This window comes from Phycicoccus sp. CSK15P-2, from assembly GCF_016888005.1.
GTDB lineage: Bacteria > Actinomycetota > Actinomycetes > Actinomycetales > Dermatophilaceae > Phycicoccus.
The window spans coordinates 113663-171333 of the sequence record NZ_JAFDVE010000019.1; the positions used below are offsets into that span (position 1 = coordinate 113663).

At 73.7% G+C, this 57671-nt stretch carries 46 protein-coding genes and 1 pseudogene (2 of these 47 running past the window's edge); 15 read left to right on the forward strand and 32 right to left on the reverse strand.

From position 1 onward, the window contains the following. The 4 genes from JQN72_RS11695 to JQN72_RS11710 form a co-directional block, all read right to left on the reverse strand. Positions 1–6144, reverse strand: the 5' portion of a protein-coding gene (locus JQN72_RS11695) for an Ig-like domain-containing protein (RefSeq protein WP_204135370.1). It extends 39 nt beyond the left edge of the window; 6144 of the gene's 6183 nt are visible here — the first part of the coding sequence; it begins with the start codon at positions 6142–6144; its stop codon lies beyond the left edge, outside the window. A 176-nt stretch (positions 6145–6320) separates the two neighbouring features. Further along, positions 6321–8360, reverse strand: coding sequence for a PhoX family phosphatase (locus tag JQN72_RS11700; RefSeq protein ID WP_204135371.1), 2040 nt, complete (start codon positions 8358–8360; stop codon positions 6321–6323). A 132-nt stretch (positions 8361–8492) separates the two neighbouring features. After that, entirely contained in the window at positions 8493–9074 is a 582-nt protein-coding gene (locus tag JQN72_RS11705; RefSeq protein WP_204135372.1) for an NADH-quinone oxidoreductase subunit B, read from the reverse strand. Continuing rightward, complete coding sequence (locus JQN72_RS11710; protein WP_204135373.1) at positions 9071–9436, reverse strand: NADH-quinone oxidoreductase subunit A; 366 nt, start codon at positions 9434–9436, stop codon at positions 9071–9073. Before JQN72_RS11710 ends, JQN72_RS11705 begins: the two co-directional genes overlap by 4 nt. Positions 9437–9652: 216 nt before the next feature. Between JQN72_RS11710 and JQN72_RS11715 the strand changes: the two genes are divergently transcribed. The 3 genes from JQN72_RS11715 to rarD all read left to right on the forward strand — a co-directional run bounded on the left by JQN72_RS11715 (position 9653) and on the right by rarD (position 13638). Beyond that, positions 9653–11518, forward strand: coding sequence for a 2-oxoacid:acceptor oxidoreductase subunit alpha (locus tag JQN72_RS11715; RefSeq protein WP_307812638.1), 1866 nt, complete (start codon positions 9653–9655; stop codon positions 11516–11518). Positions 11519–11535: 17 nt separating this feature from the next. Then, on the forward strand, positions 11536–12603 hold the full coding sequence (locus JQN72_RS11720; RefSeq protein WP_204135422.1) for a 2-oxoacid:ferredoxin oxidoreductase subunit beta: 1068 nt from the start codon (positions 11536–11538) through the stop codon (positions 12601–12603). 66 nt (positions 12604–12669) lie between these two features. Beyond that, complete coding sequence (gene rarD / locus JQN72_RS11725) at positions 12670–13638, forward strand: EamA family transporter RarD (RefSeq protein ID WP_307812639.1); 969 nt, start codon at positions 12670–12672, stop codon at positions 13636–13638. Positions 13639–13751: 113 nt separating this feature from the next. Here rarD and JQN72_RS11730 read toward each other — a convergent pair whose 3' ends face one another. The 4 genes from JQN72_RS11730 to JQN72_RS11745 form a co-directional block, all read right to left on the reverse strand. Beyond that, positions 13752–14159, reverse strand: a complete 408-nt coding sequence (locus JQN72_RS11730) for a VOC family protein (protein WP_204135375.1) — start codon at positions 14157–14159, stop codon at positions 13752–13754. Between the two features lie 234 nt (positions 14160–14393). Continuing rightward, positions 14394–14579, reverse strand: coding sequence for a hypothetical protein (locus tag JQN72_RS11735; RefSeq protein ID WP_204135376.1), 186 nt, complete (start codon positions 14577–14579; stop codon positions 14394–14396). Positions 14580–14650: 71 nt separating this feature from the next. Then, positions 14651–15955, reverse strand: coding sequence for a D-arabinono-1,4-lactone oxidase (locus JQN72_RS11740; RefSeq protein WP_204135377.1), 1305 nt, complete (start codon positions 15953–15955; stop codon positions 14651–14653). Further along, positions 15952–17115 (reverse strand): alanine racemase, encoded by a 1164-nt coding sequence (locus JQN72_RS11745; protein ID WP_204135378.1) that lies wholly within the window; start codon positions 17113–17115, stop codon positions 15952–15954. Before JQN72_RS11745 ends, JQN72_RS11740 begins: the two co-directional genes overlap by 4 nt. A 164-nt stretch (positions 17116–17279) precedes the next feature. Here JQN72_RS11745 and JQN72_RS11750 point away from each other — a divergent pair, with 164 nt between their 5' ends. Next, positions 17280–17642, forward strand: coding sequence for a hypothetical protein (locus JQN72_RS11750; RefSeq protein ID WP_204135379.1), 363 nt, complete (start codon positions 17280–17282; stop codon positions 17640–17642). Positions 17643–17709: 67 nt separating this feature from the next. Here the strand turns inward: JQN72_RS11750 and JQN72_RS11755 are convergent, their stop codons facing one another. The 16 genes and pseudogenes from JQN72_RS11755 to JQN72_RS11830 form a co-directional block, all read right to left on the reverse strand. Further along, positions 17710–18720, reverse strand: coding sequence for a polyprenyl synthetase family protein (locus tag JQN72_RS11755; protein ID WP_204135380.1), 1011 nt, complete (start codon positions 18718–18720; stop codon positions 17710–17712). A gap of 14 nt (positions 18721–18734) precedes the next feature. Continuing rightward, positions 18735–20282: an NADH-quinone oxidoreductase subunit NuoN gene (nuoN, locus tag JQN72_RS11760; protein WP_239100537.1), complete on the reverse strand. Its 1548-nt coding sequence runs from the start codon at positions 20280–20282 to the stop codon at positions 18735–18737. Positions 20283–20293: 11 nt separating this feature from the next. Further along, on the reverse strand, positions 20294–21880 hold the full coding sequence (locus JQN72_RS11765) for an NADH-quinone oxidoreductase subunit M (RefSeq protein WP_204135382.1): 1587 nt from the start codon (positions 21878–21880) through the stop codon (positions 20294–20296). After that, complete coding sequence (nuoL, locus tag JQN72_RS11770; protein ID WP_204135424.1) at positions 21877–23790, reverse strand: NADH-quinone oxidoreductase subunit L; 1914 nt, start codon at positions 23788–23790, stop codon at positions 21877–21879. Before nuoL ends, JQN72_RS11765 begins: the two co-directional genes overlap by 4 nt. A 42-nt stretch (positions 23791–23832) precedes the next feature. Beyond that, positions 23833–24132, reverse strand: a complete 300-nt coding sequence (gene nuoK / locus JQN72_RS11775; protein WP_128365597.1) for an NADH-quinone oxidoreductase subunit NuoK — start codon at positions 24130–24132, stop codon at positions 23833–23835. After that, positions 24129–24899 (reverse strand): NADH-quinone oxidoreductase subunit J, encoded by a 771-nt coding sequence (locus JQN72_RS11780; RefSeq protein WP_204135383.1) that lies wholly within the window; start codon positions 24897–24899, stop codon positions 24129–24131. The genes nuoK and JQN72_RS11780 overlap by 4 nt, the downstream gene beginning before the upstream one ends. Further along, positions 24896–25513 (reverse strand): NADH-quinone oxidoreductase subunit NuoI, encoded by a 618-nt coding sequence (nuoI, locus tag JQN72_RS11785; RefSeq protein WP_307812640.1) that lies wholly within the window; start codon positions 25511–25513, stop codon positions 24896–24898. The genes JQN72_RS11780 and nuoI overlap by 4 nt, the downstream gene beginning before the upstream one ends. Further along, positions 25506–26894: an NADH-quinone oxidoreductase subunit NuoH gene (gene nuoH / locus JQN72_RS11790; protein ID WP_204135385.1), complete on the reverse strand. Its 1389-nt coding sequence runs from the start codon at positions 26892–26894 to the stop codon at positions 25506–25508. The genes nuoI and nuoH overlap by 8 nt, the downstream gene beginning before the upstream one ends. Further along, entirely contained in the window at positions 26891–29380 is a 2490-nt protein-coding gene (locus JQN72_RS11795) for an NADH-quinone oxidoreductase subunit G (protein WP_204135386.1), read from the reverse strand. The genes nuoH and JQN72_RS11795 overlap by 4 nt, the downstream gene beginning before the upstream one ends. Next, the gene (gene nuoF, locus JQN72_RS11800; RefSeq protein ID WP_204135387.1) at positions 29377–30705 is read right to left on the reverse strand and encodes an NADH-quinone oxidoreductase subunit NuoF; all 1329 of its coding nucleotides are present in this window, start codon (positions 30703–30705) and stop codon (positions 29377–29379) included. Before nuoF ends, JQN72_RS11795 begins: the two co-directional genes overlap by 4 nt. Positions 30706–31244: 539 nt before the next feature. After that, a pseudogene (gene nuoE, locus JQN72_RS11805) lies at positions 31245–32102 on the reverse strand (NADH-quinone oxidoreductase subunit NuoE); the annotation flags it as partial. Beyond that, complete coding sequence (locus JQN72_RS11810) at positions 32102–33508, reverse strand: NADH-quinone oxidoreductase subunit D (protein ID WP_204135388.1); 1407 nt, start codon at positions 33506–33508, stop codon at positions 32102–32104. The pseudogene nuoE and the gene JQN72_RS11810, both read right to left, overlap by 1 nt. Beyond that, positions 33508–34356 carry an NADH-quinone oxidoreductase subunit C gene (locus JQN72_RS11815; protein WP_204135389.1) on the reverse strand — a complete coding sequence of 283 codons (849 nt, stop codon included), beginning with the start codon at positions 34354–34356 and terminating at the stop codon, positions 33508–33510. Before JQN72_RS11815 ends, JQN72_RS11810 begins: the two co-directional genes overlap by 1 nt. Then, positions 34353–34952, reverse strand: a complete 600-nt coding sequence (locus tag JQN72_RS11820; RefSeq protein WP_204135390.1) for an NADH-quinone oxidoreductase subunit B family protein — start codon at positions 34950–34952, stop codon at positions 34353–34355. Before JQN72_RS11820 ends, JQN72_RS11815 begins: the two co-directional genes overlap by 4 nt. Positions 34953–34992: 40 nt before the next feature. Then, positions 34993–35355, reverse strand: a complete 363-nt coding sequence (locus JQN72_RS11825; RefSeq protein ID WP_204135391.1) for an NADH-quinone oxidoreductase subunit A — start codon at positions 35353–35355, stop codon at positions 34993–34995. Positions 35356–35600: 245 nt separating this feature from the next. Continuing rightward, on the reverse strand, positions 35601–36305 hold the full coding sequence (locus tag JQN72_RS11830) for a demethylmenaquinone methyltransferase (RefSeq protein ID WP_204135392.1): 705 nt from the start codon (positions 36303–36305) through the stop codon (positions 35601–35603). 59 nt (positions 36306–36364) lie between these two features. Here JQN72_RS11830 and JQN72_RS11835 point away from each other — a divergent pair, with 59 nt between their 5' ends. Then, positions 36365–37669, forward strand: coding sequence for an isochorismate synthase MenF (locus JQN72_RS11835; protein WP_204135393.1), 1305 nt, complete (start codon positions 36365–36367; stop codon positions 37667–37669). Here the strand turns inward: JQN72_RS11835 and JQN72_RS11840 are convergent. Further along, positions 37662–38897 (reverse strand): geranylgeranyl reductase family protein, encoded by a 1236-nt coding sequence (locus JQN72_RS11840; RefSeq protein WP_204135394.1) that lies wholly within the window; start codon positions 38895–38897, stop codon positions 37662–37664. The genes JQN72_RS11835 and JQN72_RS11840 overlap by 8 nt on opposite strands. Positions 38898–38986: 89 nt before the next feature. Here JQN72_RS11840 and eis point away from each other — a divergent pair, with 89 nt between their 5' ends. Then, positions 38987–40243, forward strand: coding sequence for an enhanced intracellular survival protein Eis (eis, locus tag JQN72_RS11845; protein ID WP_204135395.1), 1257 nt, complete (start codon positions 38987–38989; stop codon positions 40241–40243). Here the strand turns inward: eis and menD are convergent. Next, positions 40233–41966, reverse strand: coding sequence for a 2-succinyl-5-enolpyruvyl-6-hydroxy-3-cyclohexene-1-carboxylic-acid synthase (menD, locus tag JQN72_RS11850; protein WP_307812641.1), 1734 nt, complete (start codon positions 41964–41966; stop codon positions 40233–40235). The genes eis and menD overlap by 11 nt on opposite strands. Before the next feature lie 179 nt (positions 41967–42145). On the opposite strand from menD, the gene JQN72_RS11855 reads away from it, so the two are divergent. Both JQN72_RS11855 and JQN72_RS11860 read left to right on the forward strand, forming a co-directional pair. After that, on the forward strand, positions 42146–42994 hold the full coding sequence (locus JQN72_RS11855; RefSeq protein ID WP_204135397.1) for an ABC transporter ATP-binding protein: 849 nt from the start codon (positions 42146–42148) through the stop codon (positions 42992–42994). After that, complete coding sequence (locus JQN72_RS11860; protein WP_204135398.1) at positions 42991–44316, forward strand: FtsX-like permease family protein; 1326 nt, start codon at positions 42991–42993, stop codon at positions 44314–44316. The genes JQN72_RS11855 and JQN72_RS11860 overlap by 4 nt, the downstream gene beginning before the upstream one ends. A gap of 6 nt (positions 44317–44322) precedes the next feature. Here JQN72_RS11860 and JQN72_RS11865 read toward each other — a convergent pair whose 3' ends face one another. Next, on the reverse strand, positions 44323–45429 hold the full coding sequence (locus JQN72_RS11865; protein ID WP_204135399.1) for a hypothetical protein: 1107 nt from the start codon (positions 45427–45429) through the stop codon (positions 44323–44325). Further along, positions 45426–45758: a hypothetical protein gene (locus JQN72_RS11870; protein WP_204135400.1), complete on the reverse strand. Its 333-nt coding sequence runs from the start codon at positions 45756–45758 to the stop codon at positions 45426–45428. The genes JQN72_RS11865 and JQN72_RS11870 overlap by 4 nt, the downstream gene beginning before the upstream one ends. A gap of 54 nt (positions 45759–45812) precedes the next feature. Between JQN72_RS11870 and JQN72_RS11875 the strand changes: the two genes are divergently transcribed. Further along, positions 45813–47210, forward strand: coding sequence for a mycothione reductase (locus tag JQN72_RS11875; RefSeq protein ID WP_204135401.1), 1398 nt, complete (start codon positions 45813–45815; stop codon positions 47208–47210). Positions 47211–47221: 11 nt separating this feature from the next. On the opposite strand, the gene JQN72_RS11880 is transcribed toward JQN72_RS11875, so the two are convergent. Genes JQN72_RS11880 through JQN72_RS11890 form a run of 3 tightly spaced genes read right to left on the reverse strand, consistent with a single transcriptional unit; the run spans position 47222 to position 49902 of the window. Then, the gene (locus tag JQN72_RS11880; RefSeq protein ID WP_204135402.1) at positions 47222–47971 is read right to left on the reverse strand and encodes a VOC family protein; all 750 of its coding nucleotides are present in this window, start codon (positions 47969–47971) and stop codon (positions 47222–47224) included. Further along, entirely contained in the window at positions 47968–48969 is a 1002-nt protein-coding gene (locus tag JQN72_RS11885) for an o-succinylbenzoate synthase (RefSeq protein WP_204135403.1), read from the reverse strand. Before JQN72_RS11885 ends, JQN72_RS11880 begins: the two co-directional genes overlap by 4 nt. 24 nt (positions 48970–48993) lie before the next feature. Continuing rightward, positions 48994–49902, reverse strand: coding sequence for a hypothetical protein (locus JQN72_RS11890; RefSeq protein ID WP_204135404.1), 909 nt, complete (start codon positions 49900–49902; stop codon positions 48994–48996). Positions 49903–50016: 114 nt separating this feature from the next. Between JQN72_RS11890 and JQN72_RS11895 the strand changes: the two genes are divergently transcribed. From JQN72_RS11895 to ppc, 4 genes are all read left to right on the forward strand, one after another. Continuing rightward, a complete protein-coding gene (locus tag JQN72_RS11895; protein ID WP_204135405.1) occupies positions 50017–50958 on the forward strand; it encodes a 1,4-dihydroxy-2-naphthoyl-CoA synthase in 942 nt (313 codons plus the stop codon). A 165-nt stretch (positions 50959–51123) separates the two neighbouring features. After that, complete coding sequence (locus JQN72_RS11900) at positions 51124–51822, forward strand: DUF3800 domain-containing protein (RefSeq protein WP_204135406.1); 699 nt, start codon at positions 51124–51126, stop codon at positions 51820–51822. Positions 51823–51967: 145 nt separating this feature from the next. Then, positions 51968–52789, forward strand: a complete 822-nt coding sequence (locus tag JQN72_RS11905; RefSeq protein ID WP_204135407.1) for a hypothetical protein — start codon at positions 51968–51970, stop codon at positions 52787–52789. 101 nt (positions 52790–52890) lie between these two features. Further along, positions 52891–55719 (forward strand): phosphoenolpyruvate carboxylase, encoded by a 2829-nt coding sequence (gene ppc, locus JQN72_RS11910; protein WP_204135408.1) that lies wholly within the window; start codon positions 52891–52893, stop codon positions 55717–55719. 24 nt (positions 55720–55743) lie between these two features. On the opposite strand, the gene JQN72_RS11915 is transcribed toward ppc, so the two are convergent. Next, positions 55744–56199, reverse strand: a complete 456-nt coding sequence (locus tag JQN72_RS11915; RefSeq protein WP_204135409.1) for a hemerythrin domain-containing protein — start codon at positions 56197–56199, stop codon at positions 55744–55746. Between the two features lie 94 nt (positions 56200–56293). Here JQN72_RS11915 and menE point away from each other — a divergent pair, with 94 nt between their 5' ends. Then, positions 56294–57457, forward strand: a complete 1164-nt coding sequence (menE, locus tag JQN72_RS11920; protein WP_204135410.1) for an o-succinylbenzoate--CoA ligase — start codon at positions 56294–56296, stop codon at positions 57455–57457. Between the two features lie 7 nt (positions 57458–57464). Further along, positions 57465–57671, forward strand: partial view of a PLD nuclease N-terminal domain-containing protein gene (locus tag JQN72_RS11925; protein ID WP_204135411.1) — the 5' portion only. Its footprint extends 123 nt past the window's final position; 207 of the gene's 330 nt are visible here — the first part of the coding sequence; the start codon lies at positions 57465–57467; its stop codon lies off the right edge, out of view.

A 57671-nucleotide genomic window follows, 5' to 3' on the forward strand; every position in this document is an offset into this window, starting at 1 on the left:
GGAGGTGCCGTCGTCGCACGAGATGCCGTACCTCGTCCCGGACGGCGCGGTGAGCTCCGCGGCGGGGATGGTGCGGCTGCCGTTGCCGGACGCGTTGCTCGGGACCTCGAGGGTCGTGCTCGAGCCGCCGCCCTCCTCGGCGACGACGCACCGCAGCGTCGCGCTGGGCGAGAGGTTCTGCACGGTGAGGCCGAGACCGGCGTCCCCGGACGCCAGCGACCGACCGGTCGCGGTGACGCGGCCGGACCGGGTGGTGGCCGAGGCCGTCCCCCTCGAGTCGTCGCCGTCGCGGCTCGCGGTCGCGGTGATGCCGAGGTCGCGGTCGTGGCCGACCTTGCGGGTGTACTCGCGGCTGAACGCGCCGCGACCGGTCGTGTCCTCGATCCGGACCTGGCCGGCGACCCCGCCGGAGATCGTGACGTCGAGGGCGGCCTCGCGGCCGTTGGGGTCGACGGTGACCGTGAACGTCACGTAGGGACCGACGGTGGAGGTGACGGCGACGTCCACCCGGCCGAGCGGGCCGTGGACGACGTCGGAGGTGATCTGCGTCGAGGACGACGTCGCGCCGGAGTTCGTGGCGGTCAGGGTGATCGTGTACGTGGAGCCGTTGGCGGGGACCGAGATGACCTCGTCGAAGTCGGTGGGGTCGCTCGGCGCGTCCCACTCCCCGCAGGACGAGCCGTCGACCCGACAGGTGACGGTCAGCGAGTCGTCCCGGGCCGGCGGGCTCGTGAACGCCAGGCGCACCCTGCGGTCGTCGCCCGTCGAGGTGGCCGAGACGCCGGTGAACTCGCCGGGCGTGCCGATGGCGTCCTGGGCCGTCGGCGGGCCGGGCGCGGACTCGTAGAGCTCGTTCGCGGCGACGACCCGGTACTGGTAGGTCGAGCCGTCGTTCTCGACGGCGGCGGCGTCGCAGCGGGTCGCCGTCGTGCGGCAGACGGTGGCCGTGCCGTCCGGGCCGGTGCGGCTCACCGTGTAGCGCGTGTCGCCGGGACCGTTCGGGGGGACCGCGCCCCACTCGACGACGACCGTCTGCCGTGCGCCGCCGGCGACCTCGGTGGCGTCGAGCCGCGGGGCGCCCGGGGGCTGCGGCGTCCCGGCCGACTGGCCCTCGACCGTGACCGGCGGCCCCCAGCCGGCCTCGTTGTGCGCCTTGACCGTGAAGGGCGTCGTCACGCTGTTGTCCAGGCCGGCGGCCCGCACGGTGGTCGACGTGGTCTCGGCCCGGCCGCCGGGCCAGGTGACGAGGTACTGGTCGACGGCGCTGCCGTTCGTGGGGGCCGCGGACCACGTCACGGTGACGGCGTGGTCCTCGGGCTCGACGACGCGCAGGTCCGCCGGTGCACCCGGGACCTCGTCGGAGACGACGGGCCCGGAGGCCGGGCTCGGCGGGCCGAACCCGACCGCGTTGCGGGCCCGCACGGTGAACCGGTTGGGGACCGCGTTGCGCACCCCCGTCACGACGCACGGCGTGGCGTCGCACAGCTGGCTGCCGCCGTCCCAGGAGACCTCGTAGACCTCGATGGGCAGGCCGTTGTCGGGCGGCACCCGCCAGGTGAGGCGTGCGGACTCGCTGAGCGTCGGCCCGGTCTGCACCGGGGCGCCGGGTGCGCCCGGGACCCCGAGGACGTCGACGGTGAGCGTGCCCGTGGCCTGCCGGTCGCGTCGGGCCGTGGAGTCGACGTCGGTGATGGTCACCCGGAAGGTGAGCCGCCCGGTGGCCTGCGCGGACGGGGTGACCGAGAGCGTCGTCGGACCCTCCCGGCGGACGGAGGCGGAGGCCCCGGAGACCTGGTCGACCCCGATGACGGAGAACTGCGGGTCGCCCAGCTGCGAGGACAGGTAGCCGTCGATGTTCACGGTCGCGCTGGTGCCGGCGCGCACGCCCGGGAGCGTGACCGGAGCCATCGACGGCGGCTGGGCCGGCGCGACCCGGACGGGCAGGACCGCGGGTGCGGCCTCGGTCCCGACCGCGCGGACGACGAGGCGGGCCATCGACCCCGGCACGGCGGCCGAGGAGGCGGCGACGAGGAGGGTCCCCGGGTCCCGGTTCGAGACCGTGAGCCCCGCGACGGCCTCCTCGAGCTCCCCGGTGAAGGTCAGCTCGTCCAGCTGCTCCGGCCGGGAGGTCCACACGTGGCACAGCTCGGGGACGGACAGTGGCCGGGACAGACCGCCGACGACGACGTCGACCGCGGTCTGGGGGCAGCGCAGGACCGGCGTCTCCGGCCCCACCTGGACCGGGACGGTGAGGAACGCGCGCCGGCCCGGACCGTCGGCGGTCTCCCCGGCGGTCGTCACCTCGAAGGCGATGGCTGCCGGCCCGACGTAGTCGGCGAGGCCGGTCACCCGCAGCCGGGACGGGCCGTCGGTGGCGACGCGCAGCTGACCGGCGGGCGACGCGGCGAGCCGGTCGCTCGTCGTCAGCGTGAGGTCGCGGCCGCTGGGGTCGACGACGACGTCGTCGAGGTCGACGGTCGTCGTGCCGTTCCGGTCGACCCGCACGAGGGCGTCCGGCCGGACGCTGGGGGCGCCGGTGCCGCCGGCGGGAACGTGGACCAGCCCGAGCGCCGCCGCACCGTCCGCGTCGAGCACCTCGAAGGAGAGCACCTGCGGGACGTCCGCGACGGGCAGGGTGACCGTCCCGCCGTCGAGCCGGGCGTCCGGCGCCCCGAAGACCCGGCTGACCTGCAGCACGCCGTCCGGGTCGTCCGGGTCGACCGCCCCCGCGAGGAGGTCGACGTCGACCGCCGTGGCCCGTGGGCCGGGCTGGGCCAGGGCGTTGCGCGGCACCGGCGGGAGGTTGACGCCCGCGCGGCCCCGCAGCCGGATCGTCGCGGTCGACGGCTCGCCGCTGGCGCCGACGATGGAGTACCGGATCGAGCGCGGCCGGTCCGGCTCGGGCACGGTGACGGCGACCTGGCCGGAGCCGGGGACGAGCGCGGCGTCGTCGCCGAGCTCGGGGTTGAGCGGACCGAGGGGCTGGACCTCGGCGCGTTCGCCGATGGGCTGGATGTCGTTCGCGAGGACGTCGACGACGAGCGGCGCGCCCGGGGCGGCGGTGACCTCGTCGTCGACCGCGACGACGGGCTGCGGGTCGCCGGGCGGTGCGACCGCGATCCGCACGGTGCCCGTGCCGACCTTCCCGTACCGGTCGCCGAGGAGGTACGTGAAGTCGTCGGTGCCGCCGCTCGTCGGGTAGGCCTGGTAGGTGATGGAGGACGGCGTCACCGCGAGGACGCGTCCGAGCGAGGGGGCCGAGTCCAGCGCCACGAGCGTCGTGGAGTCGCCGTCCGGGTCGGCGCCCGAGCCGGCCACCGAGACCGTGATGGTGTCGCCGGCCACGACCCGTCCCTCGAGCGTCGCCGGGGCCGGCGCGCGGTCCGGACGGTCCGGCGACGGCGGCGGGACGACGGTGACCCGGACCGTCCCCGCCGCACGGTCGCCGGAGGAGTTCTCGACGACGTAGGAGATGGTCACGGTCCGCTGGGCCGTGACCTCCGGGGCCTGGTAGCGCACGACCGACCCCGCGGCGTAGGCCGCGCCGAGCGGCTCGCCGCTGGGCCCGCCGTCCGGTCCGCCGAGCGGCAGCGTGCCGCTGCGCAGCGCGCCCTCGACGCGCGGCGAGAGACGCAGCGGCGAGCCGCCGGGGTCGATGTCGTTGTCGAGCACGGGGATGGAGACATGGTCGCCGGAGCGGACGGTGGCGGTGTCGTCCGTGACGACCGGCGTGGTGTCGGCCGGGGCGGGCAGCTGGAGCACCGAGACGTCGCCCGTCGCGGTCTTCCCCGTGCCGTTGGTCACGGTGTACCGGACGAGGACCGGGTTGGGACGCAGCTCGGGGCGCCGCGCGGTGATCCGCAGCCACCGGCCGCGGAGCACCGCGACCTCGACGGCGTCCGAGGCCTCGGTCTCGGTGCCCTGGACCACGAGGAGCCCGCCGGACGGGTCGACGTCGTTCGCGAGGACGTCGACGATCGTCGCGGTCTGTCCGTGGACCACCGCCTGGTCGGGCATGGCGGTGATGTCCTCGGGCCGCTCGGTCGCGGCGCGGACGTCGACCCGGATCGCCCCGCGGGCGAACGGCGCCTCGCCGTACCGGACCGTGTAGGCGAGGAGGTAGGTGCCCGGCGCGCCGGCGGTCACCGACACGGTGCCCGCCTCCACGCTCGTCTCGACCGTGGTGCCGTCCGGCGCGACGACGTCGCCGGCGAGCTGGAGACGGGCCGCCGGGCTCGTCGGGTCGGTGCCGGGGACGTCGTTCTCCAGGGGACGCAGCACGACCGGCTTGCCGACCTCGCCGCGGCCGACGTCCGGCAGCGGCGTGGCCGCCGTCGGCGTCGTCGAGTCCTCGTCGAGCACGGTGACCGACAGCGAGCCGCTGCTCTCGGCGGTGCCGTCGGACACCGTGTACTCGAGCGTGCGCACCCCGGCCTCGCCCGGCGAGGTGTACCGCAGCCGGCCGTCGGGGGTCACCCCGACCGGGGTCTCGCCGTCGACGGCGCCGGTGACCGCGACGGGGTCGGAGTCCGGGTCCCGCCAGTCCCCGACGACGGGCACCGTCAGCGAGCCGCGGTTCGTCACGCTCCGGGTCGTCGGCTCCAGCCCGGGGCGCAGGACCGGCGCACCGTTCTCCGAGGGCCCACGGGCCGTGACGGCCACCCGGGCCGACGAGCTGTTGCCGCGACCGTCGTCGATGACGTACTGGAAGTGCGCGCTCTCGGCGGTCGCCGACAACGTGAGCTGGACCGTCTGGCCGTCCGGCGAGATCGCGACCGACCCGGTCGAGCTCGGGACGGACGAGACGGAGGTGATCGACAGCACGGCGCCCGACGGGTTCGAGTCGTTGTCGAGGACGTGGAGGACGCTCGTGCGCCCCGGCCGGGCGCCGACGTCGTCGTCCCGCGCCTGCGGCGGCTTGGAGCTGCGGTCGACGGTCGACGACGGCTCGGTCTCGTCCGGCGGGGTCTCCGAGGAGGGCGGCGCGACGGCGTCCCAGTCGTCCAGGCGACGCCCGTCGAGCGACCACACCGCTCCGCTGGCGGAGTCGTTGAGCGCCACGGAGCGGTGGTTGAGCCGCAGGTGGGGCGAGAGCAGCGACGTCGCGCGCTCGAGCTGGACGTCCTCGGCCGGGGCCCCGCCGCAGGAGCTCACCGCACGGCCGGGGCTGCCGGACCACACGGCGTAGACGCACCCGTCGAGGACGACCGGCGCGGCGGCCGGCCCCGTCCCACCCGTGACGAGCGTCGAGGCCTCACCGGTCGTGAGGTCCAGGGACACGAGGGCGCGCGGGGTCGCGACGAGGAGGGAGCCGTCGACCGGGCCGTCCTGCAGCACGCCGTCCTCGAGGCTCTCGCCGGTGACCGCGGTCCGCGAGCCGTCCGGACGGGCGATGACGCCACCGACGGTGTCGACGACGACCGGGCCGCCGTCCGCGAGGACGACGTGGACGTCCTGGAGCGCGCCCCCGAGCGCGGCGGTCTCGGTCGTGAAGCGGCCGTCGCCGGTGGGGGCGAGCGTCAGGAGCCGTCCGCCCGAGCCCGCGACGAAGGCCGTGCCCCGCGCGTCGACCGCCGCGTCGACGGGCCGTGCGTCGCCCGTGACGTCGGGTGCGAGCGGCACGGTCGCCGTGGCGTCGACCTGCGGGGACAGGCCGTCCACGGCGGCGAGGGTGTCGGCGGTGGACGTCGCCGCACGCACCTCGCCGCTCTCGGGGTCGGCGACGACGGTCGTCCCGCCGCCGACGGCCAGGGGCGCGGTGGGCGGCAGGGTGACGGCGCGGTCGGTGACGAGGGTGCCCGCCCGCACGTCGACCGGGGCGACCCGGCCGGTGACGCGGTCCCGGGTCAGCACGGCGGAGCCGGACTGGACGACGTCGAGCTGGTAGGTCTGGCTGGTGTCCTCACCGGGCGCGAAGGCGGCGTCCAGGTGGGCGGCCGGGGCGTTGAGCCGTCCGAACAGGCCCACCCGGTCGTTCGTCACCCACAGGGTTCCGTCGTTGGCCTCGACGTGGTCGGTGGTGTACCCGGGGCTGCGGGTGACGGCCCAGCCCATCGCCCCGGCCCCGAGGGCCAGCACCGTCGCGGCGGCGACCCCGACGGAGGGCAGCCGACGTCGACGGGGGGTCGCCTGTCGCGCCCGCACCCTGCGTCGCTCCTGCTCCATGGTCCTCGGACTCGCCCTGCCGTCATCCATCGCCTGTCGCGCCCATTGTGAGGCATGGGGACAGGCGGTATCCCACGGTTGGGAGAGGCGGCCGGGTCACCGGCCGCACGGCGGGACCGGGCGAGGCAGGGACCCGCCCGGCGCCGGCAGGTCCCTCAGGCGCGGTGGACCTGCACGACGCTCGGCCGGGGCCCGCCCCAGTCCCCGTCGCGCAGCGAGCCCGGCTCGGCGTAGTCGGGGAAGTAGGAGTGCTGGTCCTCCCACGAGCCGTCCTCGCCCGGGTGCTGGACGCAGACGAAGACCATCCCGTCCTGGTCGTGGATGACCGGCCCGCACGTCTCGGCCTCGGTCGGCACGGCGAGGAACTGTTCGACCTTGCCGCGCTCCCGGCCGCTCAGGGTGACCCGGTGCAGGGCGTCGTCGAGCCCCAGGGTGCCGGGCTGGCCGTCCGTGGAGATCCACAGCGCTCCGGTGGAGTCGAAGGCGACGTTGTCCGGGCAGGAGATCGGCGAGACCGGGCCGTCGTAGCCGCCGAAGTACGTCCCGGCGCTGTCCGGGTCGCCGCAGACGAGGAGCAGGGTCCACGCGAAGCGGGTCGACGTCGGGTCGTTCCGGTACTCGGTGATCTCCAGGACGTGCCCCTCGCGGTTCGTCGTCCGCGGGTTCGCCTCGTCGGCCGGGGGGTTCGAGCCGACCCCGCGGTTGGTGTTGTTCGTCAGGGCCGCGTAGACCTTGCCCGTCACCGGGTTGGGCTGGATGTCCTCGGGCCGGTCCATCTTGGTGGGACCGACCTTGTCGGCCGCGAGGCGGGTGTGGACGAGCACCTCGGCCACGCTCATCCCGGGGACCTTCGAGCGGCCGTTCTCGACGAGCGGCAGCCACCGGCCGGAGCCGTCGAACGCGCCGTCCGAGGGGACCGTGCCGGTGCCGTCGATCTCGGCGGCCGGGCTGTCCCCGGTGAGCCGCGCCACGTAGAGGTCACCGTCGGAGAGCAGGCGCTTGTTGTGCGCCTTGGCCCAGCGGCTGCTCCCCCTGACCATGCGGCGGCTCGAGACGAACTTGTAGATGTAGTCGAAGCGCTCGTCGTCCCCGGAGTAGGCGACGACCCGCCCGTCCCGCGCGACGCGGATGTTGGCGCTCTCGTGCTTGAAGCGGCCCATCGCCGTGTGCTTGACCGGGGTGGAGTGCGGGTCGTCCGGGTCGATCTCGACGACCCAGCCGAACCGGTTCACCTCGTTCTCGTAGCCCGGCCGGCGGGCGTCGAACCGCGGGTCGACCGTCCACCACGCACGCCCGCCCTCGGTCGAGGAGATGCCGTAGCGCGCGTTCTCGGGGGTCGGGTTCGCGACGAAGTACTGGTTGAAGTTCTCCTCCCCGGACAGCACCGTGCCCCACGGCGTCGTCCCCCCGGAGCAGTTGTTGAAGGTCCCGAGGACGGTCCGGCCGACCGGGTCGTCCTGGGTCCGCAGCAGCGGGTGGCCGGCCGCCGGGCCGTCGACGGCGAAGCGGGTGTGGCTGTGGATGCGGCGGTTGTGGCGGCTGCCCCGCACGTACTCCCACGGGGTGCCCGGGGCCTTGCGGCGCAGCTCGACGACCGAGAGCCCGTGCGCCGCCATGGCGACCTTCTTCACGGTCTCCTCGTCGGTGTCCGGCGGGAACATGAGGTTCTCGTTGGTGTACTCGTGGTTGACCACGGCGAGCGCGCGGCGGCCACGGCGGCCGTCCGTGGGGATGACGTCGAGGTAGTCGCAGTTGTAGCCGAACTGGGCGCGCTGCGAGGCCTCGGTCTGGGCCGACGGGTCGAACTCGGGGCTGTCGGCGAAGAGCGGGTCGCCCCACCGGATGACGGGCGTCCAGGTCCAGCCCTTCGGCACGGTCACCGTGTCGACGTCGGCGGGGACCGGGGCGATCGGGTCGAAGCGCAGCCCGCGACCGGACCCGTGGCCGGAGCCCGCGGCAGCCGGCGCGGCCGGGGCCAGCGCCAGCGCGAGGGCTCCCCCGCCCACGCCGCCGAGCATCCGGCGCCGGGTGAACGCCGCGCTCGCGACGTCCCGGAAGTACTCGTTCGAGCTCGTGTTGGGCACCGGGTGCGCGCACTGGTCCCCGCACTTGAGGGCGCAGGTCACGGCGCTGCGCTTGCCGCGCGCGTGGGGAGCGAGAGGGAGCAGGCGGCGCTGCTCGGGCGCGATGGTCACGAAGTACTCCTCGACAAGGGCGACACGGTCGGGACCGACGCTACGAAGGGCGCGGACCCGGTGGGCGGTCCGCAGGACGAACGCTGGGTGACGGTTCGGCCAGCGCCCGGTGACGCGAGGGAGTCGGCGCGGTCAGGGCTTCGCGACGAGACCGCGCGTGACGTCGGCGGCCGTCGCGGTGCGGTGGCCGGCGAAGCGGCCGGCCCGGCGGGCCGCGATGGCCCCGCCCGAGACCCGCTCGTCGGCGATCGACTCCTGGAGCGTCAGGATGCCCTGGAGCAGCGCCTCGGGCCGCGGCGGGCAGCCCGGGACGTAGACGTCGACCGGCACGACCTGGTCGACCCCCTTGGTCACCGAGTAGCTGTCCCAGTAGGGCCCGCCGGAGTTGCTGCACGCCCCGAACGAGATGACGTACTTCGGCTCCGGCATCTGGTCGTAGAGGCGGCGGATCGCCGGCGCCATCTTGTCGGTCACGGTGCCGGAGACGACCATGAGGTCGGCCTGCCGCGGGCCGGGGGCGAAGGGGATGACCCCGAGCCGGATGAAGTCGTGCCGGCCCATCGACGTGGCGATGAACTCGATGGCGCAGCAGGCGAGGCCGAAGTTGAACACCCACAGCGAGTAGCGGCGGCCCCAGTTGAGGACGACCCGGACCGGCTTGGGCGCGTAGGTCGCGACCGGGCCGACCCTCGGCGTCGGGAGGTCGACGCTCACGTGAGGTCCCAGCGGAGCAGCCCACGCCGCGCGGCATGCACGAGACCGAGGAGGACGACCCCGACGAACACGAGGACCTCGACGAGGGACGCGAGGCCGAGGCCGGGGTCGCGCAGGACGAGCGCCCAGGGGAAGAGGTAGACCGCGTCGACCGCGAAGACGACGTAGAGGAAGGCGAAGGACAGGTACCGCACCTGTGACTGCGCCCATCCCCCGCCGACCGGGTCGACCCCGGACTCGTAGGTGGCGCGGGCCGCGGGGGTCGCCGCCCGCGGGGCGAGGAGCCGCCGGACGAGCATCGCCGCGGTGACGAGGAGCACCCCGGCGAGCACGACGGCCGCGACGGCGAGGTAGCCCTCCATGGCCGGTCAGCCTAGCCCCGCACCGGGGTCAGGACGAGGCGCCGCCGTCCTCGAGGGAGCGGACACCCGGACGGACGGGGAGCACTCCCCCACGGGGTACGCCCGCCCTCCGGGCGGCCTCCGGCCTCGCCCGGGCCGCCACGTACGATGGTGGACGCTGTGGCCACGCGCCTCGCGTCGGCCCGGCCACCGACCTCCCCGACCCTTGGGACCACCGTGACCAGCAAGCCCGTCCAGACCCTCGACCGGGTCGTCATCCGGTTCGCCGGCGACTCCGGCGACGGCATGCAGCTCACCGGCGACCGCTTCACCTCCGAGACCGCGGCGCTCGGCAACGACCTCTCCACGTTGCCGAACTTCCCCGCCGAGATCCGCGCCCCACAGGGCACCCTGCCGGGCGTCTCCAGCTTCCAGCTGCACTTCGCCGACCACGACGTCCTCACCCCGGGCGACGCCCCCGACGTCCTCGTCGCGATGAACCCGGCCGCGCTCAAGGCCAACCTCTCCGACCTGCCCCGCGGCGCCACCCTCATCGTCGACACCGACGAGTTCGGCCGGCGCAACCTCGGCAAGGTCGGCTACGCCGCGAACCCTCTCGAGGACGGCAGCCTCGACTCCTGGCACCTGCACCCGGTCGCCCTCACGTCGATCACCGTCGAGGCGCTCGCCGGCTTCGACGGCCTGACCCGCAAGGAGAAGGAGCGGGCGAAGAACATGTTCGCCCTCGGCCTCCTGTCCTGGATGTACACGCGGCCGACCACGGGCACCGAGGAGTTCCTCCGGAAGAAGTTCGGTGGCCGCCCGGAGATCCTCGAGGCCAACCTCGCCGCGCTGCGCGCGGGGTGGAGCTACGGCGAGACCACCGAGGACTTCGCGTCCACGTACGTCGTCGAGCCCGCCCCGATGCCGCCGGGGACGTACCGCAACGTCACGGGCAACACCGCGCTCGCGCTGGGGCTGGTCTCCGCCGCGCACCGCGCCGGACGCCCGCTCGTCCTCGGCTCCTACCCGATCACCCCGGCCTCGGACATCCTCCACGCGCTGTCCGGGATGAAGCGCCACGACGTGACGACCGTCCAGGCCGAGGACGAGATCGCCGGCATCGGCATCGCGCTCGGGGCCGCGTACGGCGGGGCCGTCGGGGTGACGACCACCTCCGGTCCGGGCATCGCGCTGAAGGCCGAGACGATCGGGCTGGCCGTGTCGCTCGAGCTGCCGCTCGTCGTCGTCGACATCCAGCGGGGCGGGCCCTCCACCGGCCTGCCGACCAAGACCGAGCAGGCCGACCTCCTCCAGGTCATGTACGGCCGCAACGGCGAGTCGCCCGTCCCGGTCGTCGCCGCGCAGACCCCCGCCGACTGCTTCGACGCCGCGATGGACGCCGTACGCATCGCGACGACGTACCGCACGCCGGTCGTGCTCCTCTCCGACGGCTACCTCGCCAACGGCTCCGAGCCGTGGTCGGTCCCCGCCGTCGACGACCTGCCCGACCTCACCGTCGACCTCGCCGCCGAGCCGAACGCGGTCGACGACGACGGCACCCCGGTCTTCCGGCCGTACCTGCGCGACCCGGAGACCCTCGCCCGGCCGTGGGCGGTCCCCGGCACCCCGGGGCTCGAGCACCGGATCGGCGGCATCGAGAAGGCCGACGTCACCGGCGACATCAGCTACGACCCCGACAACCACGACCGGATGGTGCGGCTGCGCCAGGCCAAGGTCGCGGGCGTCACGGTGCCCGACCTCGAGGTCGACGACCCCACGGGCGACGCGAAGGTGCTCGTCCTCGGGTGGGGCTCGACCTACGGGCCGGTGGCCGCGGCGACCCGCGTCGTGCGGGGCGCCGGCCACGCCGTCGCCCGGGCGCATCTGCGCCACCTCAACCCGTTCCCCGCCAACCTGGGCGACGTCCTGCGCCGGTACGAGCGCGTCGTCGTCCCCGAGATGAACACCGGCCAGCTCGCGCTGCTCCTGCGCGGCACCTACCTCGTCGACGTCCGCTCGCACACCGCGGTGCGCGGGCTGCCGTTCACGACGGTCGAGCTCGCCGACGTCGTCTCGTCGACCCTCGAGGAGGTCTCGTGACCACCGTGGAGCTCGGGATGCCCACGACCGGGCTGCGGCACGTGCCGCAGCTGCCGGACGACGCGCAGCCCCAGACCAAGAAGGACTTCACCTCGGACCAGGAGGTGCGCTGGTGCCCGGGCTGCGGCGACTACGTCATCCTCGCCGCGGTCCAGTCCTTCCTCCCGCAGCTCGGGCTGCGCCGGGAGAACATCGTCTTCGTCTCGGGGATCGGCTGCTCGTCGCGCTTCCCGTACTACCTCGACACCTACGGGATGCACTCGATCCACGGCCGGGCGCCGGCGATCGCCACCGGGCTCGCGACGTCCCGTCCCGATCTCTCGGTGTGGGTCGTCACGGGCGACGGCGACGCGCTGTCGATCGGTGGCAACCACCTGATCCACGCGCTGCGGCGGAACGTCAACCTGACGATCCTCCTCTTCAACAACCAGATCTACGGGCTCACCAAGGGCCAGTACTCCCCCACGTCGCGCACCGGCACGGTCACGAAGTCGAGCCCCGTCGGCTCGGTGGACGCGCCGTTCAACCCGGTCTCGCTCGCGCTCGGGGCCGAGGCCACGTTCGTCGCGCGGGCCATGGAGTCCGACCGGGCCGAGCTCACGGCCGTGCTCAAGGCCGCCGCCGAGCACCGCGGTGCCGCGCTCGTCGAGATCTACCAGAACTGCCCGATCTTCAACGACGGCGCGTTCGAGGTCCTCAAGGACCGCGAGCAGCAGGCCGCCCGGATCGTCCGGCTGCGCTCCGGCGAGCCCGTGACCGTCGGGCCCGAGGACGACCGGCGGGTGCTCGTGCGGGTGCGCGGCGGCAGTGCCGAGTTCGTGCCCGAGGCGGAGGTCGGCGCACGGGAGGTCGTCGTGCACGAGGCCGAGGCCGACGACCCGTCCGGCGCGTTCGCCCTGTCCCGCCTCGACTCCCCCGAGATGACGCACGTCCCGATGGGCATCTTCCGCCAGGTCTCCCGCCCCACCTACGACGACCTCGTCCGGGCCCAGGTCGACGGCGCGGTCGACGCCGCCGGCGGCCCGGCCACCGACGACGACCTGGGCGCGCTCCTGCGGGGCCGCGACACCTGGACCGTGGGGTGACGCCTCCCCCACGTCTGCCCCGCACCTCCGTGCGACACGCCGCCCCCCGGCGCTGAGAAGCGGACCGTGGGAGCAGAAGTCACGGTCCCGGTGTCCTCTCCCGACGGCGATCAGCGGCGAGGGACGGCCTACGGATTCCTCGCCTACGGCATCTGGGGGATGTTCCCCCTCTACTTCGCCGCGCTCGCCCCGGCCGGGGCGTTCGAGGTGCTCGCGCACCGCATCCTGTGGACGCTCGCCGTCTGCGCCCTCGTCCTCGGGCTGCGCCGGGACGGAGGATGGGTGCGCCGGCTGGCGTCGTCACCGCGGCTCGCCGCCGGGACCACCGTCGCCGGGCTGCTCATCGCGACGAACTGGACGATCTACGTCCTCGCGGTCCTCAGCGGCCGCACCTACGAGGCGGCGCTCGGCTACTTCCTCAACCCGATCGTCACCGTGGCGCTCGGCGTCGTCGTCCTGCGCGAGCGGCTCCGGCCGCTGCAGTGGGTCGCGGTCGGCGTGGGCGCGCTCGCCTCGGTCTGGCTCGCCGTCGCGGGCGGGGTGGTGCCGTGGATCCCGCTGACGCTCGCGTTCTCGTTCGGGCTGTACGGCCTGACGAAGAAGAAGGTCGGCGCCTCGCTCACCGCGATGCGGTCGCTCGCCGCCGAGACGGCGGCCCTCTCCCCGGTCGCGGTCGTCGTGCTGCTCGTGCTCTCGGAGCGGGGAGCGATGACCTTCACGACCGACGGGCCAGGGCACACCGCGCTGCTCGTGCTCTCGGGCGTCGTCACCGCGGTCCCCCTCCTGCTCTTCGCCGCGGCCACCCGGCGCGTCCCGCTCGTCACCATCGGGCTCATCCAGTTCGTCACCCCGGTGCTCCAGCTGCTCGTAGGGGTGCTCGTGCTCGGTGAGCACGTCTCCGGGCGGCTCTGGGTCGGGTTCGCCGTCGTCTGGGTCGCGCTGCTCTGTCTGTCCTACGACTCGGTCACCGCCGCCCGGGCCCGCCGGCGGGCGCTGCGTCGCACCGACCCGGAGTGCCCCCAGCCCACCGTGTGACGGGCCCTGTCATGGGTAGGCCCTGGTGTCGTCCCCATGGCATTCCTCCACCTCGACGCCCCGCGGTGTCTCCGCGCCAGGACGAGCTGGTCAGGCCCTGGCTGCAGACGTCCTCACGGACTGCTCGCCGTGAGTTCGACCTCGTAGCCGTCCGTGTTCGACAAGTAGGCGGCGTAGCTCTGTCGGCCGCCGGCGTGCGGGTGCTGGTCGGCGAACATGAGCGTCCAGCCGTGGTCTGCGGCAGCCAGAGCGAGGGCATCGACGCAGTCTCGGTCTCCGGCGTGAAAAGCCAGGTGGTTCAGCCCGGGGCGCTTCCGGTCGTGGGGTGCATCGAGCATGTCGGGTGACTGCTCGATGACGATGTAGGTGTCGGTGAGCTGCCAGCTGCGTCCGCCGGGCCATTCCTGAAAGGGCTGGTAGCCCAGCACTGTCAGTAGCCATCCCCACTCTGCGGAGGCGCGGTCGATGTCGGGGACCCACAACTCGATGTGGTGAATGCTTCCGGTTGGTGTCGGGCTCATGAGGCCCTTCCCTCCTCGTCGTCGCGTTCGAATAGCCGCCGTTCTTGAAAGCCGGAGCGGCGCGACCAAGTGCGGCGAACTGACTGCGAACCACCGGGCTTGTGTGGACCCGATGGACTTGCCAGCCCACGCCCCCGCTGGCTGGGTGTCTTCTCGGTCAGATCCGACACGAGCCCAGACGCAGCAGATCCGAACTTGAGCGTGGGCTCGATCCTGCTCGGGATGTAGGTCACCTCACTTCACCTCGCCGAGCGACAACCAAAGAATCTGCTCATCATCCCTGATCGGATCGACGCAGTTGCCGACCCTTGGCATGCGCAGTGTGACCGCCGGACCGGTGACATCCGTCGGGCCGACGTCCGGCGGCGCCGGTGGTGCGAAAGATGGGGCGATCACCCCCAGCCCGGTGTCATCACGCACACCACGAACGGACGTCTCTCCGCTGCCCACGAAGGCCGCAGGCCCACGGTGGGCGGTGTGCAGCGAGCGACTCAGTGACCGAGGAGGTGCCGGAGGTGGTCGTTGCTGAAGCGGCGCTGCGGGTCCACCCGGTCGCGGACGGCGAGGAAGGCGTCGAACCGCGGGTAGAGCTCGCGCAGGCGCTCGGCCCCGAGGGTGTGCACCTTGCCCCAGTGCGGCCGCCCCTCGTGCTCGGCGACGATGGCCTCGAACGCGGCGAACAGCGGGCGCGGGTCCATCCGGTGGTACTGGTGCACCGCGACGTAGGCGTTGGCCCGCTCGTGGGCGGTCGACAGCCACACGTCGTCCGGCCCGACGAACCGGACCTCGGCCGGGAACGGCACCGGAGCCCCGGTGCGCCCGTACCAGCCCCGCAGCTCGTCGATCACCGGCACGACCGAGGCCATCGGCACCGCGTACTCGCTCTCGACGAACCGCACCTGCCGTGTGCTGCAGAACACCTTCCACGAGTCGTCGGCGTACTCGCGCGCGCCGAGGATCCGGGCGCTCACCTGGTTGACGCGTCCGGTGATGGCGGGGGCCCGCGCCACGACCCGGTTGACGCCCTCGTAGACGCGGTTCGCGAGGAGGTCGTCGTCCAGCCGGCGCCGCCAGGCCGGTAGCGGCCCGGGCCCCTCGTCTGGGCCGACCCGGTCGTTGCGCTTGAGGAGGACGCGGTCGGTGTGCGGGAACCAGTGCATGTCGACGTGGTCGTGGGCTTCGGCGAGCTCGTGGACCTCCGCGAGCACCTCGCTCAGCGACTCGCCGGACTCCTTGGCGTGCAGCCGGAAGGCCGGGACGCACTGCAGCTCGACCTCGACGACGACGCCGAGAGCCCCCAGCCCCACCCGGGCGGCCTCGAAGAGCTCCGGCTCCTCGGTGGCGGAGCACGGCACGACCGAGCCGTCGGCGAGGACGAGCGTCAGCCCGCTCACGGCGGCGGCGATCCCCTGGAGGCGAAGGCCCGTGCCGTGCGTGCCCGTGGCGATCGCCCCGCTGACGGTCTGCCGGTCGATGTCCCCGAGGTTCGGCAGCGCGAGGCCGAGCGCCCGGAGCGCGGGGTTGAGCTCGTACAGGGGAGTCCCGGCGGCGACCCGCACCCGTCTCGTGTCGCGGTCGACGCCGACCACTCCGCGCAGCCCGTCGACCCGCAGCAGCACGCCGTCGGTCGCGACGAGCGGGGTGAACGAGTGCCCGCTGCCCGCCACCCGCAGCGTGCGCCTGTCCCGGGCGGCACCGAGGACCGCCGAGACGACGCCACCCACGCTCGACACGTCGGTGACGACCGCGGGCCGTGCCTCGACGTTGCCGCCCCAGTTGCGCCAGGTCGTGCTCATCCGAAGGTACGCCCCTCTCCGCGGTACGTGGGGACCGAGTCGACGAGCTCGCCACCCCGGACGAGGTGCAGGGTGTCGAAGCGCTCGAGCAGCTCGCCGGCCTTCGCCCCGCGCATCCAGACGCGGTCGCCGAGTGCGAGCCCGTCGACGTCACCTCGCACCGGGGTCTGCACCTCCCCGGCGGCCTCGGTGCGCAGCAGCGACAGCCCGCGCCGTACGGGCGAGGGGACCCGGGACCATCCAGGCTGGCCGCTCGCGACGTAGCCACCGGAGAAGGCCGTGACGAGCCCCGACGCCGGGCGCCGCACGACGGGCAGCGCGTAGGCCATGGCCGGACGGGCCGAGAAGGCGTCGTAGCCGTCGAAGAGGGTCGGCGAGTACAGCCCCGACCCGGCCGCGAGCTCGGTGGCGGCGGTGTCGTCTCCGAACGTGTGCAGGCTGCCCGTCCCGCCCGCGTTGACGAACCGGAGGTCGGCGACCGTGCGCACCGCGGCCACGACCGCGGCCCGGCGTTCGCGCAGCTCGGCCACCGAGCGCCGCTTGAGCAGGCGCACCGCGGGCGAGTCCGGCAGCCCGGCAACCTGGGCGTCGTAGAACATCAGGCCCCTGACCTCAAGCCCCGCGGCATCGGCTGCTCGGGCCACCGCCACCGCGTCCTCCGGGGTGCGCACCGGCGAGCGACGAACGCCAAGGTGGGCCCGCCCGACGCGCACGGAGCAGTCGACGTCGACGGCCACCCCGACGCCCCGCGCCGCGGGGCCGAGCGTGTCGGTGAGCCACTGCACGTGCTCCGCGGAGTCGACCGTCGACGTCACCTCGCGGCGCAGGTCGTCGTCCGCGGCGACCGCCCGCAGGGTCTCGGCGTCGACCGACGGGTAGGCGACGAACACGTCGCGGACCCCCGAGGTCACGAGCCACACCGCCTCCGCGGCGGCGTACGCCATGACCCCGGCGAAGCCCGGGCGGGCGAGCACGTCCTCGAGCACCCACCGGCAGCGCAGCGACTTCGAGGCCACCCGGACCGGACGGCCCGCCGCACGGCGGACGAGGTCGGCCGCGTTGGCCTCGTAGGCGTCGAGGTCGAGCACGACGAGCGGCGGAGCCAGCCCCGCCGTCGCGGCATCCCAGCCCCCGATCACGTCGTCCGGTGCCGAGGTCACGCGCCAGACGCTATCGCTCCCGGGTTGCGAGGCCGCACGGGAGGTCTACTCTCGGTCGCAGCGGCCCGCGGGGGATGCGGGCGCCGCCGGGGGGTCGGGGGCTCGATCATGGCGATGAGTCGCCTGCTGCACCCTTCGGCATCACACGACAGAAGGGACACGCCATGCGATCTCGAGTGATGGCCGCGATCTCCGTGCTGTTCGCGACCCTGGTGGCCGCGCCCGCCGGAGGAGCGGCAGCGGACCCGGCGCACTGCTCCGGCTGGAACACCCACCCCGACCGCTACAGCGTCGGCGACTTCTCGTTCGGCAACGGGACCGCCATCCGGCGCGGCCCCTACACGAACTGCGACCGCCTCGGCCTCGGCTACCCGGGCCACGGCATCGACGTCCACTGCGCCCAGAGGAACACCAACGGCGTCGTCTGGATATTCGTCCGTGACACCACGACGGGCGTCAACGGCTGGGCCGACCCGGATGCGCTCAGGTACGAGTTCGAGGTCGCCGGGCCCATCCCTCTCTGCTGACCAAGGACCGGAGCCCAGCTCCCGGCAGCACGTGCTCGGGAGCTGCGCGTGCCGGGACGAGGCGGGGTCAGCCCACGCGGGTGACGACGCCGGTCGCGAGGGCGTGCAGGGCGTCCTTCGCGTCGCTCTCCGGGAGGGGCGCGAGGACCTCCTGCGCGCGGGACGCGACGGCCACGGCGTGCTCGCGGGCGTGCTCCATCGCGGGGTGCACCCGGAGCAGGCCGAGGGCCTCCTCGAGTGCGGCGTCCGGGCCGAGGTCCCCGGTGAGAAGCTCCTGGAGCCGGGCGTCGGCGGGGTCCTCGGAGGCCAGGACGTGGATGACCGGCAGGGTGCGCTTGCCCTCGCGGAGATCGGTGCCCGGTGTCTTTCCGGTCTCGTCCGCCTCGGAGGCGATGTCGATGAGGTCGTCGGCCAGCTGGAAGGCCATGCCGAGTCGCTCGCCGTACTCGCGCATCGTCTCGACCGTCGCGGCGTCGCAACCGGCGAACATCGCGCCGTACCGGGCGGCGGTCGCGATGAGCACGCCGGTCTTGTCCTCGAGGACGCGCAGGTAGTAGGTGACCGGGTCCTCGCCGGGCGGGCAGGGGCGGTCGTCGCGGATCTGGCCCGAGCAGAGCCGGACGAACGTCTGCGCCTGGATCTTCACGGCCTCCGGCCCGAGGTCGGCGACGATGTCCGAGGCCGTCCCGAAGAGGAGGTCGCCGACGAGGATGGCCGTCGAGTTGTCGTACAGCGCGTTGGCGCTCGGCGCACCCCGCCGCACGTCGGCCTCGTCCATGACGTCGTCGTGGTACAGCGACGCGAGGTGGGTGAGCTCGACGCCCGCCGCGGCCGCGACGACCTGCTCCCCCGCGCCGTCCCCGAGCTCGGCGGCGAGCAGGGTGAGCAGCGGCCGGAAGCGCTTCCCGCCCGCGAGGGTCAGGTGCGAGCTCGCCTGGGCGATGAACGGGTCCTCGTGGTCGACGCGCCGCGCGATGAGCTCCTCGACCGCCGCGAGACCGTCGGAGAGCCGCCGACGGAGCCCGTCTCCGGCCCCGGGGAGGGACAGGACGGAAGGGGTCCCACGCTGTGCCGCCACGGAGCGAGCCCGGGTCACAGGAGGAACGTCGAGGCGTTGCCCGCCAGCTGGAGGATCCAGGACGGCGCGACGCCCGCGACGAGGGTGACGACGACGCCGACGGTGATCGCGATCGTCGACGGCACGGACGGGGTGAGCGCGACGACGCCCGGAACCGGCTCGGTGAAGTACATGAGCACGATGAGTCGGACGTAGACGAAGGCGGTGACGGCCGAGGCGAGGACGCCGACGACGACCATGACGACACCGGAGGTGCCGGACTGCACGGCCGGGGCGAAGGTGACGAACTTCGCCATGAAGCCCGACGTCGCCGGGATGCCCGCGAAGGCCAGCAGGAGGAACGCGAAGGCGCCCGCCACGACGGGGTGGTTGCGCCCGAGGCCGGCCCACTGCGAGAGGTGCGAGGCCTCCGAGCCGTCCTGGCGCACCATCGTGACGATGGCGAAGGCCGCGATGGTCGTGGCGCCGTAGGCCATCAGGTAGAACATCACGCCCCCGATCGCCTGCTGCGAGAACGCGAGGACGCCGACGAGGATGAACCCGGCGTGGGCGACGGACGAGTACGCCAGGAGCCGCTTGACGTCGGTCTGGGTCACCGAGAGGACCGCCCCGACGACCATCGTGAGGATGGCGACGGCGACGACGCCGATCCGCCAGTCGAAGCGGTTGGCCTCGACGCCCACGTAGGTGAGCCGGAGGATCGCGCCGAACGCGGCGAGCTTCGTGCACGCCGCCATGAAGCCGGTCACGGGCGTGGGGGCCCCCTGGTAGGCGTCCGGGGTCCACGAGTGGAACGGCACGGCGCCGACCTTGAAGAGCAGTCCGACGAGGGTGAGCACGACGCCCGGCAGGAGCAGACCGTCGAGGTCGCCGCCGTTGGTCTGGATCGCCGACGAGATCCGGGAGAGGTCCGAGGAGCCCGCGTAGCCGTACAGCAGCGCCGCTCCGAAGAGGAAGAACGCGCTCGAGAAGGCCCCGAGGAGGAAGTACTTCAGGGCCGCCTCCTGGGAGAGCAGCCGGCGCCGCCGGGCCAGGCCGGTCATGACGTAGAGCGGCAGCGAGAGGACCTCGAGCCCGACGAACATCGTGATGAGGTCGTTCGCGGCGACGAAGACCATCATCCCGAGCACGGCGAAGAGGGTCAGCGGGAAGGCCTCGGACGTGGCGTAGCCGGCGCGGGTGGCCGCGTCCTCCTGGGCCGAGCCCGGGGTGGAGGCGCCCATCGGGGTGAAGGCGTCCGAACCCACTCCCCCGAAGCGCTCGGCCATGACGAGGACGCCGATGACCGACAGTGCGAGCAAGGTGCCCTGGAGGAACAGCGCGACGCCGTCGATGGCGATCGAGCCGCCGAGGGTGATCGCCAGGTGCCCGCGGCTCCACACCGCGAGGACGACGAGCGCCACGAGGAGCGTGGCGACGGTGAGGGCAACCTGGATGGTGTGCCGCAGCGCCCGCGGCGCGAAGGCCTCGACGAGCACGCCGACCAGCGCGCCCGCGACGACGACGAGCATCGGGGCGATGGCCAGGTAGTCGACCGACACCTGCTCGAACGCGGTGGGCATCGCGGCGGGCATCACTTCGCACTCCCGGAGGCTTCGGCGGCCGCGGACGGGTCGGTGACCCCGACGATCCGCATCGTGGTGTCGACGGCCGGGTTGACGATGTCGAGGACCGGCTTGGGGTAGAAGCCGAGGACCACGAACGAGGCGATGATCGGCGCGACGACCCACTTCTCGCGGCCGGAGAGGTCACGCGGCGTCGCGTCGTCCGGGAACGAGGGCTTCGGCCCGGTCATGGTGCGCTGGTACATGAGCAGGATGTACAGCGCGGCGAGGACGATGCCGAGCGCCGCGACGACCGCCGCCACCTTGTAGCGCATGAACGTGCCCTGGAGGACGAGGAACTCCGAGACGAAGGACGACAGCCCGGGGAGCGCGAGCGAGGACAGGCCCGCGACGAGGAACGTGCCGGCGAGCACCGGCGTGACCCGCTGCCACCCGCCGTAGTCGGGGATGCGCTTGCTGCCGCCGCGGGCGACGAGGAACCCGGCGATGAGGAAGAGCCCCGCGGTGGAGAAGCCGTGGTTGACCATGTACAGCGTCGAGCCGGCGCCGCCGACGCTCGTCATCGCGAAGATGCCGAGGACGATGAAGCCGAAGTGGCTGATCGAGGTGAACGCGATGAGCCGCATCATGTCGGTCTGGCCGATGGCGAGCAGCGCGCCGTAGACGACAGAGACGACCGCGAGGGTCAGCACGACCGGGGTCGCCCACTGCGAGGCCTCCGGGAAGAGCTGGAGGCAGAAGCGGATCATCCCGTAGGTGCCGACCTTGTCGAGGACGCCGACGAGGAGCACGGCCGTGGCAGGGCGGGCCTCGGTGGCGGCGTCCGGCAGCCAGGTGTGCACCGGCCACATCGGCGCCTTGACGGCGAACGCGATGAAGAACCCGACGAACATCCACCGCAGCGCCTCCGGGGACCCGGTGACGTTGCCGACGAGGTTCTGGACGAGGAAGCCGTCCTCGCCACCCGGGCCCGCGAAGTAGACCGCGATGACCGAGACGAGCATGACGAGCCCGCCGGCGAGGGAGAACAGGAGGAACTTCACCGCGGCGTACTGGCGTCGGGGCCCGCCGAACAGCCCGATGAGGAAGTACACCGGGATGAGCATGGCCTCGAAGAAGACGTAGAACAGGAAGACGTCGGTGGCGGCGAAGACGCCGACCATGAAGGCCTCGAGGACGAGCATGAGCGCGAAGTACCGCTTGGTGCGGGTCGCGGCCACGTGCTCGGCCTGCGCGAAGTCGTCCTCGGTGTCGCCGAGCGGTACCGGCGTGACGTCGTCCCACGCCGCGAGCAGGCAGACCGGGGTGAGAATGGCCGCCATGACGACGAGCGCGAGCGCGATGCCGTCGACGCCCAGACCGTAGGAGACCCCGAGCTGCGGGATCCACGAGTACGTCTCGGTGAGCTGGAACATCTCGTCGCTGCCGGAGTCGAACGCGACCCAGGCGAGGACCGCGAGGACGAGGGTGACGAGGGAGGCGCCCAGCGCGAGCGGCCTCGCCAGCCGGGCCGTGCCGGCCGGCAGCGCCGCGACGACGACCGCGCCCACGAGGGGCACGACCATCATGAGCGTGAGCAGGGGCAGGGAGGTCACTGGATCACCCACAGAGCACCGAGGACGGCGACGACGCCGGTGAGCATCGTCAGGGCATACGACCGGGCGTAGCCGGTCTGGAGGCGACGCAGCCGCGAGCTGAACCCACCGACGAGCGCAGCCGTACCCCCGGCCGCGGCGTCGACGCCCCGGGCGTCGGCGAACACGAGCGAGCGGGTCAGGTGGATGCCGGGGCGCATGAAGAGGCCCTCGTTCACGGCGTCCTGGTAGAGATCGACGCGAGCGGCGCGGGTGAGGACCGAGCCACGCGGGGCGACGTCGGGGACCTCGGCCTGCCAGTACTGGCGCCACGCGAGGAAGATGCCGAACGCGACGAACGCGAGGGTGAGCGCGATGAGCAGCGGCACGGCGATGACCGGGTGCTCCTCGCCGTGCTCGCCGACGACCGGCTCGAGCCACGAGACGATCGGGGCGGTCTCGGCGAACGGCCACGCGAGGAGGAGACCGAGGAAGGCCGACCCGGCGGCGAGGACCGTCATCGGGACGGTCATGAGCAGCGGCGACTCGTGCGGGTGGACGTCGTCGGTCCAGCGCTTGTCTCCCTGGAAGGTCATGAAGAACAGCCGGGACATGTAGAACGCGGTGACGCCGGCGCCGACGAGCGCGGCCCCGCCGAGGACCCAGGGCTGCCAGCCCTCGCCGACGAAGGCGGCCTCGATGACCTTGTCCTTGGACCAGAAGCCGGAGAACGGCGGGACGCCGAGGATGGCGAGCCAGCCGAGCGCGAAGGTCGCCCAGGTGACCTTCATCGCGCCGGAGAGCCCACCGAAGCGGCGCATGTCCACCTGGTCGTTCATGCCGTGCATGACCGACCCGGCGCCGAGGAACATCCCGGCCTTGAAGAAGCCGTGGGTGAGCAGGTGGAAGATCGCGAAGGCGTAGCCGACCGGGCCGAGCCCCGCGGCGAGCATCATGTAGCCGATCTGGCTCATCGTCGAGGCCGCCAGGGCCTTCTTGATGTCGTCCTTGGCGCAGCCGACGACGGCCCCGAAGAGCAGCGTGACGGCGCCGACGAGGGCCACGGCCAGCGCGGCGTCCGGCGCGGCGTCGAAGATGACGTGGGAGCGGACGACGAGGTAGACACCGGCGGTGACCATCGTCGCCGCGTGGATGAGCGCCGAGACCGGGGTGGGGCCGGCCATCGCGTCGCCGAGCCAGGACTGCAGCGGGAACTGCGCCGACTTGCCGCACGCCCCGACGAGGAGCAGCAGCCCGATGGCGGTGAGCGTGGACTGGTTCGCCCCGGCGACGCCCTCGTTCACCGTCGCGTAGTCGACCCCGCCGAAGCTGATGAACATCGTCATGATCGCGATGGACAGCCCGAGGTCCCCGACCCGGTTGACGAAGAACGCCTTGTTGGCCGCCGTGGCGTACGCCGGGTTCCAGTTCCAGAAGCCGATGAGGAGGTAGGACGCGAGGCCGACGCCCTCCCAGCCGACGAAGAGCAGCAGGTAGCTGTCGGCGAGGACGAGCAGCAGCATCGCCGCGACGAAGAGGTTGAGGTAGGCGAAGAAGCGCCGCTTGTCGGGGTCGTGCTCCATGTACCCGATCGAGTACACGTGGATGAGGGAGCCGACGAAGGTGATGAGCAGGACGAACGCCATCGACAGCGGGTCGACGAGCAGGCCGAGGTCGAGGTCGAAGGACCCCGCCGGCACCCAGCTCCACAGCGTCAGGTGGTGCGCGCGCTCCTCCGCGGCCTGGCCGAGCAGCTGGAACAGCACGACCACACCGACGACGAAGCTCGCCCACGACAGGCCCGTCGCGAGCAGCGGCCCCGCCTTGTCGGTGCGGCGCCCCCCGAGGAGGAGGACGGCCGCGCCGAGCAGCGGCAGCGCGACGAGCAGCCAGGCGACCGACGCCGCGCCGGTCGCGGCGCCGGCGGTCATCGCCTCGCCGTCGACGGTGAGAAGTGAATGCACCAGTGCTCCTTACAGCTTCAGCAGGTTCGCGTCGTCGACCGAGGCCGACCGGCGGGACCGGAAGATCGCCATGATGATCGCGAGCCCCACGACGACCTCGGCCGCCGCGACGACCATGACGAAGAGGGCGAGGACCTGGCCGTCGAGGTTTCCGTGCATCCGCGCGAACGTCACGAAGACGAGGTTCGCGGCGTTGAGCATGAGCTCGACACCCATGAAGACGATGATCGCGTTGCGCCGGGTGAGCACGACGGCCCCGCCGATGACGAAGAGGACCGTCGCCAGGTAGACGTAGTTGACCAGGCTCATCGCTCGCCGCCCTCCTGGACCTCACGCTCGACCTCGCGCTCCTCCTCGACCCACAGCTCCGGTGAGACGTTCTGCTCGCGGGCGGTGAGGACGCGGGAGACGGAGAGGTCGGACGGGGTGCCGTCGGGCAGCAGCGCGGGCGTGTCGACGGCGTTGTGCCGCGCGTAGACCCCGGGGGCCGGCAGCCCGGCGAGGTGCTCGCCCTCGCGGAAGCGCCGCTTGCTCCACTCCTTCTGGTTCGGGCCCTTGCCGAGACGCTCGCGGTGGGCGAGCACCATGGCGCCGAGCGCCGCCGTGATGAGGAGGGCGCTGGTGATCTCGAAGACCCACACGTAGCGGCCGAAGATCAGCTCGGCGACACCGGAGACGTTGCCGGTCTCGGCGTTGACCTGCTCGAGCCCGGCCGGCTCGCCCCACGTGACCCGGCCGATGCCGGCGGCGAGGAAGCCACCGAGGCCGAGAGCGAGGACGGCGGTGGCCCACCGCTGACCCGTGAGGGTCTCGACGAGGCTGTCGCTGGAGTCGACGCCGATGAGCATGAGCACGAAGAGGAACAGCATCATGACGGCGCCGGTGTAGACGAAGATCTGGATGACCCCGAGGAAGTCGGCGTCCTGGGCGATGTAGAACACGCCGAGGATGATCATCGTCAGGGCCATGCCGAGCGCGGCGTGGACCGCCTTCTTCGCGAAGACGAGACCGAGGGCGCCGACGACGGCCAGGGGCGCGAGGACCCAGAACATCACCTCTTCGCCGGTGCCGGTCACGAGGTCACCTCCGCGTCGTCGGCAGGTGCGGTCCGGGCGGAGACGACGTCGCGCTGGTGGTCGGTCGCCTCGGTCACCTTGCCGAGGTAGTAGTCGCGCTCCTCCATGCCGTCGGCCATCGGGAAGGGCGGACGGAGCATGCCCGACTGGAGCGGCGCGAGCAGCTGGTCCTTGGTGTAGATGAGGTCGGCGCGGTTGTCGTCGGCGAGCTCGTACTCGTTCGTCATGGTCAGCGCCCGGGTGGGGCAGGCCTCGATGCACAGCCCGCAGAAGATGCACCGCAGGTAGTTGATCTGGTAGACGAGGCCGTAGCGCTCGCCCGGGCTGAACCGGCCGGAGCCGTCGCCCGAGTCGTCGTTCGTGGCGCCCTCGACGAGGATCGCGTCGGCGGGGCAGGCCCAGGCGCACAGCTCGCAGCCGACGCACTTCTCGAGACCGTCCGGGTGCCGGTTCAGCTGGTGGCGGCCGTGGAACCGGGGTTGGGTCGGGCGCTTCTCCTCGGGGTACTCCTCGGTGATGACCTTGCGGAACATCGTCGAGAAGGTCACCCCGAAGCCGGCGACCGGGGCGAACAGGTCGGAGAGAAAGCCGGACTTCCTCTGCTCGTCAGGCACGGGCATCCTCCGTGGTCTCGGATCCGGCGGTCAGGGCCGGCGCGGCGAGCGAGGGCTCGCGCAGGCGCTGGCCCGGCATCGGTGGCACGGGGTGCCCACCGGCGTAGGGGTCGATCTCGTCGGGGACCTCCGGGTGGGCGGCGGCTTCCTGGCGCTCGGCCCGCGAGTCCCACAGCCAGCCGCCGACGAGGGCCAGCACGGCGATCACCCCGACGAGCAGCAGCGAGCTGCCCGGGAAGACCCGGCCGGCCACCGTGACGTCGCCGAACCAGTCGAGCCAGCCGTTCTGGCCCGCCCGGAAGAAGGCGACGAGGACGACCCAGCCGAGCGTGGCGGGGATGAGGAACTTCCACCCGAAGCGCATGAACTGGTCGTAGCGGACCCGGGGCAGCGAGCCGCGCAGCCAGACGAAGACGAACATGAACATCCACAGCTTGGCGGTGAACCAGAGCAGGCCCCACCAGCCCTCGTTGAACATGCCGTCGTTGATCATCGAGATCGGCGGGGGCGCGAGCGGGCCGCCGAGGAACATCGTCGTGGCGAGCGCGGCGACGGTGAACATGTTGATGTACTCGCCGAGGAAGAACATCGCGAACCGCATCGAGCCGTACTCGGTGTGGAAGCCACCGGTGAGCTCGCCCTCGCCCTCCGCGAGGTCGAACGGGAGCCGGTTGGTCTCGCCGACCATCGTCACGAGGTAGACGAAGAAGCTGAAGAACGCCGGGACGACGAACCAGAGGTCGCTCTGCGCGAGGACGATCTGCGAGGTCGACATCGAGCCGGCGTACAGGAAGACGGCGACGAGCGAGAGGCCCATCGCGATCTCGTAGGAGATCATCTGCGCCGAGCTGCGCAGGCCGCCCATGAGCGGGTAGGTGGAGCCCGAGGACCAGCCGGCGAGGACGACGCCGTAGATGCCGACGCCGGCGACCGCGAGGACGAGCAGCACCGCGACCGGGGTGTCGGTGAGCTGGAACGGCGTGGTGTGCCCGAACATCGAGACCTCGCCCGCGAGCGGGATGATCGAGAACGCGACGAAGCACATGGTCGCCGTGATGATCGGCGCGAGGGTGTAGACGAACGCGTCCGCGGCCTTGGGACGGACGTCCTCCTTGAGCATCGCCTTCATGCCGTCGGCGAGGGTCTGGAGGAGCCCGAACGGGCCGTTGCGGTTGGGGCCCGGGCGCTGCTGCATCCGCCCGATGACGCGGCGCTCGAACCAGATGACGAGCAGCGTCGAGACGAGCAGGTAGACGAAGACGATGAGCGCCTTGACGACGGTCAGCCAGAACGGGGTGTCGGAGAAGTCGGCCCGGGGGTTGTCGGCCCCGGCCAGCGAGACGAGGTCCGGCAGGACCACGGCGGCGGTGCTGCTGCTCATGACTCACCCTCCTTGGTGACGGAGACGAGCGTGCCGGGCGCCCCGGCGAGCGTGGCCCGCAGGTCGCAGCCGTCCGAGTTCGTGGGGAGCCACACGACGTTGTCGGCCATCTCGGTGACGACGACGGGTGCGGTCACGGTGGCCTGCTCGGCGCGGACCGTGATGGGGTCGCCGTCGGCGACGCCCAGGGCGGCGGCGGTCGTGGCCGACACCCGGGCGACCGGCTGCGGCGCGGTCCCGGCGAGGTACGGCTCGCCGTCCTGGAGCGACCCGCGGTCGAGGAGGTGCCGCCAGGTGGCGAGGACCAGGGTGCCCTCGGTGAGCTCGGGGACCTCGCCGGCTTCGACGGACGGACCGGCCGGGCGCGGCCCCACCCAGGGCCCGAGGGTCTGCATCTCGGTGCGGACCTCGCGTAGCGTCCGGGTGCCCAGGAAGTGGCCCATCTCGTCGGCGAGCATGTCCAGAGCCCGGTAGTCGCTGACGTACCCGGTGTCGAGCGCCGTCTCGAAGGGCCGGACCCGGCCCTCCCAGTCGACGAACGAGCCGCCCTTCTCGGCGTGCGCCGCGACGGGCAGGACGACGTCGGCCGCCTCGGTGACGGCCGAGCGGCGCAGCTCGAGCGAGACGACGAAGGTGTCCCGGAGGGCGTCCTCCGTGCCGGGGACCCCGAGGTCGGCCGGGTCGACCCCGCCGACGACGAGGGCGCCGAGCTCGCCCGCGGCGGCTGCCGCGACGATGCCGGCGGTGTCCCGGCCGGGGGTGTCGGGCAGACCGGCGATCTCCCAGACCGACGAGACCTGGCTGCGGGCCTCGGCCTCGGCGACGGGTCGGCCACCGGGCAGGAGGGTGGGCAGCGCACCGGCCTCGAGCGCCCCCCGCTCACCGGCCCGCCGCGGGACCCAGGCGAGCCGGGCCCCGGTGGACTCGGCGAGGGCGAGCGCCGCGGACAGGGCGCCGGGGACGGACGCGAGCCGCTCCCCGACGAGGACGACCCCACCGTCGCGCAGGGCCTCGGCGGCGGCCTCGACGGTGTCGGTGCCCGAGCCGGCGGCGAGGGCCCGCAGGATCTCCGGCTCGGTGCCGGGCGCGGTGGGGATGAGTGTGCCGCCCATCTTCGCCAGGCCGCGGGTGGCGACCGCCGAGACCCCGAAGACGCGGGTGGCGTTCTTGCGGTAGGCCTTGCGCAGCCGGAGGAAGACGATCGGGCTCTCGTCCTCGGGCTCGAAGCCGACGAGGACGACGGCCTTGGCCGCCTGGAGGTCGGCGTAGGTGACCGCCTCGCCCTGCGTGTCGGAGCCGGCCGGGCCGGTGCCGACGACGTGCGCGGCGAGGAAGTCGGCCTCCTCCGCCGAGTGCGGACGGGCCCGGAAGTCGACGTCGTTCGTGCCGAGCACCCCGCGGGCGAACTTGCCGTACGCGTAGGCGTCCTCGGCGCTGACCCGGCCCCCGACGAGCACGCCCGCGGCGGTCCCGGCGAGACCCGCCGCGGCGCGCTGCAGGGCCTCGGGCCAGGACGCGACGCGCAGCTGCCCGTCCTCACCGCGGACCATGGGGAGCTCGATGCGGTCGCCGACCTGGGTGTAGGTGAACGCCCAGCGGCCCTTGTCGCAGTTCCAGTCCTCGTTGACCGCCGGGTCGGCCTGGGCCATCCGGCGCAGGACGCCGCCGCGCCGGTGGTCGGTGCGCTGGGCGCAGCCGCTGGCGCAGTGCTCGCACACGCTCGGGGTTGACACGAGGTCGAAGGGGCGGGAGCGGAAGCGGTAGGCCGAGCCCGTGAGCGCACCGACCGGACAGATCTGGACGGTGTTGCCGGAGAAGTAGGACTCGAACGGCTTCTCCTCGTAGATGCCGACCTGCTGCAGGGCCCCGCGCTCGACGAGCGCGATGAAGGGGTCGCCGGCGACCTGGTCGGAGAAGCGGGTGCAGCGGGCGCACAGGACGCAGCGCTCGCGGTCGAGGAGCACCTGGCTGCTGATGTTGACCGGCTTGGGGTAGGTGCGCTTGACGTCCTCGAAGCGCGAGGTGCCCCGGCCGTTGCTCATCGCCTGGTTCTGCAGCGGGCACTCGCCGCCCTTGTCGCAGACCGGGCAGTCGAGCGGGTGGTTGATGAGCAGGAGCTCCATGACGCCCTTCTGCGCCTTGTCGGCACCCTCGGACGTGTACTGCGTCTTGACGATCATCCCGTCGGCGACGGTCATCGTGCACGACGCCTGCGGCTTCATCCGCCCGGGCGGGCCCTGCATCTGGGTCGGCTCACCGGGCGTGCCGTCCGGCCCCGGACGCCCGGGCATCCAGACCTCGACGAGGCACTGCCGGCAGGCACCCACCGGGTCAAGGCCCGGGTGGTCGCAGAAGCGCGGGATGTCGATCCCGGCGTGCTCGGCGGCCCGGATGATGAGGGTGCCCTTGGGCACCGACACCTCGAGGCCGTCGATCGTCAGGGTGACGAGGTCGGCCGGGGCCTTGGTCTCGGGAGTGGCGGTCATGCGGAGACGGTCTCCTTCGCGTCGCCGTCCTTGGCCCACAGGGTGGACGCGGCCCGGTCGAACGGGCAGCCACCGTGGGTGAGGTGGGCGACGTACTCGTCACGGAAGTACTCGATCGAGCTCGTGATCGGGCTCGTGGCGCCGTCACCGAGGGCGCAGAAGCTGCGGCCGAGGATGTTGTCGCAGATGTCGAGGAGCTTGTCGAGGTCGGCCTCGTCGCCCTCACCGTGCTCGAGCCGGCCGAGGATCTGCTTGAGCCACCAGGTGCCCTCGCGGCACGGCGTGCACTTGCCGCAGGACTCGTGCTTGTAGAAGTCGGTCCAGCGGTCGACGGCCCGCACGACGCAGACCGTCTCGTCGAAGACCTGGAGCGCACGGGTGCCGAGCATGGAGCCGGCGGCGGCGACCGACTCGAAGTCGAGGGGGACGTCGAGGTGCTCGGCCGTGAACAGCGGCGTGGAGGACCCCCCGGGGGTCCAGAACTTCAGCGCCTTGTCGGGGTCGCGCATCCCGCCGGCCATGTCGACGAGCTCACGCATCGTGATGCCGAGGGGGGCCTCGAACTGGCCGGGGTTCCTCACGTGCCCGGAGAGGCTGAAGATGCCGAAGCCGGTGGACTTCTCGGTGCCCATGCCGGTGAACCAGTCGACGCCCTCGAGGACGATGCCCGGCACCGACGCGATGGACTCGACGTTGTTGACCGACGTGGGGCGGGCGTACAGGCCGGCTGCGCCGGGGAACGGCGGCTTGCTGCGCGGCTGGCCGCGGCGGCCCTCGAGGCTGTCGAGGAGCGCAGTCTCCTCGCCGCAGATGTACGCGCCGGCTCCGGCGTGGACGGTGATGTCCACGGTGACGCCCGAGCCGTTGACGTCGCTGCCGAGCAGGCCGGCCGCGCGGGCCTCCTCGACGGCGCGCAGGAGGCGCCGGTAGACGTGGACGACCTCGCCACGCAGGTAGATGAAGGCGTGCTCGCAGCCGATGGCGTACGAGGAGATGATGACGCCCTCGATGAGCACGTGCGGGTTGGCCATCATGAGCGGGATGTCCTTGCAGGTTCCCGGCTCGGACTCGTCGGCGTTGACGACGAGGTAACGAGGGCCGCCGTCCGGCGGGGCCATGAACGACCACTTCATGCCGGTGGGGAAGCCGGCGCCGCCGCGCCCGCGCAGCGAGGACTCCTTGACCGCACCGAGGATGTCGGCGGCCTCCATCGACAGGGCCTTCTCGAGCGCCCGGTACCCGCCGTCACGGCGGTAGGTCTCGAGGGTCCACGACTGCGGGTCGTCCCAGGAGCGGGTGAGGATCGGGGTCAGCGTCGTGGCCATCAGGAGCCCTTCCCGTCGCGGCGTCGGTCACGTGCGTCGGTGAAGCCCGCCGCCTCGGCGGCCGCGACGTCCCGGAACCACACCTCGGCCTTGGTGCGCCCGTACCAGGGCGACTCCGGGGTGTGGAACAGCATGGAGTCGGCGTTGCCCTTGACGTCCCAGCCGCGCGGGCCGAGGCCGTCCGGGCCCGGCTGCGCCGAGCCGTCGCCGAAGCCGGCGTCCTCGTGGTCGCCACGGTCGGCGGCCCGAGGCGCGGCGTCGTCGAAGAGGGTGGCCTCCGGCGCGGCGTCCCGACCGGCCGGGACGGACGCGCTCTGCGCCGAGACGTTGGCGAGGCGGTCCTTCGGGTGGTCGAGGTCGGCAGCCTGGGCCGGGGCGATGTCGACGGTGTCGGCGGCGGCCTCGGCCTGCCGGGCCACCCCGCTCACGCCGTCGCCGGTGGAGACGACGGGAGGCTCGGCGGACGGCTCGTCGGAGGAGCGCTTGGCCTCCTGCTCGCCCTTCTCCGGAGCCTTCTCGCCGGCGTCGGACGCGCTCTTCTCGCCGGGGGCGTCGTCGGACTCGTCACGCGTCGCGGCGGGCTCGGCCTGGTCGGCCTCGGCCTCGTCGCTCGCGGGGGTCGTCTCGGTGCTGCCCGGGGCGTCGGCGGTCGGGGTCCGGCCGCCACCGGTCGTGCCCTCGCCCTCGGGGGCGGTCCAGCCGTTGCGCTTGGCGAGCTCGAGGCCGACCAGGCTCGCCGGGCCGGCGCCGACGCCCTCGTCCGCGAGCCCGTCGGAGAACCCGGCGAGGGTGCGGCTGACCTCCTTGAAGGAGCACACCCGGCTCGGACCACGGGTGGGCGCGACGGGCTTGCCGTCGCGGAGGTCGTCGACGAGCTGCATGGTGCTCTCGGGCGTCTGGTTGTCGAAGAACTCCCAGTTCGCCATGACCACCGGCGCGTAGTCGCACGCGGCGTTGCACTCGACGCGCTCGAGGGTGATCGTGCCGTCCTCGGTCGTCTCGTCATGGCCGATGCCGAGGTGCTCGGAGACGGCGTCCCAGATCTCGTCGCCGCCCATGATCGCGCACAGGGTGTTCGTGCAGACCCCGACCGTGTACTCGCCGTTGGGGTGGCGCTTGTACTGGGTGTAGAACGTCGCGACGCCGGAGACCTCGGCGGTCGTGAGGTCGAGGAGCTCGGCGCAGAGGTCGATGCCCCGGCCGGTCACGTAGCCGTCGACGGACTGGACGAGGTGGAGCAGAGGCAGGAGCGCCGAGCGCTTCTGCGGGTAGCGCGCGATGACCTGCGCGGCGTCGGCGCGGAACTGCGCCTCGACGTCGGCGGGGTAGCGCTGCTTGCTCTCCTCGGGCACCGTGAGGTGACCGGAAGCGGACTGCAGACCGAAGTCACCGGCCATCAGCGGTCGACACCTCCCATGACGGGGTCGATGGAGGCCACGGCGACGATGACGTCGGCGACCTGCGAGCCCTCGCACATCGCGGCCACGGCCTGGAGGTTGTTGAAGCTCGGGTCGCGGAAGTGTGCCCGGTACGGGCGGGTGCCGCCGTCGGAGACGGTGTGGCAGCCGAGCTCGCCCTTGGCGGACTCCACGGCGACGTACGCCTGGCCCGGCGGGACGCGGAAGCCCTCGGTGACGAGCTTGAAGTGGTGGATGAGCGCCTCCATCGAGGTGCCCATGATCTCGCGGATGTGCTCGAGGCTGTTGCCCTGGCCGTCGCCGCCGATGGCGAGCTGGGCCGGCCAGGCGATCTTCTTGTCCTCGACCATGACCGGCTGGCCCTCGGTGCGCTGGAGACGGTCCAGGCACTGCTGGACGATCTTCAGCGACTCGTACATCTCGTCGATGCGGATGCGCAGGCGGTCGTAGGCGTCGCAGCCGGTGCGGGTGACGACCTCGAAGTCGTAGGTCTCGTACCCGCAGTACGGGTCGGATTTGCGCAGGTCGTGCGGCAGGCCGGTGGACCGGAGCACCGGACCGGTGATGCCGAGCGCCGTGCACCCGGTGAGGTCGAGGTAGCCGACGCCCACGGTGCGCCCCTTGAGCAGGGGGTTCTCGTTGAGCAGCTTCTCGAGCTCGCCGAGGCCGCGGCGCAGCTCGGTGACGGTGCCGCGGACGAGGTCGACCGCACCGTGCGGGACGTCCTGGGCGACGCCGCCGGGGCGGATGTAGGCGTTGTTCATCCGCAGGCCGGTGATGGCCTCGAAGACCCGCAGGATGCGCTCGCGCTCGCGGAAGCCGATCGTCATGACCGTCGTGGCGCCCATCTCCATGCCACCGGTGCCGATGGCGACGAGGTGGGAGTTGACGCGGGTGAGCTCCATCATCATCACGCGGATGATCGAGGCGCGCTCCGGGATGCGGTCGGTGACGCCGAGCAGCTTCTCGACCGAGAGGCAGTAGGCCGCCTCCTGGAACATCGGGGTGAGGTAGTCCATCCGGGTGCAGAACGTCACGCCCTGCGTCCAGGTGCGGAACTCCATGTTCTTCTCGATGCCGGTGTGGAGGTAGCCGATCCCCGCCCGGGCCTCGGTGACGGTCTCGCCGTCGAGCTCGAGGATGAGCCGGAGCACGCCGTGGGTCGACGGGTGCTGCGGGCCCATGTTGACGACGATGCGCTCCTCGTGGAGGGCCGTGGCCTCGTCGACGAGGTCGTTCCAGTCGCCGCCGGAGACGGTGAAGACGGCGGCGCCCTCGGTGTCGTCGTCGACGCTCGCGCCGTAGGGGTCGGCGCCGGGGAGGTCCTCGTCCAGGCCCGGGCTCGGGGCGGAGTCGTCGTAGATCGTGTCGTCGTGGGTCGTCATCAGCTGTACGCCCTCCGCTCGTCGGGCGGCGGGACGACGCCGCCCTTGTACTCGACGGGGATGCCGCCGAGCGGGTAGTCCTTGCGCTGCGGGTGGCCCGGCCAGTCGTCCGGCATGAGGATGCGGGTCAGCGCGGGGTGGCCGTCGAAGACGATGCCGAACATGTCCCAGGTCTCGCGCTCGTGCCAGTCGTTGCCCGGCCAGACGTCGACGACCGACGGGACGTGCGGGTCGTCGTCGGGGCAGGTGACCTCCAGGCGCACGCGCCGGCTGCCGTGCGTGATGGACAGCAAGGGGTACACCGCGTGGAGCTCGCGACCCTCCTCGCCCGGGTAGTGGGTGCCGGAGACGCCCATGCACATCTCGAAGCGCAGCGCGGGGTCGTCGCGCAGCACCCGGGCCACGGTGGCCAGGTGCTCGCGGGCGACGAAGACGGTCATCTCGCCGCGGTCGACGACCACGCGCTCGACCGCGGCCTCGTAGCCGACCGACGCGTCGAGCGCGGCGCCGAGCCGGTCGGCGACCTCGTCGTAGTAGGAGCCGTAGGGGCGAGGGGTGGCGCCCGGCAGGAGGGTCGGGGTGACGAGCCCGCCGTAGCCGGAGGTGTCCTGCCCGCGGGTGGCGCCGAACATCCCGCGCCGCTCGCCGATCTTCACCGGCTCGAGGTCCTCGGCGGAGAGCTCGGCGACCCGGCCGCCCCCGGTGTGCTGCGCGGTGTCGACGGCCCGCGGGTCGTCGTCGGTGCGCGTCTGCGGGCTGTCGGTCTCCTTGTCGGGGACCGGTGCGCCCTCACCGCTCTCGAGGTGGGTGGCGTCGTCCGTCGCGTCGTCGGTGCCGTCGTCGCTCATCCGAGGAGGTTCTTCCCGGCCGGCGCCGCGATGTGCGCGAAGTGGTCGTGGGTCGGGGCCATCTGCGAGGTGGGCGTGGCGCGCAGCGCGGCCTGCTCGGCGGCCCGGGCCGCGGCGACGCGGTTGACGCCGAGCTTGCTGCCCTGGATCTGCTCGTGGAGCTCGATGATCGCGTTGAGCAGCATCTCGGGCCGTGGCGGACAGCCCGGCAGGTAGATGTCGACGGGGATGACATGGTCGACGCCCTGGACGATCGCGTAGTTGTTGAACATCCCGCCCGACGAGGCGCAGACGCCCATGGAGATGACCCACTTGGGGTTCGGCATCTGGTCGTAGACCTGGCGGACGACCGGCGCCATCTTCTGGCTGACCCGCCCGGCGACGATCATGAGGTCGGCCTGGCGCGGGGTGGCGGAGAACCGCTCCATCCCGAACCGGGCGATGTCGTAGTCGGGGGTGCCGACGGCCATCATCTCGATGGCGCAGCACGCGAGCCCGAAGGTGGCCGGCCAGATCGACGCCTTGCGCATGTACCCGGCGACGTTTTCGAGCGTCGTGAGGACGAACCCGGCGGGCAGCTTCTCCTCGAGTCCCATCAGGCCTCCTCGGCGGTCGGGGCGGACACGGTGACGGTGCTCAGTCCCACTCGAGACCACCCCGCTTCCAGACGTAGGCGTAGGCGACGAACACCGTGACGATGAAGAGGACCATCTCGACGAGCGCGAACAGGCCCAGCTGGTCGAAGGCGACGGCGAACGGGTAGAGGAACACCGACTCGATGTCGAAGATGATGAAGAGCATCGCCGTGAGGAAGTACTTGATCGGCACACGCCCACCGCCCTGGGCCCGCGGCGTGGGCTGGATGCCGCACTCGTAGGCCTCGAGCTTGGCGCGGTTGTAGCGCTTGGGGCCGACGACCAGGCTGGTGCCCACCGACAGCGCCGCGAAGCCGAAGCCGAGCGCCAGGAGGACGAGGAGGGGGACGTAGGGGTTGCTCATCGCGGGCTGACTCCCCTTTCGCTGCTCGACTGCGTCAGGTGGGTGACGACCGACAGGCGCACGGACGACTTCTTCGCCATCCTAGGGGGAGTGACGGACGTCGCATCCAGAGGCGTCGCCGCCCCGGCGTCGGTGCGCCGTGGCGCACGGGCTGTGTCGGTCACCAGGTCCTCTGCTGCTTGTGAACGTCTTCACGAACGGCCCGAGTCTAGGACGGCGCCGACCGCGCTTTCACTTAGGTCTCCCTAACCCTCGACGGCCGGCTTCGTCGCGCGGTGCAGCGCGACGACCCCGCCGCTGAGGTCGCGCCACTGCACCCCCACCCAGCCGGCCGCCGCGACGCGCTCGCCGAGCGCGCGCTGGTCCGGCCAGGCCCCGATGGACTCCGCGAGGTAGACGTAGGACTCGGGGTCGGAGCTCACCCGGCGGGCGATCGCCGGCAGCGAGCGCACGAGGTAGTTGCTGTAGACCGTGCGGAACGCGGCGTTCGTCGGGGTGCTGAACTCGCAGACGACGAGCCGGCCGCCGGGCCGGGTGACCCGGAGGAACTCGCGCAGGGCGGCGTCCACGTCGGCGACGTTGCGCAGCCCGAAGGACATCGTCACGACGTCGAAGGAGGCGTCCGCGAACGGCAGCCGCATCGCGTCCGCCGCCGTGAAGGGGAGGTCGCTGCGCCGCCGGTGGCCGACGTGCAGCATCCCGAGGCTGAAGTCGGCGGGGACGACGTCGACGCCGGAGTCGGCGAACGGCTCGCTGCTCGTCCCGGTGCCCGCGGCGATGTCGAGGACGCGCTCGCCCGGCTCGGCGGCGCAGGCGGCGACGACGGCGCGCCGCCACAGCCGGTCCTGGCCGAGCGAGAGCACGTCGTTGGTGACGTCGTAGCGGTCGGCGACGTCGTCGAACATCGCGGCGACGTCCTGGGGGTCCTTCTCGAGCGAGGCACGGGACATGGCGGCATCCTCCCACTGGTTCCGGCGTGCCCCGCACGGCGCCGTATCGTTCTGTCCCGATGACCTCACTGCCCGCGGACGGTGCGCATCCCTCGCCCGCCCCCCTCGTCGCCCGCACGGTGCCGCTCGACCCGGCGCTCGCGGAGGACCTCCTCGCGGTCCTGCCTCCCGGACCCGCTGCCGCCCCGTGCTCCTGGGTGCGCCGCGGCGAGGGCGTCGTCGGCTGGGGCCGGGTGGCCTCACACACGGCCCACGGACCGGAGCGGTTCACCGCGCTCGAGCGCTGGTGGCGTGGCCTCGTCGGGTCGGCCGTCGTCCGGGACGAGGTCGACCTCCCGGGCACCGGACCGGTCGCGTTCGGCTCGGTCGCGTACGCCGCGGGGTCGGCGACCGGCGGGACGCTCGTCGTCCCCGAGGTCGTCGTCGGACGCCGCGGGGACCGGGCCTGGCTGACCACCGTGTCGGCCGACCCCGCGGTCGCGGCCGTCCCCGGCACCGCAGTCGTCCGGCGGCAGGACGACCCGGAGCGCCCGGCGGACGTCGCGTTCGCCGACGGCGCGCTCTCCCCCGCGGCGTGGGCCTCCGCCGTCGCGACGGCCGTCGGGCGGATCACCGCGGGGACGCTCGACAAGGTGGTCCTGGCGCGCGACCTCGAGGTCTCGGCCCGCGACGCGCTCGACGTCCGCTGGCTGCTGCGCCGGCTCGCCGAGCGCTACGACACGACGTGGGTGTTCGCGGTGGACGGCCTCGTCGGAGCCACTCCCGAGCTCCTCGTCCGCCGCGAGAAGGGGCTCGTCACCTCGCGGGTGCTCGCCGGGACGATCCGGCCCACCGGGGACGACGCCCACGACCTCGCGCTCGCCGCCTCCCTCGCCCGCTCGAGCAAGGACCTCGAGGAGCACGAGTACGCCGTGCGGTCGGTCGCCGACGCCCTCGCGCCGCACTGCTCGTCGATGAACGTGCCGGAGACGCCGTTCGTGCTGCACCTGTCGAACGTCATGCACCTCGCCACCGACGTCACGGGGGTGCTCGCCGACGCCACGTCGTCACTGACCCTCGCCGCGGCGCTCCATCCGTCGGCCGCGGTGTGCGGCACGCCGCGGGCCGAGGCCGACGCCGTCATCGCCGAGCTCGAGCACATGGACCGCGGCCGGTACGCCGGCCCGGTCGGCTGGATCGACGCCGACGGAGACGGCGAGTGGGGCATCGCGCTGCGCTGCGGCGCGGTCGACCCCGCCGACCCGGCCCGGATGCGGATCTTCGCGGGGTGCGGGATCGTCGCGGGCTCCGACCCGGACGACGAGCTCGCCGAGTCCTCGGCCAAGCTCGTCCCGATGCGCGACGCCCTGACCGCCGTCAGCTGAACGGCGGGCGGACGTCCACCGCCACGGAGCGTCGCCCGGCCCAGCGCCACACCCGGGCGGCGGTGTCGCGGTCCTCGTCGGTCACGAGGTTGCCCATCCAGCGCAGCGCGAGCGTCATCAGCCAGTCGCTGCGCATCCCGGCCGGGCCGAGCGCGGCGAGCGTGCGCGGCACCGTGAAGACCCCCGCGAGGCGCCGCGCGATGGAGAAGGCCTCGCCGTAGTGCTCCCGCAGCAAGGCCGGCCAGACCCGCGACAGGTCGTCGTCGAGGTGGTCGGCGACGAGCCGGCCCGTCTCGAGCCCGTAGTCGATGCCCTCACCGTTGAGCGGGTTCACGCACGCGGCGGCGTCCCCGACGAGGGCCCAGTTCGGGCCGGCGACCCCGCTCACCGCACCACCCATCGGCAGCAGCGCGCTCGTCGGCATCCGGGGCTCGCCGCGCAGCCCGAACCCGGCCCGGCGCTCCTCGGTGTAGCGGCGCATGAGCGGCTTGACGGCGATCGCGGCGGGGCGGCGGGTCGTGGCCAGCGTGCCGACGCCGACGTTCACCTGACCGCCGCCGAGCGGGAAGATCCAGCCGTAGCCGGGCAGCGCCTCCCCCGCGTCGCCGCGGAGCTCGAGGTGGCTGCTGATCCACGGGTCGTCGGCGCGGTCGGAGTCGACGTAGCAGCGCCCCGCCACGGCGTAGACGGTGTCCTGGTGCCACTCCCGGCCCAGCACCTTGCCGAGTCCCGAGCGCACGCCGTCGGCGACGACGAGCCGTTCGCACGCGATCTCGGAGATCGCGCCGTCGGCCCCGCGGAACGTGACGGAGCGGACCCGACCGGACTCGACCGTCGCGTCGACGGCCTTGGCGCCCTCGATCCCCGTGGCGCCGCTGTCGAGCGCCTCCTGGCGGATCCGGGCGTCGAGCTCGGTGCGCGGGACAGCGGAGCCGTGGTCGGGCAGGCTGCCCCCGGGCCAGGGCAGGTGCAGGGTCTGGCCGAACCCGTGCGCGCGCAGCCCGCGGTTCACGGTGTGCCCGCGCACCCAGTCGCCGAGGCCGAGCCCGTCGAGCTCGGCGACCGCGCGGGGCGTCAGGCCGTCCCCACAGGTCTTGTCGCGCGGGAAGACGGCGGCGTCGGCGAGGACGACGTCGCGTCCGGACCGGGCCACCCAGGCCGCGGCGGCGGCTCCGGCGGGCCCGGCGCCGACGACGAGGACGTCGGTGCGGGTGGGGGTGTCGGACACGGGAGGATTCTCGCAACGTCCGGGGCCCGCCCGGGCATCGGGGGGAAAGGCGGTGGCCGCCGGGCGTCGCGGTCGGCGACGATGGCGGGATGGACGAGGACAGCCCGTACCGCGTCGTCGCGGTCACGCCGGAGACGTCGGGTGCGTTCGACGCCGTCGACGACGTCGTGTGGTTCGACGAGCCGGACCCGACCGGCGCCGACCCGAGCGGCGGGCTCGACCCGTCCCGCCGGTTCGCCGCGAGCCGCACCGGGGAGCCGCCCTTCGCCGGCGTGTTCGCCTGGTACGACCACCGGCTCACCGTCCCCGGCCCGCAGGGCCCGGCGCCGGCGCCCTGCGCCGGGCTCGCCTGGGTCGGCGTCCACCCGGACGCCCGCCGCACCGGGGTGCTCACCGCGATGCTCGGCCATCACCTCGCCGACGTCCACGAGCAGGGGTACGCCCTCGCCGCGCTGCACGCCTCCGAGCTCGGCATCTACGGGCGCTTCGGATACGGCCAGGCCTCGTTCGGGGTGCACGTCGAGGTCGGCGGCGGCGCGGAGGTCACGGCCCCGGGGGTCGACCCCGGCGACGTCCGCACGACGGTCGTGCCCGGCCGCGGGGACGACACGGCCGACCGCGTCCACCGGGTCCAGGCGGCCGTCGCAGCCGGGCAGGTCGGGGCGGTCGCGCTCACCGAGGCGCACACCCGGCGGCGGTTCCAGCCCGACCCGCGCGCCGAACGGGGCCGGGAGCGGCCGCGCCTCGTCGTCGCGACCCGGGACGGGGCGGACGTCGGGTACGCGGTCGTCCAGCGGGCACACAAGTGGGAGGACATGCGGCCGCAGGGGACCCTCGAGTGCTCCGAGCTCGTGGCCGCCGACCCGGCCGTCCGGCTGGCGCTGCTGCGCCGGCTCGTGTCCTTCGACCTCATCGGGACCGTGACGCTGCCGGCCGACTCCGTGGAGGACGAGCTCGTGTGGTGGCTCGGGGGCCCACGGGCCGTCAAGGCGCGCGTGCACGACGCGCTGTGGCTACGGCTCGTCGACGTCGGGGCGGCGCTCGGGATGCGCGGGTACGTGGCGGACCTCGACCTCGTGCTCGACGTCGTCGACGAGCGCTGCCCGTGGAACGCCGGTCGCCGGCGGCTGCGGACCGTGGACGGCCACGGCGGCTGCGAGCGCACGCACGCCGCGGCCGACGTCCGGCTCCCGGTGCAGGCGCTCGGCTCGGCCTACCTCGGTGGCCGGTCGGTGGCGGCCATGGCCCGGCAGGGCCTCGTGGAGGAGCACCGGCCGGGTGCGGTCGCGGCACTCGGCCGCGCGCTCGCCACCGACGTCCCGCCCGTGGCGGCGCTCAGCTTCTGAGGGCGGCCGCCGCCAGGGCGCGCAGGTCCGCGTGCGCCTGCCGGTGGGTTCCCCTGTCGACCCGCACCTCGACGACGCTCAGGCCCGCCGGCGGCTCCCCGACGAGCCGGACGAGCTCCTCGCGGGACCCGGCGAGGGTGTGCGGGACCGCGTGCGCACGGCAGAGCGCGGCGAGGTCGGTACCCGTGGGCGTCCCGAAGACCCGCTCGAAGGTCTCGGCCCGTTCCGGCTCGCCCGGTTCGAGCGTCGTGAAGATGCCGCCGCCGTCGTCGTTGACGACGACGACCGTGAGGTCCGGCCGTGGCTCGTCCGGGCCGGCGAGCAGGCCGTTCGCGTCGTGCAGGAACGTCAGGTCGCCGACGAGCGCGTGGGTCGGGCGGCCGAGACCGAGGGCCATCCCGGCGGCCGTCGAGACGAGGCCGTCGATGCCGGCGAGCCCGCGGTTCGCGACGACGAGCCCGGCCACGGCCTCGGGCACGCCGAGGTCGAGGTCGCGCACCGGGTTCGAGGACCCGACGACCAGGACGCCCTCCCTCCCCACCGCCTCGGCCACGGCCGCGGCGACGGCCAGGCCGCTCGGCCACGCGGCGGGCGCCTCGGCCAGCGCGTCGGCCACGGCCAGCCCCGCGTCGTACCAGGCCTGGGCGAACTCGGCCCGGGGGTCGCGCTCCGGGGTCTCGAGGTGCACCTCGGCGATCCGGTGCGGGCCACCCGGTCGCAGCGCGGACCACGGGTGGACCCGGGAGGCGACGTGTCCGGGGTCGGGCCACGGGCCCGGGCCGGCGACGGACTCGACGACCAGCCCCGGGCGGCGCAGCAGCGCCGCCACCGACCGCGAGAGCGTGGGCCGGCCGACGACGAGCACGCGGTCGGGGGCGTGGTCGTCGACCCAGTCGGTCGCGGTGAGCAGGAGGGACCCGCACGGCACGGCCGACCCGCGGACCGTCTTCGGGCCGAAGGGCTCGGCGACGACGGGGTGGCCGCGGTCGGCCGCCCAGTGGTGCACGTCCTCGGCGTCGGCGCCGGCCGGGAGGTCACCGACGACGACGAGGGTGCGGGCCACGTGGGCGATGCCGTGGCCGTCCGCCCGGGTCGTCACCCGACCCACCTCGACCCACGGCCGACCGTCCGGCCTCCCCGCCAGGTGCTCCGGCAGGGTGTCGTCACCGTCCGGCACGAGCGGGTCGCGGAAGGCGAGGTCGAGATGGACGGGCCCCGGTGCGCCACCGGTGGCTCCTCGTGCCGCCGCCAGGGCGCGGCACACGGTCGAGCGCCACCATCCGGCGCCCGCCGCGGGTGCGGCCTCGGGCGCGGGCAGGTCGCACTCGAAGCGCGTCGCGCCGCCGAACAGCCCCGGCTGCGCCGTCGTCTGGTTCGCCCCGGTGCCGCGCAGCTCGTGCGGCCGGTCCGCGGAGAGGGCGACGACCGGGACCCCGGCGTGCGAGGCCTCGAGCACGGCCGGGTGGAGGTTGGCGACGGCCGTCCCCGACGTCGTGACGACGGGGACGGGGCGCCCGGAGCCCTTCGCCAACCCGAGCGCGAGGAACCCCGCCGACCGCTCGTCGACCCGGACGTGCAGGCGGACCCGCCCGGCGGCCTCGGCGGCGAGCGCCGCGTAGGCGAGCGGCGCCGACCGCGACCCCGGTGCCAGGACGACGTCGCGGACGCCACCGCGCACGAGCTCGTCGACGAGCACGGTCGCGAGCGCGCTGGACGGGTTCACAGCCGCGGATTCTGCCACCCCGGCCGGAGGGCGGCCCGGGCACGACCGGGCAGCTCCGGACACGACCGTGCAGCCCCGAGCACGACCGGACAGCCCTGGGCACGCGCGGGCACGACCCGAGCAGGCCTGGGAACGACCCCGATGGCGACGGCACCGGGTCGGGGAGCAGGCTGGAGGCCATGACCCCGGAGCACTCCCCTCCCCCGGAGCACACCCGCGGACGACCCGGAGCGGCAGCGGTCGTCACCGCCGACGGGCTGGTCAAGCGGTACGGGCTGACGACCGCGCTGGCCGGGGCGTCGCTCGCCGTCCGCCCCGGCGACTCGGTGGCCATCATGGGTGCGAGCGGCAGCGGCAAGACGACGCTGCTGCACTGCCTCGCGGGGATCGCGACCCCCGACGAGGGCGTCGTGCACTACGGGGGGCCCGACGGCGACGTGGAGGTCACGGCGCTCTCGGACGCGCGGCGCAGCGCGTTGCGCCGGAGCCAGTTCGGCTTCGTCTTCCAGGAGGGGCTGCTCGTCCCCGAGCTCACGGCGGTCGAGAACGTCGCCCTCGCCCTGATGGTCGGCGGTACCGCACGCGGGGAGGCGGAGCGCCTCGCCGCGGGATGGCTGGCCCATCTCGGCCTCGCGGGCATGGAGCAGCGCCGCATCGGCCAGCTCTCGGGCGGTCAGGCCCAGCGGGTGGCCATCGCGCGGGCGCTCGTGACGGGGGCGCCGCTCATCTTCGCCGACGAGCCCACCGGCGCCCTGGACTCGCACACCTCCGCGGACGTCATGGGAGCGCTCCTCGGGGCGACGACGGCCACCGGACGGACGCTCGTCCTCGTGACACACGACGCGACGGTCGCGGCCCGCTGCGCCCGCACGGTCCACATGGTCGACGGCGTCGTCGCCGCCGACCGGAGCGCCTCACCGTCCCCCTCGCCGTACACCCAGCCATCCGCCCCGCCGACAGTCTCGCCATCCGCCCCGCCGACAGCCCCACCGACCACCTCACAGTCCGGCCGGGAGGACGGCCGGTGAAGACGCTCCGGATCGCCTGGCTCGTCGCCCGCCCCTCGCGGGCGGGGCTCGTGCTCTCCCTGCTGCCGGTCGTCGCCTTCACCGTGACGACGGCACTGCTCGTCGTCGTCCTCGGCGGGGCGGCCGCGCTGTGGACGACCGGCGGGCAGGTCGTCAACGCCTACCGGATGTTCACGAGCATCGCACTCTCCCTCCTCGTCATGCCGCTCCTCGGTCTCGGCGGGGCCGCCGCCCGCCTGGCGGCCCGGCGCCGGGACGACCGGCTCGCGACGCTGCGGCTGCTCGGCGCCCCCCGCGGCCAGGTCAGTGCGGTGGCGGTGCTCGAGGCCGCTGTGCTGGCCCTCGTCGGCGCGGCGCTCGGGGCCGGCGTGGCCCATCTCCTCGTTCCGGCCATCGGCGCCGTCCGGTTCGCCGGGGCTCCGCTCGGCGGGTCGATGCGGCTCTCCGGGGCGGCCACCGCCGGCGTGGTGCTCGCCGTCACCCTCGTCGCCGTCGGCAGTGCCGTGCTCGGGCTGCGCCGGGTGCAGCTGACACCGCTGGGCGTCCGGCTGCGCACCGACGCCACCCGCACCGGGTGGGTGCCCGCCGCGGTGGCGGTCGGGGTCGTCGCCGCCGCGAGCGTGGGCGTACAGGTGGTCGGCGGCTCCGGCGCGGTCACCGTGGTCGTCGTCGGCCTCGGCCTGTCGTTCGCCGCCGGCATCGGGGTGCTGAACCTCCTCGGCCCGTTCGTCATCCGGCTCTCCGCCGGACGACGACTCCGCCGCGCCGGCTCGGCCGCCGCCCTGCTCGCGGCCCGGCGGGTCCTGGACGACCCCAAGGGTGCCTGGCGCCAGGTCAGCGGGGCGGCGGCCGTGAGCTTCGCCGCGGTGGTCGTCGGCGCCGGGGTCAGCATCCTCGACGTCGCGAGCCGCGAGAGCCTGAGCGCGGAGGACGCGATGCTCGTCACCGACATCCGCACCGGCCTGGTCGTCACCGTCGTCGGTGCGTTCCTCATGGTCGCCTGCTCGGTCGGGGTCACCCAGGCCGCGGCGATCCTGGACCGCGCCGAGCTCTCCCGCAGCCTGGCCCGCCTGGGCACCCCGGAGTCGGTCGTCGAGTCCGCCCGCCGGCGCGCCGTGATCCGCCCGCTGCTCGTGACGACGCTGGGGTCCGCCGTGACCGCCGCGGTCGTCCTCTTCCCGCTCACCGGTCTGGCGCTGCTCGCCCGGCCGCTGTCGCTGCTGACCATCCTCGGCTCCGTCGCGTTGGGCGTGGCGCTCGTGCAGGCCACGCTCTGGGCCACCGCCCCGCTGCAGCGGCGGGCGATGTCCGAGACCCCCTGACCGGCCTCACCCACCGCGACCACCGGCCGGCGGGAGCGGACGCTCGACGACGACCTCGGTCACCGCCCGGACCGGCCGGCGGAGGAAGGCGGCCGACGAGACCTCCCAGGCGTCGACGCCCGGCACGGTCCCGCGCGGAGCGTCCTGGGCGGCCCGGGTCGTCTCGACGTAGCGGTCCAAGGCGTGGCGCCGGGTGTCGACCGGGGGTCCGTCGCCGGCCCGGACGGTGACCCAGGTGGGCCGCGCGGGGTTCGGCGTGAGGTCGAGCCGGGGCACGGGGTCGTCGACGTGCTCGACCGACAGCACCCGGACGTCCTCGGGCACCGGGAACACCCCGACCGGTGCCCCCGAGGTGAGCACGTGGGTGACGCGGTGCCGCGCCGTGAAGGCCGGGTCGGCGGCGAGCGCCGCGGCATGGATGCCGCCCTGGCTGTGCCCGACGAGGAGCACGGGGTCGTCCGGGCCGCCGCGTCCTGCCCGGCGCGCGGCGGCCCTCGCCCGGTCGAGCGCGGCCGCCGCGCCGGCAGCGGCGAGGGTCGCGTCGCCGGTCACCGCCCGGACGTCGCTCGTGAGGTCGTACGGGTTGGTGCCCGGCCGCGGCGACCACTCCTGGGTGCCCGGGACGACGACGACCCAGGCCGGGCCACCGTCCGGTGCCGCGACCTCCACCACCCGTACCCTCCCGCCGTCCAGCCCGTGCCCGAGTGCGACGAGGTCGGCCGGCCCCCCGAGTGTCGCCGGCACCGGGGCCGGCTCGACGGGCCGTACGGCGACCGGCGCCTCGCCGTCGGTCAGGAGGCCACCGCGGGATGCGGCGTCCGCCCCGAGACGCACCCCGGCGAGCACCGCCGAGGCCGCGTCCTCGACCTCTTCGTAGGCGCGGGCAGCGAGCCCGAGCCGCGCCGCGAGGGTGTCGAGCGCGAGCGCGTCCCCCCAGAGCCCGGCCGGCCCGGCGAGCCAGAGGGCCCGTCCGGCGACGAGCACGCCCCGCGCCGGGCATCGCGCCGCCGCGCCGCTCAGGGCCTCCGCTTCGAGCCGTACCGCGTCGGCGCTGCCACCGAGCCGGAGCGAGACGGCGTGCAGCGCCTCGGATCGGACGGAGACGCGGGTCATGACGCGGCGTCGAGGCGGGCGGCGACCAGGAGGGCGTCGACGTCCTCCGCGAGCCGGCCGAGCTCGTCCGCCGTGCGGGCGAGCGCCGCACGCCGCTCGTCGACCAGCTCCCGGTACCGGTCCGCGGCCATGCCCTCCCACCACACGAGGGCGTACCGCCCGAGCACGGCCCGCCTCGCCTCCACCTCCTCGCGCGCCGCCCGGAGCCGTGCCGCGAGCCGCGCGAGGTCCACCATGTCGTCCACCGTCGGTACCCCCTTCGTCGTGAGACCCCAGCCCATCCCGGGCGGGCCGTCCGGCACCACCGCGGACACCGGACCTGTGGACATCCGGGGCCCGGGCCGGCACCTGTGGACGACGGACGTGCCGCCTACGCTGGCCGCATGCCCCACCACGACCTCGTCATCATCGGCAGCGGCTCGGGCAACTCGCTCCTGACCCCGGAGCTCGAGGGTCTCGACGTCGCCATCGTCGAGAAGGGCACGTTCGGCGGCACCTGCCTCAACGTCGGCTGCATCCCGACGAAGATGTTCGTCCTGCCCGCCGACCGGGCCGTCGACGCCGCCGACAGCCACCGGCTCGGGGTCACCTTCACCACGCCCACGGTCGACTGGCCGGCGATCCGCGACCGGGTCTTCGGGCGCATCGACCCCATCTCCGACGGCGGCGAGGAGTACCGGGAGGGCCAGGAGCACGTCACCCTCTACCGCACCCGGGCTCGCTTCGTCGGCGAGCGGCGGCTGGCCCTCGACACCGGCGAGGAGGTGACGGCGGACCGCGTCGTCGTCGCCGCCGGCAGCCGGGCCGTCGGGCTGCCCCTGGACCATCTCCGGGAGGCCGACCCCGACCGCGGCATCCACACCTCGGACACCGTGATGCGGATGGGGTCCCTGCCGCGCCGGATGCTCGTCGTCGGCGGCGGCTTCGTCGCCTGCGAGATGGCCCACGTCTTCGACGGCCTCGGTGTCGAGGTGGTGCAGGTGCAGCGCTCGCCACGGCTGCTCATGGCCGAGGAGGAGCACATCTCACAGCGGTACAGCGAGATCGCCTGCGCCCGGTACGACGTGCGGCTCGAGAGCACCGTCACGGCCCTCGAGCCCGCGGGCGACGGATGGCGGGCCACCCTCCTCGGGCCGGACGGCGAGGACGTCCTCGACACCGAGACCGTCCTGCTCGCCGTCGGCCGGCGCCCCAACGACGACCTCCTCGACGTCTGGAACGCCGGCATCGAGACCCACCCCGACGGGCGGGTCGTGGTCGACGCGCAGCAGCGGACGACGGCCGAGGGCGTCTGGGCCCTCGGTGACATCAGCTCGCCGTGGCAGCTCAAGCACGTCGCCAACCACGAGGCCCGGATCGTGGCGCACAACCTGGCCGTCGACCTCGGCCGCGTCGACGGCCCCCCGCGCAGCAACGACCTCGGCCCGGTACCGCACGCCGTGTTCGGCCACCCCCAGGTGGCGTCGTTCGGCCCCACGACCGCAGAGCTCGAGCACGACGGCACGCCGTACGTCTCGTACACCCAGAAGGTCGGGGACGTCGCCTACGGCTGGGCGCTCGAGGACGAGACGGGGCTGCTCACGGTGCACGCCTCCCCCGACGGCCGGATCCTCGCGGCGCACATGGTCGGCACCCAGGCCTCCAGCATCATCCAGCCGCTCATCCAGGCGGCGAGCCTCGGCCAGACCGTGCAGGAGGTGGCACGCGGCCAGTACTGGATCCACCCCGCGCTCGCGGAGGTCGTCGAGAACGCCCTGCTGGGCCTGCCGCTGGACGGCTGAGCCGCGCCGACTCACTCCCCCGCCGGTGCCTGTGGGCTGCGTCCGGTGAGGCAGTAGACGCGACCCACCGGGTCGCGCATCACCGTCCACCCCTCGTGCTCCCGGACCACCTCGGCCCCGGCGGCGACGTGCCGGGCCACGGACGACCGACGGTCGGCACACGCGACGTCGACGTGGCCGCGCGCCGGCCCGGAGTCCTCGTCGAGGCGCTGCAGCAGGAGGCGTACCGGCATCCCCGGCGCGCGACGGAGCGCGCTGAGCTCGGGCTCGTCGTCGAACCAGCGCTGTTCCCATCCGGTGAGGTCCCGCCAGAACGCGGCCTCGTCGTCGTGGACGTCCCGCGGGAGGTCCAGGCAGACCTGGTCGACGAGCTCGTCGGCGCCGTCCCGGACGAGGTCCTGCTCACCCTGCCAGGTCGTGAGGCAGAACGGCAGCCCAGCGGGGCTGCGCAGGACGACGACCGTGTCACCGACGGCTCCGGTCCGGTCGGCGCCGAGGGCGACGGCCGTCCGGGCTGCCACCTCGACGTCGTCGACGTCGAGGTCGAGGTGGATGCCGCCCGGGCCGCGGTCGACGGCCTGGAGCTTGACCCAGGGGTCGCCCGCGTGCACGCCGAGGGTGGCGAACTCATCGGTGTGGCCGCGGCGGTCCAGGACCGGCAGGCCGGTGGCCTCGGACCAGAACCGCCACGAGGTCTCGGCGTCGGCGCGCGGGGTGTCGAGGAACAGCCACGGCCAGCGGACGGCGAGGGGCTCGGTCATCGATGTGCTCCTTCGGCGAGGACGGCGTGAGCGGCGGCGACGCGGTGGCGCCACCAGGCGACGCGGTCGGGCGACGCGGCCCACCGGTCGAGGAGCGCGGGGTCGGCGGCGACCCGGCCGACCGGCAGGACCCCGCGGTCCGGGAGCAGCGGCCGGGCGGCGACGTCACCGGCGAGGAGTGCGACGGTGCCCAGCCCGCAGGCGTGGTCGAGCGTGGGCAGCGCGGCCGCCAACGCGACGCCGGCGGCGATGCCGACGCTCGTGTCGAGCGCGGAGGACACGACGGCCGGCAGCCCGCACGCCTCGACCACCTCGAGCGCCCGCCGCACGCCGCCGAGCGGGGCGACCTTGACGACGACGACGTCCGCGGCGCCGAGGTCCCGCACCCGCAGTGGGTCCTCGGCCTTGCGGACGGACTCGTCGGCGGCCACCGGCACGTCGACGCCGCGGCGGGCGAGGACGAGCCGCAGGTCGCGCAGGTCCTCGACGGTGGCGCACGGCTGCTCGGCGTACTCGAGGCCGAACGGCGCGAGCTGGGCGAGCGCGTCGGCGGCCTCCTCGACCGACCAGGCGCCGTTGGCGTCGACCCGCACCCTGCCGGACGCCCCGAGGACGTCGCGCACCGCCGCGACCCGCTCGACGTCGTCCGCCGGCGTCTGCCCGGGTTCGGCGACCTTGACCTTGGCGGTCGTGCAGCCGGGGAACCGGGCGAGGACCTCGGGCACGCCGGCCGCCGGCACCCCCGGCACGGTCGCGTTGACGGGTACGGTCTCGCGGACCGGCTCCGGCCATCCGTCCCACGCCGCCTCGACCGCTGACGCCAGCCATCGCGAGGCCTCCGCCGGCCCGTACTCGAGGAACGGCGCGAACTCGCCCCATCCGGCTGGGCCGTCGAACAGCACCGCCTCGCGCACCTCGATGCCGCGGAAGCGCACCCGCGTCGGCACCGCGACGACGTGCGCCGCGTCGAGCAGCGCGTCGAGGTCCGGGACGGTCACCCGCCCACCGTAGGCCCGTACCCCTCAGCCCGGGCGCGGGGTGCGGGCGCGCAGGGCCAGAGCGAGGTCGCGGGTCGCGACGACGCGGCGGCGGAACCGGGCGAGCAGCAGACCGGGGTCGCCGAGGGGGATCACGTCGGGCTCGGCGCGGTGGTAGGCCCACGGCGCCACTCCGCCTCCGCCCGCAGCCCGGGCGAACGCCTCACCCCGCTGCGACGGCGAGGACCGCAGGCCCAGGGCGTCGCTGACGGTGGTGGAGCGGACCGGCCGGTTCGGGCCGACGAGGTCGTTGCCGCGGCCCACGGCCCACACGACCGCCCCGGCGGCGATGTCGTCGCGGTCGCTGCGGGTCAGCACACCGGGCTCGTTGCCCAGCGCCCGCACGAGCAGACGCCGGGCCGCGGTGAGCGCCTCGTCGCCGAGGAGCCGCGGGACGACCTCGGCCAGCCGGGCGTCGAGCGCGGCGGCCCGGTCGCGCAGGTGCAGCGACACCGCCGAGAAGTCGACCGGCTCGGCCGGCAGCGGCTCGGTGTCGAGCGACATGAGCGTCTCCACCCCGCCGACCACCCGCGCCAGCCAGTCGAGCTGCTTCTCGTGGCCGGGTGGCTCGGGCAGCGGCGGTGGCTGCCGGTGGCGGCGCCGTTCGTCCTCGAGCTCGAGGGCGACGCACTCGTACTCGCTGCCGGCCACCGGACGCCGGACGACGTCGACCACGCGGTCGCCGACGAGGACGACCTGGGTAAGCCGCCCGCTCGGCGCGCGGCCCGAGGCGCCCTCCCCCAGGACCTCGTCGAGCAGGGCGTCCCACGGCCGGGAGGGCGCCGGTGTCGGGACGCCGTAGCGCACGTCCTCGTCCCACGGCTCCGCCGGCGGCCGCCACTCGTCGTCCCATCCACGCTGTCCGAAGCGCAGGATCTCGGCGTCCCCGTCCACGGCTCTCCCCCTTTCCGCCGGGCCGCCCCCGCGGAGGCCCTCACGGCCTCCAGCCTGCCGCAGCCGGCCCGGGCGCCCGCTGGGTTTTCCACAGGCGCCGCTAGCCTTGCGGCCGTGAGCGCGATCGACGGAGTGAGCGAGACCTTCGACCCCTCGGCGTGGGAGGACGTCCCTGGCTTCGAGGACCTCACCGACCTCACCTACCACCGGGCCGTCGGGCTCGGCTGTGTGCGCGTGGCCTTCGACCGGCCCGAGGTGCTCAACGCCTTCCGGCCGCACACCGTCGACGAGCTGTACCGCGTCCTCGACCACGCCCGCCGCACCCCGGACGTCGGCGTGGTCCTGCTCACCGGCAACGGCCCCGGCCCGGACGGCACCGGGAGCGCCGGCAAGTGGGCGTTCTGCTCGGGCGGCGACCAGCGCATCCGCGGGCGCTCGGGCTACCAGTACGCGCAGGGCGAGACCGCCGACACCGTCGACGCGCTGCGCACGAAGGCCGAGGGCGGGCGGCTGCACATCCTCGAGGTGCAGCGGCTCATCCGCACGATGCCCAAGGTCGTCGTCGCCGTCGTGAACGGCTGGGCGGCCGGCGGCGGGCACAGTCTGCACGTCGTCTGCGACCTCACCGTCGCCTCGCGCGAGCACGCGCGGTTCAAGCAGACGGACGCCGACGTCGGCTCGTTCGACGCCGGGTACGGCTCGGCCTACCTCGCGAAGATGGTCGGGCAGAAGCACGCGCGCGAGATCTTCTTCCTCGGCCGCACGTACACCGGCGAGGACATGCAGCGGATGGGTGCGGTCAACATCGTCGCCGACCACGCCGACCTCGAGGCCGAGGCGCTCACCGTGGCCCGCGAGGTCATGGGCAAGTCGCCGCAGGCGCAGCGGATGCTCAAGTTCGCCTTCAACCTCGTCGACGACGGGCTGATGGGCCAGCAGGTCTTCGCCGGCGAGGCCACCCGGCTCGCGTACATGACCGACGAGGCCGTCGAGGGCCGCGACCAGTTCCTCGAGAAGCGCGACCCCGACTGGTCACCCTTCCCCTGGTACTTCTGACCGGGGCGCACATCCTCGGCCGGCACTGCACCATCACGCCCGGCTGCTAGGGTTGGGGCCCTGGACTGGCCGTCAGGCCCCGGTCCACCCTCTAGGCGGGGACATCCCCCGCCACCCTCTTGAGGCGGGCATCGCCCGCCTCAAGTTGTGTATCAGGACCACCCCGTGCGCGAGCTGAGCATCTTCATCGACGAGTCGGGCGTCTTCGGCCCACTCGAGCCGCACTCGCCGTTCTACATCGTCAGCCTCGTCATGCATGACCAGAGCGATGACATCACCGGTCACCTCGACAGGATTCACGCTGCCCTCGTAGCGCGCGGCCTCGATGCAGACCACCCGATCCACACCGGTCCTCTGGTCCGCCGGGAGCACGAGTACCGCTGGATGGGAATGCGCGAACGCCGCGCGCTCTTCCGTGTCCTGGTCGACTTCGTCCGCCGGTGCGAGGTCAGCCACGAGTCCTTCGTGTTCCACAAGCGCCAGGCCGCCGACACCGACCAGCTCGTCAGCCAGATCTCGCGAACCGTCAGCGCGTTCATCCGCGAGAACCTGGCGTTCTTCACCCCCTGGGAGCGGATCGTCATCTATTACGACAGTGGCCAGAAGGAGCTGACGAACGTCGTCAACAGCGTCTTCAGCGCTCACCTCTCCACCGTCGAGGTGCGCAAGGTCGTCCCGTCCGAGTACAGCCTGTTCCAGGCGGCCGATCTGTGTTGCACGCTTGCACTGATACACACCAAGATCGCGTCGAGCGGCTTGTCGGCCTCGGAGCGCGACTTCTTCTCCACCCCTCGGGACAGTGCCGAGCGGGCGCTGAAGAAGGGGTACCTGAAGGCGATGGCTGCCAAGCGGTTCGGATCATGACGGGGCTCACCGGGCCGCCGGGCTCGGCTGTGTGCGCGTGGCTTTCGACCGGGCCGAGGCGCTCAACCCTCGACAGGCCTCCGGGAGCACGGCGCTTGCACCGAAGCCCCGGTGCCCGAGGCCGCGGGGAGGTAGCGTCCCGCTCATGGTGGACGCTTCTCAGGACAAGCTGTACGCCACCACCCTGCAGACGATCGGTGCGGTCGCGAAGCTCCCGGTCGTCCGGGTGGACCGTGAAGCGTTTCTCAGGAAGCAGTTCGGCAGCTCGGAGCACCTTGACGTGATCCTGGAGCAGGGTCCGCAGGCCGTCTACTCCCTCGAGTCGCTCCGGAAGAAGGCGACGACCCTCATCAAGAACAGCACTGCCAAGACCTCCGCCGCGTCCTTCGTGACCGGGCTGCCGGGCAACCCGGCTCTCATGGTCGCGTCGGGGGGAGCGGACGTCGCCCAGTACTTCGGGTTCGCCATCAATCTCGCCCAGCAGATCGCCTACCTCTTCGGCGAGGACGAGCTCTTCGACTCGGCGGGCGGAGAACTGTCGGAGGCAGCCCAGATGCGGGTCATCGCCTACCTCGGCGCGATGTTCGGTGCAGCCGGCGCAGCCTCACTCGTGTCGAGCACGTCGAAGGTCGCGGGCGCCAACCTCGGTAAGAAGGTCGCATCCCAAGCGCTCACCAAGACGGCCTGGTACCCGCTGGTCAAGAAGGTCGGGGCCATCATCGGACTGAAGATCACGAAGAAGACCGTGGAGAAGACGATCACGAAGGCCGTACCGGTTCTCGGCGGTGTCGTGTCCGGCGGACTGACCTACGTGACCTTCCGCCCGATGGGTCATCGCTTGGCCGACACCTTCGTCAGAAACCTCAACGGCGAGTTCGATGACGAGCTCGAGCTCCGTCCGGAGTTCGCCGCAACGGCCATCGTGGCGGATCCCGATGTCGAGGGCTGGGCCCCGGGGCCAGCCTGAGGCCGACGACCGCGACACATCGCGGCGGGCGCAGCGGACGCTCGAGCTCGCCGAGCGGACGCCGTGACGCGGGCCACACCACTCTCCACCAGACTGGGGGCATGACGCACCCGAGCACCGAGCAGCTCATCGCCGCGGACCACCGGGTCCCCGACGTCGCCCAGTACGCGGGCGGCGTGACCTCCGACGCGCACCATGCCGCGCTGCGCGCGTCGGTCAAGCTCCTCGGCGGGCTGCTCGGCGAGGCGCTCATCCGACACGAGGGCCAGGAGCTGCTCGACCTCGTCGAGCGCGTCCGGCTCCTCGCCCGCGAGGGTCGCGACGACGAGCTGCACGACGCGCTGGCGGACGTCGACGACGCCACGGCCGTGCGCCTGGCCCGCGCCTTCACCGCGTACTTCCAGCTGGTCAACATCACCGAGCAGCTCTACCGCTGGCGCGAGCTCGCCGGCGGCGAGGAGGGGCCGCTCGCCGCGACGGCCGGGCGCATCGGCACCGCGCTCGAGGACGGCAGCCTCGACGCAGACGCCCTCGCCGAGGTCCTCGCCCGCGTCGAGTACCGGCCGGTCTTCACCGCTCACCCCACCGAGGCGAGCCGCCGCTCGGTCCTCGAGCTCCTGCGCAAGGTGGCCGACGTCGTCGCCGCGCTCTCCGACCCGCTGCGCTCCCCCGCCGACACCCCCCGGCTGGAGCGCCGGCTCGCCGAGCTCGTCGACCTCCTCTGGCAGACCGACGAGCTGCGGGTCACCCGGCCCGAGCCGAAGGACGAGGCCCGCACCGCCATCTACTACCTGCGCTCGCTCGCCGACCGCGTCGTGCCCGACCTCCTCGAGGAGCTCGACCGCACGCTCGGCTCGGTGGGGGTCTCGCTGCCGCCCGGCGCGCGGCCGCTGCGCTTCGGCACGTGGGCCGGCGGCGACCGCGACGGCAACCCGTTCGTCACCCCGGAGGTCACCCTCGACGTCCTCGCGCTCCAGCACGACTTCGGGCTGCGGACCCTGGCCGACGCGGTCGACGCGCTGCTCGTCGAGATGAGCTCCTCGACCCGCGTGGTGAGCATCACCGACGCCCTGCGCGAGAGCCTCGATCGGGACGCGGAGGCGCTGCCCGTCACCCACCGGACCATCCGGCGGCTCAACGCGGAGGAGCCCTACCGGCTCAAGCTCACCTACGTCCGGGTGCGGCTGCAGCGCACCCGCGACCGGCTCGCGCACGGCACGGCGCACGAGCCCGGCCGCGACTACCTCGGACTCGGCGAGCTCCTGGACGACCTCGCCCTGGTCCGTGAGTCGATGCTCGCCGGTGGCGACCGGCTGACCGGCGACGGCGGCATCCTGCGCCTCATCCGCACCGCGACGGCCGTGGGGATGGGGCTCGCGACGCTCGACGTCCGCGAGCACAGCGAGAAGCACCACGACGCCCTCGCGGGGCTCTTCGACCGGCTCGGCGAGCTCGACACGCCCTACGCGGAGCTGGAGCGGGCCGAGCGCACGGCCGTGCTCTCCGGTGAGCTCGCGTCGCGCCGGCCGCTGCTCGGGACGAACCGGCTCGACCTCCCCGAGGCGTCGGCCGCCTCGCTCGAGCTCATGGCCGCCGTCCGGGACGCGCTCGACCGCTTCGGACCCGACGTCGTCGAGACCTACATCGTGTCGATGACCCACGACGTCGACGACATCTTCGCCGTCGTCGTCCTGGCCCGCGAGGCCGGGCTCGTCGACACCGGCAGCGACACCGAGCCCGCCACCGCGCGGATCGGCTTCGCACCGCTCTTCGAGACCGTGGCCGAGCTCGAGCAGGCCGGCCCGCTGCTCGAGGCGATGCTCTCGGACCCCTCGTACCGCCGCGTCGTCACGGCGCGCGGCGACGTGCAGGAGATCATGCTCGGCTACTCCGACTCCTCCAAGGACGCCGGCATCGCCGCCTCGCAGTGGCAGATCCACCGGGCGCAGCGGGCGCTGCGTGACATCGCGCGCGAGCACGGGGTCGTGCTGCGGCTCTTCCACGGCCGCGGCGGCTCGGTCGGCCGGGGCGGCGGCCCGACCGGTGAGGCGATCATGGCCCAGCCCAACGGCAGCCTCGACGGTCCGATCAAGATCACCGAGCAGGGCGAGGTCATCTCCGACAAGTACACGCTGCCCGGGCTCGGCCGCTGGAACCTCGAGAACGCCCTGGCCGCGGTGCTCGAGGGCTCGGTGCTGCACCGTCGCTCGCTCCTGCCGCCCGAGGTGCTCGAGGGCTGGAACGACGCGATGGACCTCGTCGCCGAGGCCGGCAAGGACGCCTACCGCGGCCTGGTCCGCGACCCCGCGCTGTTCCGGTTCTTCGTCACGGCGACGCCGGTCGAGGAGCTCGGCAACATGAACATCGGGTCCCGTCCGGCCAAGCGGCCCGGCGGCGACGGCGACCTCTCCGACCTGCGTGCCATCCCGTGGGTCTTCGGCTGGACCCAGTCCCGGATCATCCTGCCGGGCTGGTTCGGGGTGGGCTCCGGCCTCGCCGCGGCCCGCGAGGCGGGTCGGGCGGACACCCTCGCCGAGATGTACGGGTCGTGGCCGTTCTTCCGCACCTTCCTCTCCAACGTCCAGATGACGCTGACCAAGACCGACCTCGACATCGCCGCGCGCTACGTCCGCGAGCTCGTCCCGGACGACGCGACGCACCTGTTCGACCAGGTCCGCGAGGAGCACGCGCGCACCGTCGACGAGGTCCTCGCCGTCACCGGGCAGTCCGAGCTCCTCGAGTCCGCGCCGCTGCTCCGGCGAACCCTCGAGATCCGGGACGACTACCTGCTGCCGCTGCACGCGCTGCAGACCTCCCTGCTCGCCCGCAGCCGCGACCTGCCCGAGGACGCGCCGGCCGACAGCGACCTCCAGCGGGCTCTGCTCCTCACGATCAACGGCATCGCCGCCGGGCTGCGCAACACCGGCTGACGGCCGCCCGCAGCCGGGCTCGGGTCAGTCCGAGCCGCCGATGTCGACGTCGTAGGCCGCGTAGATGAGGTCCGAGCCGCGCTGTCGGTGCCGCACGAGACGCCCGATGAGCGCCGTCGCGGCCTCGCGGTGGGCGGCGACCGCCTCCGGACCGTCGAAGCCCTCGTCCCGCTGCCCGAGCAGCCGGTCGACCTCCCCGAGGAACTCCTCGTGCTCGCGCAGCTGCGCCTCCACCCCGTTCGCGATCCGCGGTGCGTGCGCCCGCAGGTCGGCGTAGAGGCCGTCCGGGGCCTCGGTCAGCGAGACGTGGTCGCGCAGGTCGTGCGCGAGCTCGGTGAGGGCCGCCCGCACCCTGCGCCGCCACACCGGCCCGAGGCCGACCGGCAGCGAGAGCGCCGCGTCGAGGGCCGCCATCGACTCGCCGAGCTCGCCTCGACGGGCGCGGACCCGCTCCAGGTGTGCCGCGAACGCTGCGTCCATGCCGACCTCCTCCGGCGCCGCACCCATGGTCCCGCGCGCGACCACGCTCGGCCACCCGTCCCGGCAGGCTCCGAGCGGCTCCTACAGTGAGCGCATGGTGGTCGAGCCCGTCGCGGCGCCGCGGCACGCGGACGTCCCCGCGCTGCTCGACCGGCTGCGCACCGCCCTGGCCGGCGGCGCCCCCGTCGCACCGCACCGAGGCGACCGGCCTCCACCCGCGCTGCCCGAGCACGACCCCGCGGCGCTGCCGGACGACCTGGCCGTCGTCGTCGGCACGTCGGGCTCCACCGGTGAGCCGAAGCTCGCGATGCTCGGCGCGGCGGCCCTCACGGCGAGCGCGCGGGCCACCCACGACCGGCTCGGGGGGCCGGGCCAGTGGCTCCTCGCGCTGCCCCCGCGCCACGTCGCGGGTGTCCAGGTCCTCGTGCGCTCGGTCGACGCCGGCACCACCCCCGTCGCGATGGACCTCACCCCGCCCTTCTCGATGCTCCGGTTCGCCGAGGCCACGGCCCGGCTCGAGCCGGGGGCCCGTCACTACACGGCCCTCGTGCCGACCCAGGTCCTCCGGCTGCTGGACGACCCGGACGGCGCCGAGGCCCTGCGCGCCTTCGACGCCGTTCTCGTCGGGGGTGCCGCGACCCCTCCCGCCCTGCGCCGGAAGGCCGCCTCCGCCCGGGTGGGCGTCGTCGCCACCTACGGGACGAGCGAGACGGCCGGCGGCTGCGTGTACGACGGCCACCCGCTCGACGGCAGCGCCGTCCGGCTCGAGGACGACGGCCGCGTCGTCCTCGGCGGCCCGACCCTCGCCCACGGCTACCTCGGCCGACCCGACCTCACCCCCCAGGTGTTCGTCACCGGCCCGGACGGGAGCCGCTGGTTCCGCACCGACGACGTCGGACACCTCGACGACGACGGCCGCCTGCACGTCGACGGTCGGCGCGACGACGTCGTCGTCACCGGCGGGCTCAAGGTCGCCCCCCGGGTGGTCGAGGAGGCGGTGCTCGACCGGCTGCCCGGCGCCCGGGACGCGGTCGTCGTCGGTCTCCCCGACCCCGAGTGGGGCCAGGCGGTCGGGCTCTTCGTCGTCCTCGACGACGGCCTGCCCGCCCCCTCCGTCGCCGACGTCCGGGCCGCGCTGCGCGGCGCCGTCCCCGACCACGCCCTGCCCCGTCTGGTGCTCAGCGGTGACGCCGTCCCGCTGCGTGGCCCGGGCAAACCGAACCGACGTGCCGTCTCCGACCGCTTCGACGTGGAATGATGACCCGGTGCTGCGGTACCTGCCCTACCTCCTGAGCCTGGCGCTCACGGTCTTCTGCGTCATCGACTGCCTCCAGACCGACGAGGTGATCGTCCGGAACCTGCCCAAGGTGCCCTGGCTTTTCGTCATCCTCCTCTTCCCCGTGGTCGGCCCGGTCGCGTGGTTGGTGGCCGGGCGGCCGGACAAGCACACGAGCACCCAGTACATGACCCAG

What these genes read in the sequence shown, in the direction of transcription:
- JQN72_RS11710 (WP_204135373.1), bottom strand. Translation starts at nt 9,436, where the DNA reads ATGGAGGGCTACCTCGCCGTCGCGGCCGTCGTGCTCGCCGGGGTGCTC.
- JQN72_RS11720 (WP_204135422.1), top strand. Translation starts at nt 11,536, where the DNA reads ATGCCCACGACCGGGCTGCGGCACGTGCCGCAGCTGCCGGACGACGCG.
- JQN72_RS11730 (WP_204135375.1), bottom strand. Translation starts at nt 14,159, where the DNA reads ATGAGCCCGACACCAACCGGAAGCATTCACCACATCGAGTTGTGGGTC.
- JQN72_RS11740 (WP_204135377.1), bottom strand. Translation starts at nt 15,955, where the DNA reads ATGAGCACGACCTGGCGCAACTGGGGCGGCAACGTCGAGGCACGGCCC.
- JQN72_RS11750 (WP_204135379.1), top strand. Translation starts at nt 17,280, where the DNA reads ATGCGATCTCGAGTGATGGCCGCGATCTCCGTGCTGTTCGCGACCCTG.
- nuoN (WP_239100537.1), bottom strand. Translation starts at nt 20,282, where the DNA reads ATGCCCACCGCGTTCGAGCAGGTGTCGGTCGACTACCTGGCCATCGCC.
- nuoL (WP_204135424.1), bottom strand. Translation starts at nt 23,790, where the DNA reads ATGACCGCCGGCGCCGCGACCGGCGCGGCGTCGGTCGCCTGGCTGCTC.
- nuoK (WP_128365597.1), bottom strand. Translation starts at nt 24,132, where the DNA reads ATGAGCCTGGTCAACTACGTCTACCTGGCGACGGTCCTCTTCGTCATC.
- nuoH (WP_204135385.1), bottom strand. Translation starts at nt 26,894, where the DNA reads ATGAGCAGCAGCACCGCCGCCGTGGTCCTGCCGGACCTCGTCTCGCTG.
- JQN72_RS11795 (WP_204135386.1), bottom strand. Translation starts at nt 29,380, where the DNA reads ATGACCGCCACTCCCGAGACCAAGGCCCCGGCCGACCTCGTCACCCTG.
- nuoF (WP_204135387.1), bottom strand. Translation starts at nt 30,705, where the DNA reads ATGGCCACGACGCTGACCCCGATCCTCACCCGCTCCTGGGACGACCCG.
- JQN72_RS11810 (WP_204135388.1), bottom strand. Translation starts at nt 33,508, where the DNA reads ATGACGACCCACGACGACACGATCTACGACGACTCCGCCCCGAGCCCG.
- JQN72_RS11815 (WP_204135389.1), bottom strand. Translation starts at nt 34,356, where the DNA reads ATGAGCGACGACGGCACCGACGACGCGACGGACGACGCCACCCACCTC.
- JQN72_RS11820 (WP_204135390.1), bottom strand. Translation starts at nt 34,952, where the DNA reads ATGGGACTCGAGGAGAAGCTGCCCGCCGGGTTCGTCCTCACGACGCTC.
- JQN72_RS11825 (WP_204135391.1), bottom strand. Translation starts at nt 35,355, where the DNA reads ATGAGCAACCCCTACGTCCCCCTCCTCGTCCTCCTGGCGCTCGGCTTC.
- JQN72_RS11830 (WP_204135392.1), bottom strand. Translation starts at nt 36,305, where the DNA reads ATGTCCCGTGCCTCGCTCGAGAAGGACCCCCAGGACGTCGCCGCGATG.
- JQN72_RS11835 (WP_204135393.1), top strand. Translation starts at nt 36,365, where the DNA reads ATGACCTCACTGCCCGCGGACGGTGCGCATCCCTCGCCCGCCCCCCTC.
- eis (WP_204135395.1), top strand. Translation starts at nt 38,987, where the DNA reads ATGGACGAGGACAGCCCGTACCGCGTCGTCGCGGTCACGCCGGAGACG.
- JQN72_RS11855 (WP_204135397.1), top strand. Translation starts at nt 42,146, where the DNA reads ATGACCCCGGAGCACTCCCCTCCCCCGGAGCACACCCGCGGACGACCC.
- JQN72_RS11865 (WP_204135399.1), bottom strand. Translation starts at nt 45,429, where the DNA reads ATGACCCGCGTCTCCGTCCGATCCGAGGCGCTGCACGCCGTCTCGCTC.
- JQN72_RS11870 (WP_204135400.1), bottom strand. Translation starts at nt 45,758, where the DNA reads ATGTCCACAGGTCCGGTGTCCGCGGTGGTGCCGGACGGCCCGCCCGGG.
- JQN72_RS11875 (WP_204135401.1), top strand. Translation starts at nt 45,813, where the DNA reads ATGCCCCACCACGACCTCGTCATCATCGGCAGCGGCTCGGGCAACTCG.
- JQN72_RS11880 (WP_204135402.1), bottom strand. Translation starts at nt 47,971, where the DNA reads ATGACCGAGCCCCTCGCCGTCCGCTGGCCGTGGCTGTTCCTCGACACC.
- JQN72_RS11905 (WP_204135407.1), top strand. Translation starts at nt 51,968, where the DNA reads ATGGTGGACGCTTCTCAGGACAAGCTGTACGCCACCACCCTGCAGACG.
- ppc (WP_204135408.1), top strand. Translation starts at nt 52,891, where the DNA reads ATGACGCACCCGAGCACCGAGCAGCTCATCGCCGCGGACCACCGGGTC.
- JQN72_RS11915 (WP_204135409.1), bottom strand. Translation starts at nt 56,199, where the DNA reads ATGGACGCAGCGTTCGCGGCACACCTGGAGCGGGTCCGCGCCCGTCGA.
- menE (WP_204135410.1), top strand. Translation starts at nt 56,294, where the DNA reads ATGGTGGTCGAGCCCGTCGCGGCGCCGCGGCACGCGGACGTCCCCGCG.